The organism is Flavobacterium sp. Leaf82 (assembly GCF_001422725.1).
Classification (GTDB): Bacteria; Bacteroidota; Bacteroidia; order Flavobacteriales; family Flavobacteriaceae; genus Flavobacterium.
In genome coordinates, this window is the sequence record NZ_LMMA01000006.1 from 1 (window position 1) to 57,671 (window position 57,671).

Annotated in this window: 40 protein-coding genes, 2 tRNA genes and 1 pseudogene (1 of these 43 running past the window's edge); 10 read left to right on the forward strand and 33 right to left on the reverse strand. The window is 31.0% G+C overall.

The window, feature by feature from the left end; genetic code table 11:
• The first annotated feature begins 81 nt into the window (after positions 1–81).
• Genes ASF10_RS06150 through ASF10_RS06160 form a run of 3 tightly spaced genes read left to right on the forward strand, consistent with a single transcriptional unit; the run spans position 82 to position 1,740 of the window.
• Positions 82–507 (forward strand): hypothetical protein, encoded by a 426-nt coding sequence (locus ASF10_RS06150; RefSeq protein ID WP_056246783.1) that lies wholly within the window; start codon positions 82–84, stop codon positions 505–507.
• 23 nt (positions 508–530) lie between these two features.
• Entirely contained in the window at positions 531–1,250 is a 720-nt protein-coding gene (locus ASF10_RS06155) for a hypothetical protein (RefSeq protein ID WP_056246784.1), read from the forward strand.
• 52 nt (positions 1,251–1,302) lie between these two features.
• Positions 1,303–1,740, forward strand: coding sequence for a hypothetical protein (locus ASF10_RS06160; RefSeq protein ID WP_056246786.1), 438 nt, complete (start codon positions 1,303–1,305; stop codon positions 1,738–1,740).
• A gap of 287 nt (positions 1,741–2,027) precedes the next feature.
• Here the strand turns inward: ASF10_RS06160 and ASF10_RS06165 are convergent, their stop codons facing one another.
• Positions 2,028–2,447, reverse strand: coding sequence for a hypothetical protein (locus ASF10_RS06165; protein ID WP_056246789.1), 420 nt, complete (start codon positions 2,445–2,447; stop codon positions 2,028–2,030).
• A 539-nt stretch (positions 2,448–2,986) separates the two neighbouring features.
• Between ASF10_RS06165 and ASF10_RS06170 the strand changes: the two genes are divergently transcribed.
• Positions 2,987–3,058, forward strand: a tRNA-Glu gene (locus ASF10_RS06170).
• Positions 3,059–3,625: 567 nt separating this feature from the next.
• Positions 3,626–4,720, forward strand: a complete 1,095-nt coding sequence (locus ASF10_RS06175) for an exopolyphosphatase (protein WP_056246791.1) — start codon at positions 3,626–3,628, stop codon at positions 4,718–4,720.
• Positions 4,721–4,813: 93 nt separating this feature from the next.
• Here ASF10_RS06175 and ASF10_RS06180 read toward each other — a convergent pair whose 3' ends face one another.
• The 6 genes and pseudogenes from ASF10_RS06180 to ASF10_RS06200 form a co-directional block, all read right to left on the reverse strand.
• Positions 4,814–5,149, reverse strand: coding sequence for a hypothetical protein (locus tag ASF10_RS06180; protein ID WP_056246793.1), 336 nt, complete (start codon positions 5,147–5,149; stop codon positions 4,814–4,816).
• Positions 5,150–5,476: 327 nt separating this feature from the next.
• Positions 5,477–6,079, reverse strand: coding sequence for a hypothetical protein (locus ASF10_RS06185; RefSeq protein WP_056246794.1), 603 nt, complete (start codon positions 6,077–6,079; stop codon positions 5,477–5,479).
• Entirely contained in the window at positions 6,072–6,581 is a 510-nt protein-coding gene (locus ASF10_RS06190) for a DUF4265 domain-containing protein (protein WP_056246796.1), read from the reverse strand. The genes ASF10_RS06185 and ASF10_RS06190 overlap by 8 nt, the downstream gene beginning before the upstream one ends.
• Positions 6,581–6,673: pseudogene (locus tag ASF10_RS24675) on the reverse strand (HNH endonuclease); the annotation flags it as partial. The pseudogene ASF10_RS24675 and the gene ASF10_RS06190, both read right to left, overlap by 1 nt.
• A 64-nt stretch (positions 6,674–6,737) precedes the next feature.
• Positions 6,738–7,094: a hypothetical protein gene (locus ASF10_RS06195; RefSeq protein ID WP_056246798.1), complete on the reverse strand. Its 357-nt coding sequence runs from the start codon at positions 7,092–7,094 to the stop codon at positions 6,738–6,740.
• Positions 7,095–7,396: 302 nt separating this feature from the next.
• On the reverse strand, positions 7,397–7,918 hold the full coding sequence (locus ASF10_RS06200) for a hypothetical protein (protein ID WP_056246800.1): 522 nt from the start codon (positions 7,916–7,918) through the stop codon (positions 7,397–7,399).
• Between the two features lie 398 nt (positions 7,919–8,316).
• On the opposite strand from ASF10_RS06200, the gene ASF10_RS06205 reads away from it, so the two are divergent.
• From ASF10_RS06205 to ASF10_RS06220, 4 genes are all read left to right on the forward strand, one after another.
• Positions 8,317–8,859, forward strand: a complete 543-nt coding sequence (locus ASF10_RS06205; RefSeq protein ID WP_056246802.1) for a DUF4494 domain-containing protein — start codon at positions 8,317–8,319, stop codon at positions 8,857–8,859.
• Positions 8,860–9,026: 167 nt separating this feature from the next.
• Positions 9,027–10,556 carry an ArnT family glycosyltransferase gene (locus ASF10_RS06210; RefSeq protein ID WP_056246804.1) on the forward strand — a complete coding sequence of 510 codons (1,530 nt, stop codon included), beginning with the start codon at positions 9,027–9,029 and terminating at the stop codon, positions 10,554–10,556.
• A 71-nt stretch (positions 10,557–10,627) separates the two neighbouring features.
• Positions 10,628–11,152, forward strand: a complete 525-nt coding sequence (locus tag ASF10_RS06215) for a DUF4269 domain-containing protein (RefSeq protein WP_056246806.1) — start codon at positions 10,628–10,630, stop codon at positions 11,150–11,152.
• Between the two features lie 127 nt (positions 11,153–11,279).
• Positions 11,280–11,352 (forward strand) — tRNA-Met (locus ASF10_RS06220).
• 497 nt (positions 11,353–11,849) lie between these two features.
• On the opposite strand, the gene ASF10_RS06225 is transcribed toward ASF10_RS06220, so the two are convergent.
• Together ASF10_RS06225 and ASF10_RS06230 are read right to left on the reverse strand one after the other, a co-directional pair.
• Positions 11,850–12,317: a hypothetical protein gene (locus ASF10_RS06225; RefSeq protein ID WP_056246808.1), complete on the reverse strand. Its 468-nt coding sequence runs from the start codon at positions 12,315–12,317 to the stop codon at positions 11,850–11,852.
• Positions 12,318–12,565: 248 nt separating this feature from the next.
• Positions 12,566–14,578, reverse strand: coding sequence for a M13 family metallopeptidase (locus ASF10_RS06230; protein ID WP_056246810.1), 2,013 nt, complete (start codon positions 14,576–14,578; stop codon positions 12,566–12,568).
• A 342-nt stretch (positions 14,579–14,920) separates the two neighbouring features.
• Here ASF10_RS06230 and ASF10_RS06235 point away from each other — a divergent pair, with 342 nt between their 5' ends.
• Positions 14,921–16,474 carry a S41 family peptidase gene (locus ASF10_RS06235; protein WP_082472389.1) on the forward strand — a complete coding sequence of 518 codons (1,554 nt, stop codon included), beginning with the start codon at positions 14,921–14,923 and terminating at the stop codon, positions 16,472–16,474.
• 398 nt (positions 16,475–16,872) lie between these two features.
• Here ASF10_RS06235 and ASF10_RS06240 read toward each other — a convergent pair whose 3' ends face one another.
• The 24 genes from ASF10_RS06240 to ASF10_RS06365 form a co-directional block, all read right to left on the reverse strand.
• Complete coding sequence (locus ASF10_RS06240; protein WP_056246814.1) at positions 16,873–17,658, reverse strand: hypothetical protein; 786 nt, start codon at positions 17,656–17,658, stop codon at positions 16,873–16,875.
• A 291-nt stretch (positions 17,659–17,949) separates the two neighbouring features.
• The gene (locus ASF10_RS06245) at positions 17,950–18,624 is read right to left on the reverse strand and encodes a hypothetical protein (RefSeq protein WP_056246816.1); all 675 of its coding nucleotides are present in this window, start codon (positions 18,622–18,624) and stop codon (positions 17,950–17,952) included.
• A gap of 48 nt (positions 18,625–18,672) precedes the next feature.
• Entirely contained in the window at positions 18,673–19,911 is a 1,239-nt protein-coding gene (locus ASF10_RS06250) for a hypothetical protein (RefSeq protein ID WP_056246818.1), read from the reverse strand.
• A gap of 164 nt (positions 19,912–20,075) precedes the next feature.
• Complete coding sequence (locus ASF10_RS06255) at positions 20,076–21,278, reverse strand: hypothetical protein (protein WP_056246821.1); 1,203 nt, start codon at positions 21,276–21,278, stop codon at positions 20,076–20,078.
• Between the two features lie 27 nt (positions 21,279–21,305).
• Entirely contained in the window at positions 21,306–22,517 is a 1,212-nt protein-coding gene (locus ASF10_RS06260; protein ID WP_056246823.1) for a hypothetical protein, read from the reverse strand.
• A 61-nt stretch (positions 22,518–22,578) separates the two neighbouring features.
• Positions 22,579–26,796: a PAAR-like protein gene (locus ASF10_RS06265; protein WP_056246825.1), complete on the reverse strand. Its 4,218-nt coding sequence runs from the start codon at positions 26,794–26,796 to the stop codon at positions 22,579–22,581.
• Between the two features lies 1 nt (position 26,797).
• A complete protein-coding gene (locus ASF10_RS06270) occupies positions 26,798–27,589 on the reverse strand; it encodes a hypothetical protein (RefSeq protein ID WP_056246827.1) in 792 nt (263 codons plus the stop codon).
• Positions 27,590–28,510: 921 nt separating this feature from the next.
• On the reverse strand, positions 28,511–28,912 hold the full coding sequence (locus ASF10_RS06280) for a hypothetical protein (protein WP_056246830.1): 402 nt from the start codon (positions 28,910–28,912) through the stop codon (positions 28,511–28,513).
• A gap of 210 nt (positions 28,913–29,122) precedes the next feature.
• Positions 29,123–29,644 carry a hypothetical protein gene (locus tag ASF10_RS06285; RefSeq protein WP_056246833.1) on the reverse strand — a complete coding sequence of 174 codons (522 nt, stop codon included), beginning with the start codon at positions 29,642–29,644 and terminating at the stop codon, positions 29,123–29,125.
• Positions 29,645–30,026: 382 nt separating this feature from the next.
• Complete coding sequence (locus ASF10_RS06295) at positions 30,027–30,677, reverse strand: hypothetical protein (RefSeq protein WP_131726512.1); 651 nt, start codon at positions 30,675–30,677, stop codon at positions 30,027–30,029.
• 5 nt (positions 30,678–30,682) lie between these two features.
• Positions 30,683–31,702 carry a hypothetical protein gene (locus ASF10_RS06300; RefSeq protein WP_056246839.1) on the reverse strand — a complete coding sequence of 340 codons (1,020 nt, stop codon included), beginning with the start codon at positions 31,700–31,702 and terminating at the stop codon, positions 30,683–30,685.
• A gap of 1 nt (position 31,703) precedes the next feature.
• On the reverse strand, positions 31,704–33,545 hold the full coding sequence (locus ASF10_RS06305) for a type VI secretion system Vgr family protein (protein ID WP_056246840.1): 1,842 nt from the start codon (positions 33,543–33,545) through the stop codon (positions 31,704–31,706).
• Positions 33,546–33,762: 217 nt separating this feature from the next.
• Positions 33,763–34,158: a type VI secretion system tube protein TssD gene (gene tssD, locus ASF10_RS06310; RefSeq protein ID WP_082472390.1), complete on the reverse strand. Its 396-nt coding sequence runs from the start codon at positions 34,156–34,158 to the stop codon at positions 33,763–33,765.
• Between the two features lie 932 nt (positions 34,159–35,090).
• Positions 35,091–36,653 carry a T9SS type A sorting domain-containing protein gene (locus ASF10_RS06315; protein WP_056246844.1) on the reverse strand — a complete coding sequence of 521 codons (1,563 nt, stop codon included), beginning with the start codon at positions 36,651–36,653 and terminating at the stop codon, positions 35,091–35,093.
• A 261-nt stretch (positions 36,654–36,914) separates the two neighbouring features.
• A complete protein-coding gene (locus ASF10_RS06320) occupies positions 36,915–41,609 on the reverse strand; it encodes a hypothetical protein (RefSeq protein WP_056247123.1) in 4,695 nt (1,564 codons plus the stop codon).
• Positions 41,610–41,733: 124 nt separating this feature from the next.
• Positions 41,734–44,190, reverse strand: a complete 2,457-nt coding sequence (locus ASF10_RS06325) for a hypothetical protein (RefSeq protein WP_198529568.1) — start codon at positions 44,188–44,190, stop codon at positions 41,734–41,736.
• Positions 44,191–44,197: 7 nt separating this feature from the next.
• Positions 44,198–45,541 (reverse strand): PKD domain-containing protein, encoded by a 1,344-nt coding sequence (locus ASF10_RS06330; protein ID WP_056246846.1) that lies wholly within the window; start codon positions 45,539–45,541, stop codon positions 44,198–44,200.
• Positions 45,542–45,614: 73 nt separating this feature from the next.
• A complete protein-coding gene (locus ASF10_RS06335) occupies positions 45,615–45,914 on the reverse strand; it encodes a WD40/YVTN/BNR-like repeat-containing protein (RefSeq protein ID WP_056246847.1) in 300 nt (99 codons plus the stop codon).
• A 74-nt stretch (positions 45,915–45,988) separates the two neighbouring features.
• Positions 45,989–46,555: a hypothetical protein gene (locus ASF10_RS06340; protein ID WP_056246850.1), complete on the reverse strand. Its 567-nt coding sequence runs from the start codon at positions 46,553–46,555 to the stop codon at positions 45,989–45,991.
• 1 nt (position 46,556) lies between these two features.
• Complete coding sequence (locus ASF10_RS06345) at positions 46,557–47,255, reverse strand: hypothetical protein (protein WP_056246852.1); 699 nt, start codon at positions 47,253–47,255, stop codon at positions 46,557–46,559.
• Positions 47,256–47,257: 2 nt separating this feature from the next.
• Positions 47,258–47,752 (reverse strand): hypothetical protein, encoded by a 495-nt coding sequence (locus ASF10_RS06350; protein WP_056246854.1) that lies wholly within the window; start codon positions 47,750–47,752, stop codon positions 47,258–47,260.
• Positions 47,730–50,831 (reverse strand): fibronectin type III domain-containing protein, encoded by a 3,102-nt coding sequence (locus ASF10_RS06355; RefSeq protein ID WP_056246856.1) that lies wholly within the window; start codon positions 50,829–50,831, stop codon positions 47,730–47,732. The genes ASF10_RS06350 and ASF10_RS06355 overlap by 23 nt, the downstream gene beginning before the upstream one ends.
• 4 nt (positions 50,832–50,835) lie before the next feature.
• Positions 50,836–56,016 carry a T9SS type A sorting domain-containing protein gene (locus tag ASF10_RS06360; protein ID WP_056246858.1) on the reverse strand — a complete coding sequence of 1,727 codons (5,181 nt, stop codon included), beginning with the start codon at positions 56,014–56,016 and terminating at the stop codon, positions 50,836–50,838.
• Positions 56,017–56,020: 4 nt separating this feature from the next.
• Positions 56,021–57,671, reverse strand: partial view of a fibronectin type III domain-containing protein gene (locus tag ASF10_RS06365; protein WP_056246860.1) — the 3' portion only. It continues 416 nt past the right edge of the window; the window shows 1,651 of its 2,067 coding nt (coding positions 417–2,067); its start codon lies beyond the right edge, outside the window — the gene reads right to left on this strand; the stop codon is at positions 56,021–56,023.

Consider the following 57,671-nt stretch of genomic DNA (forward strand, 5'->3'; position numbering starts at 1 on the left):
AAAACGGAGGTGCTCACTTTGCACCGGAATTAGGTGGTCATTTTGAACTGGAATCAGGTGCTCACTTTAAAACGGAATGGGGTGATCAATATAACCGGAATTTGCACTGATGAATACGAAACAATTGAATTTTTAGATGAAAATACTTCTATAACATTAAATTCTGAAATGATGGATTTTAGTGTGAATTTTCCAATCATGATTTATGCAAAACTCAAAAACGGAAAATATAATTTGAACACAATTGAATATTTAGGGACAGAAAATCCCAATAATAAAATTGTAACATTTAATACTAAATTACCCAAAAACTTAGATGATATTAAATTAATATCTCCTCAAACTTATTTTATTGAAAAAGATGGATTATGTACTCTTTACCCAATAATGAAAAAGATTAAATATAAAAAGCTGGAGAGTTTCCAAAAGAATTTTGCTCGTTTTGAGCTGCCAAATGGGCAAAAAGGCTGGTTGGATTTAAAAGGAAATGAATATTTAGATAACTAAATTAGAAAAAAACATAATTAATTATGAAAAAACTATTTCGACTATTATATTCTCTGCTGTTTGTTTCCTGTATTTCAGAAAATAAACCGCTGGAAATTGAAACTAAAAACACTATTGGAATTGGAATACTGGAAATTAACTCCCACGAACCCTTACCTATATATTTATCTAAAACCCTTGATGACGTAATCGATACCATAACCTTTGACCGGGTTTATCTGGGAAAAAACAGTGGAAGCGTCGAAATTAGCTCAAATGTTTTAAAAACAAAATTCAAACCTTATGCTATATCTGCAAGTTCAGGTACAGCCGAAAGTGAAGGCCTCATCAATTCAGGTTTAGCTAGTTATGGAACTACTTTAAAATTTACGCTAATTGAATCGAATCCTAAATATTTTAAAGTCATCTTAAATGAAACCACTAAAGAAATCGGATATATTAAACCAATAAAAAGCATTAAAAAGCAGTACGATTATAAAAGCTGGAAAAGTTATCTGCAAAGTGCCCAAATGATAAATCTTTTTAATAAAGACGTACTTTATGACAAACTTAAGGGTTCAAAAACTATTATACTTGATGATCATTGTGCTTTCAAAGTAATAGATGTTCAAAATGAATGGGCAGAAATTAAAACTGTTGATTATATCGTTGGAAGTGAAAAATGCACAAATATTCAAGGTTGGATAAAATGGCGAAATAATGATAAAATTACGATTAAAATAATCTTGCAAATTATAGACTAAAAGGATACAAATCTTAGGTTTCAAATATTATAAATTAACTTCAAAAGTATTTATGAAAAAAATTATATCTCTATTTTTCTGTCATCTTGCTATTTTATCATTTGGACAGGAAGCAGCAACAAAAAGTAAAGTAATCAGAGGGTTCGTTTTTGATAACTCCTATTACGCAAGCATTCCTTTACCAGCTGTTGAAATCCCTATTGAAATAATAGGAATGGAAAGAAAAACAAAAACAGACAATGATGGCAAATTTGAAATTGAAGCAAAAGAAGGTGACGTGTTAATTATTCATGATGCTTTTATTAAAACCCAAAAGATTTTAATTACAGATAAAAACTGCTATGAAATCAATTTAGGTACAGTAATCGAGAGTTACCCAATTTATTTTCAAAGTAAAAAAGTTGCGAGACAAAACAGCAGATACTATCGTAAACTCGTAAAGAAAGTGATGAAAAAGATTGAAAGCGGTTTTTATAATTGTCTTGATTAAAGCAGCGTAATAAAAAACCTCTCAACAAATAGAGACAACTCATCGCCAAAAATAAATTTGTTATCGATTTCCTTTTGTGCACCAAAGAAAAAGCCAGCTCCTGCTAAATATGCGAAAATTATAAAAGTATGGTAATTTTTAGATTTTGTCTTTCAGATCTTTTAAACCAAGTTACTAATTCATTATTTGGGTAATATTTCATAATTTATATTTAAATTCTTTAATATAAAAAAAACGATTTCATATAAGTAACCGTTTTTTATAAAAGTATTTTAATAAAAACATCTCTATTTACTATTCTCTATTCTGGCTTTTTCTCGCTCTTTAGAAATATTTTCGCGATTTTCATTAGCAATAAAAACAAAGCTTACAGCCATTAACATAATAAATCCAACAATGAAATAACCTCCTTTTTTATCTGCTTCAAAACCATAATTTAAAAATTTTTTATCTTTTATGAAAAAGTAATAATTTAATAATGCTAAAATTACCACATAAATAAGCACAAAAAATTTATTTGGAATTAAGATATTTGAAATATTAAAACAATAATAGTCAATATATAATAACATGGTATAAATGCCAAACCAAACTATTAATGTACTGGTGTTTGTTAATAAAATACTTATTGTCCCTGCATTATTTTGTTTTTTTGGATCATTTAAAGAGTTAAAAATTCTATATAAAATATAATAATAGTACTTCATAATTTTGGCTTTGTATATAATGTCCTTCCTGATGAATATTCATAAATTGCTTTTCCTCCAAAATAAACAAGAGCACCAACAGCGAAACCTGTAGCAACAACTGGTGCAGCAAAAATTGAAGTAGCAATTGCAGCTTCAGCAATTGCAGTATCAACACCATATTCTAAGAAAGAAATTTGTTTATTAGCAACTTGATAGGTTTCCGAAAATAGTTAAGTTTCAATTTTTTGTATTCATTTTTTCCAAAATCGATGCCTTTTATTAAACGTCTTTTGGAATATCTTGTAAGTAATTTCTCGTTTACTTTAATTTTCCAAAATTAATTCAAAAGTTTCAGAAAAGAAGTTTTATATATATATAAAATAAACCTGCCATATTCATTATACTTAATACAGAATATGATCAAAAACCCAACAAACACTAAACCAGCTTTTTACAAAAACACCGCAAATAAACAGGATAATTAAATTAAAAAAAATGCGTTTTTTGTTTGTATTTTATAAAATTAATTGCATTTTTGCACCCGCTTAGAAAAACAAGGCCCGTTCGTCTATCGGTTAGGACGCATGGTTTTCATCCATGTAAGAGCGGTTCGATTCCGCTACGGGCTACTAAGACAAAGCTTCAGAGAAATCTGGAGCTTTTTTTATTTCTTATAATTTCCAACTAAGAGAATCGTATTTACATCTTAGTATTTCCATTTCATATAATTGGTTATTCCGTTTTTATCCCAATCGATTTTTAAAATGTCTTTTGTTGCATTCCTAATTATTACATACTAATCTTTATAGATCTAATTATTTGCAACTAATTAAAAATGTTTGCCAATAATTAACGGAAAAATCGCTCAAAACAAAACCTCTTTTTCTAACATTCCAGGATATGTATTTGAAAAATTAAAAAGCGACATCACAAATTCTCTTTGACACAACCATAAAACACACTCATAATCAATACTTTACAAGTAAAAAATTATATATCCTTAATTTTAAAATACTCCATAATAATTTAATAACATGTTTTCTTAATAACTGCGTTTATGTTAGTAAATGTTTTTATAAATTTGCAATCTCATATTGAAACCCATTATTTTTAATTTAAAATTATGACTTTCACATAAATACCACGTAAATTAGATAGTCTTTATTCAAATTATATTATAACCATAATTAAATCCAATGTTTAAGAAAAACAAATCTCAAGTTTTATTTTTTATCCTTTTAAATTTATTTTTTTCCTTTAGTTCATTTGCTCAAAAAAATCTTTATGCCGGAATTGAAATCGGACGAAGAGCAATAAAAACTTCTATTCTGGAGATCAACAATATTAAAAAAGCCGACTATAAAATTCTTTACTTCTCGAACGAAAGAATCAGTCTTGCTGACCATATTGCTGCAAGCGGTGAAGTTCCTCAGGACGACATTAATAAAACCAGTAATATCATTGTTGACCAATTAAAGAAAATCAGAGAAGAATTTAAAGTTCCTGAAGCAAATATTTTTATAGTTGCTGCTCCTGTTTTCTCCTCTGCCCGCAATGTCGATGCTTTGATTAATAAAATTACTACACTAACCAATAAAAGTGTTGACATAATTAATGTTGACGAAGAAGCTAAAATGCTGGTAAAAGGCGCAATACCTCCGGTTGACTACGCAAATGCTATTTTACTTGATATAGGCGCACAAACTTCTAAGGGCGGATACATCGATGAGCTTGAAGACAACAAATTAGAGTTTATACCTCTTGAACTTGATTTTGGAACTATGACAGTTACTGATGCAGTTAAAAAAACGGTTGTTAACCAAAGCCAGGTAAATGATATGTCGACTTATCAGGAAAAATCATTTGATTTTAATATCGTGTTACGTAAAAAGATCAAACAAATGCTGGACGCAAATCCTCTTATCTTAAAAAAGGAAAAAATCTATTTATCTGGAGGAGCAGTTTGGGGATTTTCGACTCTATATTTTAATGAAAACGTAAAGGATCATTATATTTCTTTTACTTTAGAAGACGTTATCAATTATGATGCTGTCCTAAAAAACAACTTTAGTAAATACAATAACCTTTCTAAAACAGATAAGGAAGTTGCCAGAGTTTTAAGCACATATGACCAAAAATACCTAATCTCTGCAAATAACATTTTGCTTAACTTACTGGAAAGTATTCCTAATGTAGAAACAAAGAAAATATACTTTGTGAAAGACGGGCAAGTAACATGGCTTATGTCGCACATTGCAGATCGTTCTAAAAAAGTAAATACTAATTTTTAGATTCCTTCTTATAAATATTAAGACAAAGCTTCAGAGAAATCTGAAGCTTTTTTTATTTTAAAAAAAAATCATTTTGTGTATTCGAATACAAAACTACTCAGCAACGTTCGCAGCATCTGAGTTAAAGACTTGATTTATATCTCCCAAAAGTTCAAATTCATCCACAGGAAACATCTCCAGAACCATTTCTAAAATCAGGGAAACGTTTATTGGGTTCTTGTTTGTATTTGACATTATATGTCCGTCATTATCCAACGTTAAAACGCACATTTTAAGCATATTTGTAATCACACAGCCAACTTCATAATAACTCATCTTGATTTGAGCCGTATAAACTTCTGATTTATTATTTTGCGCTTTTAATGTATTGAAATACGGAACTAGTATTTTTTTTAATTTCTCTAACCTTTCAGTTTCATTTGTGTCCATTATATATCGCTTTTATGATAATTCAAAGTTTGTGATATATTTATAAAAAGCGGTTATCTTATATGATAACTCAAAAAATAAAGTTTATCCAGACCGGAAATTTAGAATTTACAAGAACAAAAAAATTGCGTAAAGTCAGAGACATTTGCGCAGCTTTTTATAAGAATTATTCGTGGAGCGGAAAAAAAGCCAATAATTATAAAACAATAAACCCTGTCAATTGTCGAGGTTCATGTTTCTATTCTTTGTTGACTTTCTTTATCAGTTCGAAGTCGGGAGACTTCGAACAGCGGCGGGTGTCAAAACATCTATCAGGTATCTGAAATCTTATTCAACCAATTTCAGCATTTTACATCTTTCCACAATTAATTCCTCCAAACCATCAGGCTTTTTAACTATCTCCAATTTAGGAAGATTATGCAATTGCAATTTTTTAAGTTTTTGATTTTCTGTCAAAAATAAATTGACTAAGTTTCCATTGTAGATTTGAAGTTCGATGAGATTTGGGAACAGCTTTAAAATATTATTTGATTTGCTGCTTTCATACCATAAAATCATTTTTTTAACATCTATAAATGACTCAAGAATCTTTCCTTTAAAGGTTTTAACAGATAGAAATGTTATTTCATCAAGTCCTATAAAATTTCGCTCTAACAAATTTACCTTCACTTTATCTCCGATGATTAAATGTCTAGTGTTAATTTCTACTCCCTCCAAATCTAAAGTCGAATTATGGATTGATACAATTTGAAATGAATATATCGAGAATATACTTTTAAAATATTCAAAATCAAAAGAATTAAAATAGTTTAAAGAAATTGTTTGAAAATCAAATTTAGATAAATCATGAATTTCAGCTTTTATGTATGTTGATTTAGGAAAAATGCCTAAATCCATCTTTTTTTGAATTTCTTCAAAATTGTTAGTCACTAACAGTGCTTTTTTGTTGACGTTGAAATATATGTAAAAGTCCATCTTGTAAAGTATAGTTTTTTCCTGGTGATTGTATTATATTGTAATTTACTGGGTTTGCGTAACCCTCTGGATAATCCTCTGTGGCTTCAGTTTGCATTCTTCGGTATTCATCTTTAAATGCTTGTCTTGATGACTCTGCAGGATTCCAATCAAATTTCTTAACGGTTACATTAAATAATATCATTTTTTTTGTAATTTCTTCAATATCATTTTCATTATAGATTATAACTTGGAGAGTACTATTACCAGATTCCATCACAATGTCATCAAAAAATAATTCTCCATCTTCTTCTTCAACACTAATTATATAATCGTAAGCAACATTAGGTATAAAAAAAGGAATATTTTTAATTCTATAATCATTTTCTTCTTTTGATGTCCAAACGCTCTCAACAGATAATTTCCCTTCTAAATCATAGTAATCAAACTTTATCTTATCTTTTATTTCTTCTTTCATTATCTTTTATCTAAATTACAACCTCTACACAATACTTGTCCATTATCTGGAGTTCCTCTTCCACCATCTCTTTTTCTTTTAACATGATCAACGTTCGTTTCGCTTTTAGCTGGGGTTACACCTTTTTTAGATTGTGTTGCTTCAGTTGTAGCATTATTACACCCCCCTGTTAAACTTTGCCATGAGAAAAGCGAAAGTAAAAGTTAAAATTATATACAAAACCACACACATTCCTCCTGTCTTATCTTTTTCAAAGTTTTGTTCTAAAAATCTTTCTTTTTTAACTATAAAAAAATAGTTAAATGCCCATAAACAAATTAATGATGTAATTAAATATTTTATATCTGGTATAAAAGTTACTATATCGTAGAAATTTAAAAATAGAAAAATAGTTATAAGGTTAACAGCAAGTAGAACTGTGGAAACAAATGATGCAGATAGAGTAAAATTTGCATTTTCATTTTTTTCGTAAAACTTATAAATTCTGAACAATAAGTAATAATAAGTTTTCATAATTAATTTTTTGGTTTTTCAAATAATGTTTCACTCGCTCCACGAAGTCTTTCAATTATAAACGGCGCTGGAACATTTTTTTTCGATTTAAGACAATATAAATAAAAAAAGAACCTGAAGGCTGTTTAATTTTTTATGCGATATTAATAAATTATTGATAATCTGTAAATGTGTGATGCAATAATTAACCATCAACACAACTAATACATTACCCTATTTCAACATATTATAAATTTAAATTCTCCTATCACTAACTCTGAAACATTACCTATTGCTAACATGTTCTAATATGATAACTTAAACTAATCTTTAATATACCAATTCTTCTTATAATGCTTAAATACACTATAATTCTTTTTGATATTTTCTTCATCTGACTTCGTTTTTAATCTCAATAAATAAGGATTCATATCAACAAAAAAAGGGTTTATGGATACAGAATTATCGTTATTAACACTTAAATAAGGAAAATTATAAATTTTATATTTATTAATAATTTCTTTTATCTTAATATCTGTTAACGCTTGAAAGATTATTGAATTTTTATCATTCCCAACTTTAATTTGGGAAATTTTATTTGAAAAATTATCTACATAAACAAAATACAATACAGAGTCTATATTAGTTTCAGAGTCACTTATCATGTAAATGGTTTCACTGAAGTTTTTCTGCCGTATAATTATTCTATAATCTTTAAAAAAGCTAAAATCTTCAAATTCATACTTTGAAATAAAATTATCTATGTCGTTTTCGTCAACTTTATTATTTATACAACTACTAAAAAATATTAAAATCAGACAAAAATTAATTATTTTTTTATACATATCATTATTTTTTTACAAAAAATTTAAAACCCGCTCCCCGAAGTCTTCAATTATAAACCGCGCTGCGCAAATGTCTCCGCCTTTGCGCTTTTACAGAATCTTCATCAAAGAACAAAAAAAATGCGCAAAGTCAGAAACATTTGCGCAGCTTTTATAAGAAATACTTCGGAGAACGGGGGAAAATGTGAATGCAACTGTTTTCCACTTTAGAAAAAGTATGTAATAAATTGCAAGTAGATTATTTCTAAATATTTAAATTTTAAAAGTCTAATAAAAACCCAATTCACACACATTCAAAACATTACAAAACCCAATCTAAAATTGTGAATATCTATTTTGAGAATTCAGCCTTTATTTTCCTGTAAAATCTATCTTTGGCATCCTTAAAAATAATAGAGATGAGCGCAACTTGGTACGAATGCAAAGTAAAATATAGAAAGACTGATGAAACTGGAGGACAAAAAGTTTTAACCGAACCTTATTTGGTTGATGCTTTATCGTATACCGAAGCAGAAAAAAGAATAAACGAAGAAATGGCGGCTTATATAAGTGAAGAATTTAAAATCACAAATATAAAAGTAGCCAATTATGCTGAGATTCATCCTTTTGAAAATGCAGATCGTTGGTTTAAATCAAAGGTTTCATTATTGGCTTATGATGAGGAAAGCGGTAAAGAAAGGAAATCGAATATGTACATGTTAGTGCAGGCAAATGACGTAAGAGAAGCTTATGACAATACGCTTCATGTTATGCAAAGCACGATGGGAGAATATTCGATCCCGGCTGTTTCTGAGTCTCCAATTATGGATGTTTTCCCGTATTTTAGTGGTGAAGAAGGCGAAACAGAACAACTGGAAAGATTCAATGCCCTAAAAGCTTCGAAACCTGTAGAAGTAGAAAAAATCGATCACATGGAATTTGAAGAGGCATTAGAGGAATAATTTCCCTTAAAAACAATTCAATTTACTATTGAAATTTTAATACAATTAGCTTCAGAGAAATCTGGAGCTTTTTTGGTTTGTACTATTTCGCAATGTTTACTTTGACACTTAATTCAAAATAAATTATATATTAGCTCAACCATTAACAACCTACAAACCAAATATTCATGAGCAAAAAAACCATCATATTACTCGGGTTTATTATTTTAAAATTTGTTTTGCAATACCTATTAATAATTCCTGAATATGATTTGCAGCGCGATGAATATCTGCATCTCGATCAGGCGCATCATCTGGCTTGGGGATATTTATCCGTACCGCCAGTAACTTCCTGGATTTCTTATATTATATTTTTACTTGGTAATTCGGTTTTTTGGATCAGGTTCTTCCCTGCCCTTTTTGGCGCTTTGACACTTTTAATAGTCTGGAAAACTATTGAAGTTCTAAAAGGAAATTTATATGCTTTGATTTTAGGGGCAACCTGCATTTCATTTTCGTCGTTATTACGAATCAATATGCTGTATCAGCCAAATTCACTGGATGTTTTGTGCTGGACAGGATTTTATTATGTAATCATTCAATACATTTCGACCCAAAAACCCAAATGGTTTTTTATTGGCGCAATTGTATTTGCTTTTGGTTTCCTGAACAAATACAATATTCTGTTTTTACTTATTGGTCTCTTGCCCGCACTTTTACTTTCTGGTCAAAGAAAAATTTTAGTCGAGAAAAAACTTTATATCGCATTAATTTTAGGATTGCTTTTAATAATGCCAAATATTCTATGGCAATTCAACAATCATTTTCCTATTGTGCATCATATGAAGGTATTGTCAGAAACACAATTGGTAAATGTAGATCGCGCCGGTTTTTTGAAAGAACAAATCTTGTTTTTTATCGGTTCACTATTTGTTATACTTTCGGCTTTGTATGCCTTATTGTTTTACAAACCTTTCGAAAAATACAAACTCTTTTTTGCTTCTCTTATTTTTACCCTTGTCGTTTTTATGTATTTCAAAGCCAAAGCCTATTATGCGATTGGATTATATCCAGTATATATTGCGTTTGGCGCCGCTTATCTTTCTCAAGTATTGCAAACAGGCTGGAAACAGTATTTAAAACCAGTTTTTATTATTATTCCGCTATTATTTTTTATTCCAATGTACAATCTGGCTTTCCCAAATAAAAGTCCGGAATATATTGTAAAAAATCCGGAGAAGTATAAAAAACTGGGAATGTTGCGTTGGGAAGACGGAAAAGATCATGATTTGCCTCAGGATTTTGCCGATATGTTGGGATGGAAAGAACTTGCTAGAAAAACCGATTCTGTTTATACTTTGATCCCAAACAAAAAAGAAACACTCGTACTTTGTGATAATTACGGACAAGCCGGAGCCATAAATTATTATTCTAAAAAAGGAATAAAAGCAGTTTCATTTAATGCCGACTATGTTAACTGGTTTAATCTTGACATTCGATACAAAAACCTCATCAGAATAAAAACCTATGAAGAAAACAATCCTGAATTTCAAGAAACCGGACCATTCTTTCAATCGTCTAAAATTGCTGGCGAAATAACCAATAAATATGCACGAGAATATAAAACTACTATTTATGTTTTTACTAATGCAAAAATCAATATTAATAAAAGAATCGAAGACGAGATTAAAGAAGAGAAAAATTATAATAAAGAATAATTAAATAAAATCTAAGTCAGATTTCCACTTCAACCAAGCTTGCAATCTATTGAAACCTGAATCAATTAATAATGATAGACTTTACGAATATTGAATATTTAGAAAACGGAAATCAAAAACAGATTCAGGCTTTTGAAGTTTTAACTCAAAATAAGATCCTATTAAATCTAGCAGAATTTGATCCAATCTTGGTGGGAACAATACCAATAAATATTGATATCGAAAACAGTGATCTTGACATTATTTGTTACTGGAAAAACAAAACCGATTTTATAGAAAAGCTAAATTCCCTTTTTGGAAAAGAAAATAAATTCACAATTACAGAAACATTAATCGATAATAAAGAATCTATTATTGTAAATTTTAAAATTGATGGTTTTGAAATTGAAATCTTTGGACAAAATATCCCAACCAAAAACCAAAACGGATACAAACACATGCTTATTGAATATAAAATTCTACAATCTAAAGGAGAATTTTTTAGATTAGAAATCATAAAACTCAAACAAAACGGCTATAAAACCGAACCTGCTTTTGCTTTTTTATTAGGTCTAAAAGGAAATCCTTATCTGGAATTATTAGAATATAAAATATAAGCTCTAAATTCTACATATTTAAAAACCTGTATTTTAGACATTTACCAGAAAAAAGCTTGATTTTAAAAATAATTCATAAATTTCTTTGCAAAACCGTATTTACTGCTTATCTTTGCACCCGAAACATCGCGGGATAGAGCAGTAGGCAGCTCGTCGGGCTCATAACCCGAAGGTCACAGGTTCGAGTCCTGTTCCCGCTACTAAGACAAAGCTTCAGAGAAATCTGGAGCTTTTTTTGTTTAAATCTATTTGTAAACATCTCTTTGGATTCACGAGCGGGACGCTCGCGCCAGCTGGGATTAAGTCTTAGACATTCGAACAGCTTTTGATAAGGACATTTCTTAAAGCGTAGTAGTATTTATAAGTCAACGCTATAATATAGATCTATAATAGAGTTATCTAAAGTGTCAATATAAAATCCAGAATTCATATTATAATAATCATAAATTATATATGACCCTTCTAACCTGTCATCACTATTATAATGAAAACCTACACTTTCTACCCTTAATCCATCATACCATTCATCATCAGCATTACCATAGTCTAAGCGACCAATACGACTCAAAATATCTTTATAATTATCATTATAATAATCAATTAATTCTTTATGGAAATTATTTATCCAAGAAAAATGTGAGTTTATTTTTCCAATTATATTAATAATGCTACTTTCCTTTTCTGCACTAAATTCTACCTAACTATGTAACACTTTTTTATTTAACAATACTATATCATTAAAACTTGGTTTTATATTTATTCTAATGAAATATTTATCCTCATTAAATACAAAGTCACTTCTTAATAATGGTTGTAACGTTTTTCTTTTTTTAGCCATCCTTAAATCTCTAAATTCAACTAATTCAAAACATCTCAATTCAAATAAGTCTTCAACCTTATTTAACAGTTGTTGCCATTTATCTAAATAATCTAATTGGTTTGAAGATTTATAGGATTTAACAAATTTTCTACATTTCCATTTCAAACCTAATTCACAATAAATCCGAGCTAGTAAATAACTTTTATCTTCATTTTTATTAGATTCTTCAAGTTCATACATAATATCAAAGAGAGACTCGGCACTCTTTGTGGCTGTGTATAGATTTCCTTTCTGAGCTTTTCGAAAATCTTCTATTGCTGTATTATACCTCTCGTATATATTCATAAAATCCCTCCAACTTATTTATATGTGTGAAAACCATTCAAGTTTTATTATATATACCTAACAAATTTCACATATAATTTATTTTCTAATATATAATTTTCTACTACAAACTATCAAAATGACTTTCAATTTGATTGATCCTCTTTAGTTTTTATATGAGTAGCTATTCAAACAAAAAGAAGAAAAAAATGCGCAAATATCACAGAGACATTTGCGCATTTTTTAGTTGAATATTTCGATTAGCAAAATTACCAAATTGTTATTCTGTCTTTCTTCGGTAAAAACATTTTATCTCCAGGTTGTACATTAAATGCTTCGTAAAAAGGTGTTGTATTCATTAGAGGACCATTAACACGCCAGTTTGGTGGAGAATGCGGATTATTGTTAATCCACAAACGCAGGAACTCGTCTTTCATTTTTACTCTCCATATTTTGGCTATAGAAATAAAGAAGCGTTGATCCGGAGTAAAACCGTCGATTTTTGTGTTCCCTTTTCCTTGTTCGGTCATTTTAAAAGCATCGTACGCAACTGCTATTCCGGCAATATCTGCTGTATTTTCACCAACTGTCATTGCTCCATTAATATGCAGATTGTCTAAAACGGTATAGGTACTGTACAAATTGATAACCTGTTGTATTCTTGATTTAAACTGTGCATAATCCTCTTTTGTCCACCAGTTTTTCAGGTTACCATCCTTGTCATATTGAGCACCCTGATCGTCAAAAGTATGGGTTATTTCGTGACCTATAACCATCCCGATACCTCCGTAATTAAGTGCATCATCTGCATTATTATCAAAATATGGAGGCTGTAAAATACCTGCAGGAAAAACAATTTCATTTGCTGTAGGGTTATTATATGCCGTAACTGTTGGAGTTGTAGTATACCATTCTGATCTATCGACTGGTTTGTCTAATTTTGCCAATTGAAATTGATATGCAGCCGTAGAAGCCGAAACCATATTCTCAAAATACGTATTTCTGGCTATATTTACTTTGCTATAATCTCTCCATTTATCCGGATATCCTATTTTCTTGGTCATGGCGAACAATTTTTCTTTGGCCTTTTGTTTCGTTGCCGGACTCATCCATTCCAGTTTATCAATTCTTTTTCCGTACGCTTTTTGCAGGTTATTCACCAGAACTAACATGCGTTTTTTGGCATCTTCCGAAAAATATTTCTTTACATACAATTCACCCAAAGCTTCGCCTAAGAAAGTATCAACGACATTAGCCATTTTTTCGCCACGTGATTTTTGAACAGCCTGACCAGAAAGCACTTTGGTATACTCAAATAAAGCATCTACAAAAGGTTTACTTAAATCATCTGCATATGTTTCTATAGAATTTGCTTTTAGATAAATTTTCCAATTATTAATCGGGATGGTTTTTAAAAGCTTATTTAGGGCATCATAATAAGCAGGTTGACCTACATTAATAGAATCAGTTTTAGCACCTAAATTATTTAAAAAAGCAGACCAGTTTATATTGGGATGTCTTTTTGCAAGATCTGTCACAGCCGTTTTATTGTAATTTGCCTGCACATCTCTAAGTTCAACTTTTGTTTTATGTGCCTTGGCAAGTTGTTTGTCGATATCATAAACCAAATTAGCATTTTTTTCAGCTTCCTGGGCATTGCTGCCGGTTTGTTGAAATAATGCAGTAAGGTATTTTTTATACGATTTCTGTATAGCAACAGTTGATGAATCTGATTTAAAATAATAGTCCCTGTCAGGCAAACCAATACCTGCCTGATAGATTTGGGCGATGTTCATACTGCTGTGTTTATCATCAGGTGACACTCCAAAAGCTATAATAGAAAAATTAGAAACTTTTACTTCACTACCTACAAAGTTCATTAACGACGGTAAATCGCTAATGGCATCAATTTTGGCAAGCAGGGGTTTAATAGGTGTATAACCGCGTTTGTCTATGGTTACAGTATCCATACCTGATGCATAAAAATCTCCTACCTTTTGTGCTATCGTTCCTTCTTGATTCTTACTTTTCGAAATACTGTCTAATATTCCCTGCAGGCGCATTCGTTGTGGAAAATTCATAAACATATAGGCACCAACTCCGGCTTGAGATGGAGGTATTGATACAGAATCATACCATTTGCCATTTACATATTTAAAAAAATCATTACCAGGTCGCAACGTGGAATCTATTCCAGTGATAGCAATATTTTTTTTTCCTTCATGTTTTGAGCACGCTGTAAAAGCTAAGAATGCAATGAAGAGCATTAATGAATTTTTCATAATCTAGACTGTTTTCTATTAAAAATGAACTTAAAAACGTTTAAAAGCAGATATCTTAAAGTGTATATGCCTGACATCGCTAATTTTAGCAGAACAATATACGAATTCAGTTTTTAATTCTAAAATTTTTACAGAATTACTACTTATAAAATCTTAAATGTAATAATCTGGAATAACGTTCTATGACTACGGTGCCTTTAAGACTAAATTATTACAAATTTTATCTTATTTTTATCACAAGAATAGAGTTGAAAAATAAAGTAAAACACTTCAAAAAGAACAAAATATAATTATAATTAACTGGGCAAACTGAAAAATACTATAACCTATAGCTAATGTATTATGAATACTAGAAATCTAATACCAATTTTTACAATATTATTTTTCTTGTGCTATAAAATTCAGGCGCAAGGCTTTGATAAGAATCCGAAGGATAGTTTAATGCTGTACAATAAAATGCTTTCGGAAAAACAGATGCATGAGGATCTTAAAACACTTCTTGCTATAAACAAAAAAGCAAACTCCGGCTTATACCAATATCGCTCTAAAAAACAAATAGACAGCATTTACGATACTACCATTAAAAGTATTAAAAAGCCTATGAGCATTACTGAGTTTTACAAAATTATGCTCCATCTGGCAGATTATGAAGGAAGTCTACATAATTATACCATTCCTGATCTCGACTTAATGAATTTTCTGAATCGCCAAAAATCATTTTTCCCTTATCCTCTTGTGTATATTAACGGACAAATTATTTTTGATGGTCAATCATCAGATATACCGCCAGGTTCAAGGATCAGAAGCATAAACGGAGTAAATGACGCACAATTGATGCGATCTTTTTATAAATATTATACAACAGATGGTTATAACACTACACAAAAATTATCAGCCAGTGTAAATAAATCGTTTGGGATAAACTATCTGCTGGAATATGGTCTTAATAATGAATTTGTTATAGAATACAATTCGCCAAAATCTGAATCTCTTGAAAAAAAGGTGCTTCCTGCAGTAACGCTTAACCAAAGAGAAACAAACCTTAAAAATAGATTTAGTGCTCCTGTTACTGATTTGATAGATTATAAAAAGCAAGCTCCTTACAGCTTTCGCATGCTTAATCCGGCTACAGGTTTATTAAATATAAGATGGTTTGGTATGGCATACGGATCAGACGATCCTAAGTTTGAAATCTATGTTAAGTTTTTGGATAGCGTTTTTACAGGACTGGACAAAAACAAGGTTTCTAATCTGATAATTGATGTTAGAAATAATCCCGGCGGCAGCGACCCTAACTTTGAACAGCCTGTAATGTACCTTACCGATAAATCATTTAAAGAAAACGAAAAAGCCACTATAATCTTCGACCCTAACTTGTTGCCTTTCGAGAACTATTTCTGGGGTGTTTCGACATCACAACGAATGGATAGTATTTCTAAAAAAATGGGAAAAGAATACCTAAAAGATGTCTATCCGGTTTTTAAAAACAATATAAGTGTACAAAACCCAAAATACAATCCGGTTTATCATCCTAAATCGCCCGCGTTTAAAGGCAAGGTTTATCTTTTGATTAATGAAAATGTGGCATCAGCTGCTTCACATTTTGCTTCTCTGGTAAAAGCGTATGTTCAAAATCTCACCATAGTTGGTGTAGAAACGGTTGGGGGCTATTATCGTCATAACGGACATTCACCACTGGTATATGAACTTCCTAATTCGAAGATAAAAACACAATTCTCGATTGTAAACCTGGTACAGGATGCCCCAAAAAAGGATAATCAGCCAGAAGGTCATGGTATTATGCCTGACTATGAAGTATGGCCATCTCTGGATGATTTTTTACAACATAAGGATACACAAATGGAGTTTACGCTTAAACTTATAAAAACAAAATAATTTGTTTTTTTTACTTCATAAAACCAAGAGAAAGCTTCAGAGAAATCTGGAGCTTTATTTATTTGCATTTAATGAAACTCGTTGCTTAAATTCTTTTCCAGAGAACTGGTATATTCTTTCAAAAAGCAAATTACTTTTTTCATTTCAATACACAAAAAACTAGCATAACTGCGAGTTTTTGTTTTATAAATTGTCAACTCCCTTTAAGGCATGGAAAGAATTTCCGCACTATTGTTGTGTATATACAAGCTATCGGGTATAAAAAAACTTCGCAAACTTTTTATATATTTCTTTTTTTATACTATCGTGACTATGAAAACACTCGCATTACATTTTTTACTGGTTACCATTCATTCTTCAATCCTTTTCAATAATCAAAAAAAATTAGTCAAGCCTAATTAATTGTCCTCAGTATAATGATTGTTAATTTCATTTATTACCGTATAAACCTGATTAATACTATTCTCATTGTATCTTCTTGCCCAAAAACTATAAAACCAAACAATATCTCCATCCGCAAATTGTTTCCCAGAAATTAATCTTATTTCCTCAAGATTTAGTAAAAATTCATGTGACGTGAAAGGTTCTATTTTTGAATAAAAATTTTTTGCATCATCATCTCGACCATTTTGAAATTTCATTATTTTATATATTTCTTCTAGTCTTTCTTTATAATCTGGACTTGAGTATATATCGTTATAACTTATTAATAACCCCATAACAACTTTATCAAAGTCAAATGTTTTATAAGTACGACGAGTTATTAAACTATAAAATAAACTATGATGTTTCTCAAAAATATCAATAATTAAATCTGGATCTTTTTTAAGATTATTAACAAAATTTACAGAGAAAGATTTATTAAATCCTTTATAGCTCTCAAGATATGATTTTATATAGTATCTTTTCTCATCAAAATTTTCACCTTGTTCAAGGTAATCTAGTCCATCTTTAATCTCTTTAACTATACTTTGCTCTTCATTTAAAGTATCTTCCTCATATCTAGTAACTTCTTCATAAGCAATAGCTGTGGGAGATTCAATTGAGTTCTCATTTTGATTACTCAAATTATTTTTTTTGTTTTCTTTATTTGTTTCAAAAAGTTTAATTATTAGGTCTTTTTTGTAAATCGAAATTCCAATAATTAAAACAATTATTACAATCATTATATTTCTACCTTTCATAAATTTTAATTTGCAATAATTAAATAAATTTTCACCTTTCTTAAATTAGCCCCCTTATTTTAAAGTATGTTTTCTTCTTTAAGTCTAATATTCGTTTTCAGGAAAAAGTTTAGTTTTTTACCCATCATTTTCATCAATAATTTTATAATAATACTCTTAATATTTTTCATGTAGTCGATTATAATCCGGTAAATTATGGAAGTTATTACGTTCTATTTCTTTTTCTATAGATTCGTCTAAATCGAATAACGCTATTCGTTGCATAAAAAGCTTTGATTATTCTATGAGAAACTATTCTTTACATTCTATGGAATTTATATCTCTAAAATACAACAACTTACACTTAATCACAGAGGTATCTTTTAGTCCACCTTGATCCTTTCCTATTTGTTCTACGGAATATATAAGTTTGTTAATCTTAGAATTTTTAAATGCATAATAGATAATTGTCCAATCAGGCATTAATTGTTTTTTGTTATATGGCATATTATGAGTTAAAAACAGATTTTCTAAAAACCAAACTTTGTACAACGCTTTTTTATCCAGTTTTGTTTGTAGTATATATTCTGAAATTTTTTGCTTGCTTCTTTCACCATTAATATCTAATTCAATCTCCTTAATGTTATTATTTGATATGAATTCTACATCTAAATTATAATTCCCGTCTGTTGTGATATTTTTATAGTAATCTAATTCGGAGAAAAAATAGTCTTTGTTTTTTGAAATTATTTTTTCAGTATTTAATGTCTCCGGGTTTAAGCAAATAGTAAGACTGACTTTTGATTCGTTTGAATATATGCTTTCATCAAACACTTTCTCGACAGTATACGAATATCTTTTTTCATCAAATTGCTGAATTAAATTATATTTCTCATCGTTCATATCTGTATGACATTGATATTTCAATTCATGTGTTTGGGAAAATATTTTTGTTGCTATGCATAAAAAAAAGATTAGTTTCTTCATGTTCTATATTTTATTTTTTTTTAAGATTATTAGATTAGATACGCATTTTCACCCTCCATTCTCGTCAGCTAGTGCATTTTGATATTCCTTTGATTTTTCATAAAGATTCTTGTAATCCGGTAAATTGTAGTAATTATTTCTAATTATTTCTTTTTTAACAGAATCGTCAATGTCGCGCATCCAAATTCGTTGCATAAAATAACTTTTGTCGTTATAATTTTTATCATATCGATATTGCTCACCAAAATAAACAAGATGAGCCAATAATTTTGATCTATCTTGTAATGAAAGTTCGTTCCTTTTATCTTTATCTTCAAGCAAATACATTACATACAATTTTAATGTCTCAAAATAATTAGCATCTCCTGGTTTTATAATTTCTTTTAAAACAGGGAAAATTTCTAAATTTAATTTTGCCGTTCCATCGCAATTTTTATTCCAAAATATCTTATCTAATTCATTTGAATTATTGCTGTCAAATTTTGTATTTTCTACTACCCATTTTAATAATTCTTTATCGTCATAATAACCAAAATTTGTCACCAACTTCTCCATAAAACTTTGATCATTTAACAGTAACCATTTAAAATAGGCACGGCTATCGTTAAACAAATACATGTTGCGGGCAACAATAGTTTGGATATTTTTTTTACGTTGATCTTTCAAATTAGGAATATCTTTCCAGTGAGGAATTTCAATTTCTAAATTATCTATACTTGATTTTCTTATTATTTTAGTATTTTCAATATTATTTAATTTAGAGTATTGTTTTTGGTAATCAATTAGTTCAGGTATATAATAAAATTTCAGAATTATTTTTCTCTGTTTTTCTATAAATATCCCGTCATAATCTATTTCATTATTATTATACATGACAAAATCTCTATCACATTTATCGAAAAAATTAACGTGTAAAAAAATTGATTTGGATTTAGGATCTATAATTCTTCCAAAAACATTTTTAACCTTTTTTATAAAATCATCTTTATCTAGCGCTTTAAAACCATTTAATTTCAATACTTCATCGGCTATTTGCAATGTAGCTTCTAATTCGTCTATTCCGAATTGAATTTTAGGTAATCCTGCACCAGCTTCATCAATAGTTTGGGTAGTTCCTTGTTTAAGTTGCTTGGCTAAAACTGTTTCTATAATAGTATCATTTATGTTATCGTCACTTTCAATGTTACTACTACAATCTTTTTTCACCTCTTTTTTTGTTCCTTGAGCATAACAAACTACATAGAAATTAATAACTAGAATAATTAAAATTTTATTAAAATATTTCATTTGAGTAATAACCTTTTTTTGATTTTTAAGGTTTATATAAAACCTTCAGCTTTATTCTGTTTTAAAAGATTCTTGTTACCCTCCATATTCAGTAACAAGTTGATCTTGATATTCCTCTGATTTTTCATAAAGGTTTTTATAAGAATATTTATAACTAATTTTAATTACATCAATTCCTGAACAAGTTCATCTTGATATACTGAAGATTTGATGTATAATTGTTTGTAATTGGGTAAACCGTAGAAATTATTTTTTTCAATTTCTTTTTTTAGACTATGACCTAAATCTAATTGTTCTATACGTTGCATAAAAAAACTTTGATCTTTATATTTTTCGTCATAACGATATTGTTCACCAAAATAAACCAGATGCGCCAAAAGATTTGCTCGGTCGTTATTTGAAAGTTCATTTTTTTTATCATTATCGATTATAAGATAGTTGACATACTCTTTTAAAGCTTCAAAATATTTATTGTCTTTAGGTGTAATTATTTCTTTTAAGGCGGCATATATTTCGGTATTTAATTTTATAGTACCGTCACATCTTTTGCTCCAAAATATTTCATCCAATTCTTCTGGCTTTCTACTATCAAACGTTGTATTCTCTATTACCCATTTCAACAATTCTTTATCTTCATAATAACCAAAACTAGTAACCAAGCTTTGCATGAAATATTCATCGTTTAATATTAGCCATTTAAGATGAGCTCGACTATCGTTAAATAAATACATGTTGCGAGCAACAAGTGTTTGAATGTTTTTTTTGCGTTGATCTTTCAAATTAGGAATGTCTTTCCATCTAGTAATATCCATTTTCCCTTCCATTGTTTCAATTGTAAATGGTTTTTCTTCATATTTTGATAATTCAGGATATAAATTAACATAATCAATTATTTGAGGCAGAGGGTGAAAATATGTTATGAATTTATTTATTTTTGAAATATAAATATTTTGATATTCTGCAGAACGTGGATAAAAAAGAAGGCTTTTATCACAAATATTATCTTTGTAAGTATCAATTTTTAAATATTTATTTTCCGAATTGTTATCAATTATTCTATTAAATATTTTTTTTATTTTTTCATTGAATTTTATAGTTTCAATTGCTTTAAACCCATTACTTTTCAGTATACTGTCTTCAATAATAACAAGAGCGTTTAAGTCTTTTTCCCCATAATTTTCATAACTACTATATTCTTCTGACGCTCCTGATTTAACCTGCTCAATTAATATGTTTAGAAAACTCTCATTTTTTATTGCTGTTTCGTTTTTTACAGCGCCAATTTGATTGATTTTTGAATCATTCTTTTTTTTACAACTGATACAACCTAAAATTATAAGACCTAATATTATATTTCTTATTTTCATTAATTTGACATTTTTAATGACATACTACTAACCTCCATTTTCATCAGTTAGTTTGTCCTGATATTCTTCGGATTTTTTATATAAATTCTTGTAATTAGGCAAATTGTAGAAATTATTATTTTTGATTTCTTTTTTTAAAGATCCATCTAAATCAAATAGTTCTATTCGTTGCATAAAAAAGCTTTGATCATTATAATTTTGATCATAGCGATATTGCTCGCCAAAATAAACAAGATGAGCCAAAAGTTTTGCCCGATCTTGTAGCGGAAGTTCCTTTCTTATTTCTTTGTTGGTTAAAAGATACATGACGTATTCTTTTAAAGGCTCAAAATAATCAATATCATTAGGCTTAATAATATCTTTTAAAACAGGGAAAATTTCTAAATTTAGCTTTACTGTTCCATCGCATTTTTTATTCCAAAAAAGTTTATCTAAATCTTGTGAATTTTTTTTAATAAATCTAACATTATCCTTAACTACCCATTTCAACAATTCCTTATCATCATAATAACCAAAATTTGTTACCAACTTCTCCATAAAATCTTCATCATTTAAGAGTAACCATTTAAAATAGGCACGGTTATCATTGAATAAATACATGTTGCGGGCAACTAGAGTTTGGATGTTATTTTTACGTTCTAGTTCAAGGTCTGGAATATCTTTCCAATGAGGGATTTCAATTTGTTGTCCTAAGTCTGGTTCATTCCTATATATTTTCTGATCTTCAACATGTTTTAAATCAGGATATTCTTTTTTATAGTCTATTATTTCAGGAATAGCATATAAATCAGTAATAAAACAATCGTTTTTAATTATAAAAGTATTCTGATAAATATTTAAACGACTAAAGACAAGGTCTTTATTACATTTTTCAAAAAAATCTACAGATAAAAATTTACTATTAGAGTTATTAGCTATAATTCTACCAAATATTTTTTTTATCTTTTCATTAAATTCATTAATTGGGATATTTTTATAACCATGACTTTTTAATATATCTGAAATGCGTTTTAAGGATGCTAATAAATCTTTTTCTGAATATTCGTAAGATTCAAATTCATCACCACCATTATATCTTCCTCCTTTTAGCTGTTGTATTAATATCTCTTTTTCCATATTGTTATCACTTTCAATCTTAATAGTACTATCTTTTTTCACCTGTTTTTTTGTTCCTTGAGCACAACTAATTACATAGAAATTAATAACTAGAACAATTAAAATTTTATTAAAATATTTCATTTTTATGATTTATATGTTATTTAATATTTTGAAAAATGTTTATAAATTACTTAGTATGTTTTTATCTATCTGATTTGCTAGTATCTTTTCCTACCTCTTTTTCACTTGGTTCGACAAGTGGTTCACTTAAAGGAATTTTGACTACTCCAATTGGATGAAAATATTTAACATTTGATGCTTTTTTTCTTAAAACTACATTCACGTATAATCCTTCATCTTCACCAGGTTTTGACTGATTACCACCTAATTGAGCATAGGCATCGTTTTTAATTCCTATTACAATTGAAACATGCCCCTGAGAACCTGATTTATAAAATGTACCATTATCTGCCCTTACCATAAATGATCCATAAAATGGAGTTGTAACTTCCTCATAATCGGAATAAGAAAAAGAAACTGCATTTAAAGCATTTTTTCTTGGTATTTCAGGATTGCCTATTTTCAAACAATAATTAACAAAAGCCGCACACCAAGATGTATCATCAGTATAAATTAATTTTCCATTCTTATCTACATACCCAATTTCAGTGAAGTACTTCTCTACTTCTGGATTACTTCCTTTTCCTGATATTTCTTTAGTTCCTATTTGACTAATCGCTACGTTAACATAGTTTAAAGTCGGATCTTTTAAAATAAGAGGAACGACAAACTTATTTTCACAAACGCTTTTATCATACTTGAACCAAGTTTTTATTTTTTGTAAATTTTCTTTTCTTCTATCTAAATGTAGTGTGGCTGGATAATCGCTTGTACTTGTAGGTGCGTATCCCTGAAGTAAACGACAAATCAAAAAGAAATAGTCTTCTTCGTTTTCTTTCATCATCAAGGCGATATCATTTAAATTCTTTGACAATCCTTTAGCAAATTTATTTCTTTTCCACTCAAAAGCTTTCATTTTTGCTTCATATTCAGCCTGATCTTTATCTTTATTGTTTTTTGCCCTTGGTTCCCATTTAAGTGCTTTAATATGATTCCAAACAAAGCCTCCGCTATCTACTGATAAAAATAATTTTTGAGAGACTAAATTTGGATTTTCAATAATGTTATATGCATTCCCTATTTTGTTCTGATAATCTGAATAGATTACAGGATTCCTTCCGTCTCCTGTTAACTGTAAAATCCCTCTTCCTTTATAAAAATATTGGCTTGAATTTGTATCTCCTTCGATTTCCCCAGTGGTTTGAAAGAATCCAGTTTCAACACTTGTCATTGCTAAAAATGCAATTTTCTGAATACATTCATTAATGTTGTATTTACGAAACATTGCATTAAGCTGGAACGTTAATGATTTATAACTTTTGTCATCTATGTTGCAATTTTCGCCACCCCAAATAGTCTCTCTGCCATTTATTGTTTTTACCAAAGCTCGTAAGTCTTCTTCAGTTAAGTCTTTATTACAATAACAGCTTTTCCCTTTTACAAGCTCTGCCATTTCTGAATCTATCACTACAGGAACAGTACAATTATCTATAGCTTCCTCAGTTAAAATGCTTTTTTCTACTATTAAAGCTGTGTTTTTAAAACAGATGAGTTGTTTTCTCAAGGCTATTTTTTCTTCTTTGGTAAAAGAAGTTTTGTCTTGCTTGGTGGCTTTTATACCTATAGTTTTCATGTCAGGACTTCGTACGAAACTTGCGTTTGTATGAGACATCACGGCCAGTTGATCACCTTCAAAAATATAAACTTCTTTTTTGTCGTCGTTTGGGTCTTTTACTTTTCGGCTTACTTGCACACTAAAACGTACAGGGTTTACTTCTGCATCTGTCAGGTATTTTTCTTCGGCTGTAAAAGGGAGTTCTAATAACCCGTCAATGCCCACTTTCTTTTTATATTCCTGTATGCTTTGCAATGCTGTTATGATTCCGTTTTTTTCCTCCATACAGTCAGAATGTACCAGGTTCATAACATCAACTCTTAGTTCTTCTTCCTGCATATTTACAGTATGCACCCATATTTTGTGGGTTTTAGCCTGATGTGTAAGGGTTTGCTGTACGCCTTTACCATCTTCTGTCGTAAAAAATATGGGGTTTATTTTTTTCTCGTTGGTTACTGCAAGTTCTTCGTTACTGTCTAGTACCTCTATAAATTTTGTTCCCACGACTGGTTTGCCGTTTTTTATAGCCATATCGCCTGACAAGGCGATTGCTCCTTGACTTCCAGTTGGCATTTCTACGGTAAAAATCAAACTTATATTTGGGTTTGGTACTTCGGTTGTTGCCGGTACCGCTTTTTTTATTTTATCTTTATACTTCTCGTCAGTAATGATTTTAAATGAGCCAATACCTTTGTCGTTAAGAGTTATCTTTTTTTCTTCGAGCATATAGGTCGCCGGTTCCAAATAAAAAGATTCCCTTGCTCCTCTTACCCAAACTTTTATGGTGATCGATTGATTCTCTAATCCTACAATTTCTACAAAGGCATGAGTTTCTTCTTTATATCCGGTTTCGGTACGTTTATAACCTGTTCCATATGACCATAGGGCACGTTTTAATTCTGGCGTAGCTACTTTTATTTTTGTTTTTACTCTTGTATCAAGGGTTTGTTCTCCCGTAAGATAGGCGGCTATTTCAAACTCTCCTTCGCTATTAAATGTAATTGTTCCGTCATGATTGTCTACTACACCATTTGGCAATTCTAAATTTATTTTTTCACCGCCAATCAGCGGCATAATTCGCGCTGCGGTTTCAATTTTTACTTTAGCGCCTTTGGGTATCGATTTTGGCAAAGTAACTTTGTCTATAGAGTTTCTTATTACCTCAAAGAAAAAACTGTCTGATGCATTAAATAAAGGTCGGTTGGTTGGCTTTCCGTATCCTTCTATAGCATATTTACCAAAGTAATTATTGCCTCCATGAGCATCATAATAGAGTATTTGGTTGATTGGCTTATTGATGCTTTTTTCTTTAGAAATGGCAGCGTTTTCAAAAGCTGTTAATCGTATGCCATCTTTTTGCAAATACCATTGCATTTTGGTATTATTAGTGGGTAAAAATTCAACATTAAACTTGCTAACTTCTACTTTTAGGCTCTCATTATATCGCAACAGTTGGTTGCAGGTTCCTTTTACGGTATTTACCCCTAAAGATTCTAAAACCTTTAAGGTTATTTTTATTGGGCTCGTATCATTGGGCGATGTGTAGGCCTCAACTTGATATTCATCAGGGTTTTTGAAGGTAAAAATACCTAGTGCCCCCGTTTTTGTCTCTACTTTAATTAGATTAGATTCACTGCTAATCTGGCTATTAAAAATTACTACATTCTTACAAGTTACTCTCCAACTGGCAATTGGAGACGTTTCATAAACCGGATTTAATGATGCTGGATTAAGTATTTTTTGTTTTTCTACTAATGAACTTGCTTTAAATTTTAAAGTTAAAGGAATCGGTGTGTTTTTTAACAGGGTGCTACCTGGTGTCGTAATTCCTTCGACATGGTCTTTTATATATTCAATAAGTATGGCACAATCTTTATATCCGGGACGGTTTGCATAAGCTTCAATTCGATACACACCTTCGTCCAGATCTTTAAAAAGCTTATCTAATGTAAATACAATGTTGGCTCCAATACCTACAAAAGTTTTCACTTTATCTTTTACTTCATCGCCTTTAAACAATGCCCAAGTTATTTTTGTTGGATCTCCTTTGTAGATTGCTTTTAATTGAAGTTTAGCTTCTGCAACTGGCATTGTCAAAGGCCAAATATTTGTATTTTTTGCTTTTTCTATAAAATAATATTTCCCTGTTGGTTTTTCTGCAACCGGAACAATAATGTTGATTTCAGACACCGAATCTTCTTTAGTAGGATCTGCGGTTTCCCACTGGGCAGAAGTATTTTCGACGGTAAAAGAATCTGCTTCTTTTACATCAATTGTGTTTACTGCTTTTTTTTGTCCGGTCGTTGCAAATTCAATATTACCGGGTGTACCATAGCCTGGGCAGGTGCCTTTAGATATATCGAGCAGTACTTTCATACTTTTATCAAAATCTACATTTTTATAAAAGTCTTTATATTTAATGTTGCATTTTGCTTTGCATGGCATTGGTTTTTTACTTTTATCCGGCAGGTAACAATCACCAAAACCCTCACCGTTATTAAAGCTTTCTGCTGTATCATCAAGGTTGGTAGCAATGGGCTGTTCCTGAGCAAAATACTTGTTTGCTTCTAATTTTTTAATCTGACTTTTAACGGCTAATGGCACTGCAGTAGCCTTGCTATTATTTTTAACAGAATTAGAGCAAAAGCATTTAGCCCCTTCTACTATTATTTCTCCTTTTGCCATATTATTTAGAATTAATTTCTCTCTTTATATTTAAAAATGTTTCTTCTTTATACTGAAATAAAGTATCTGTTTGAATTTCAAAAAGAGCACTTTTGTATTTTATCTTTTTATGTGACGCATCTAAAGCTGTAATTACTTCTAGGTTTGTTACATACTCCTTTTGATTGTCTTTATTGTTTGTGATAAAATTTATCATTTCGGTACATTTTTCATTTAAGACTTCCTGAGATTCAAAACACAATAATGATTCGCCGGCATCTGATATAACAAATTTTGTTTTTCCAACACATTCTAAATTTCCAATAGATTTTATATTCCAATCAATTGCTGTATTACTGGATTGCTCCTCATCTACTTCCGGATTAAAAAAAATCAAGTTCCAAAAAGGCTCTTTAAACTTATTTTTGGTAAACGTTTTTTCATCATATACATTTAGATTAAATCTTTCTAATATGTCTTGAGCATTTTTATTGCCGTCATATTCTTCCATTAGAATAGCAGTGTTTTCTTCCCATCTTTCAAGCCATTCTTTGTATTCTACCAGCTTAACAAATTTTCCCTGAGTTGTTGTCTGAATTTTAATTGGATAGGTAAGCTGTTCTAAATTTTCCAGAAAGGTTAGATACGTATTTTCATGACCCGGATTATTAATAACTTTTGTCTTGCTAATTTCGTATGTATTAAAAGTTGATTTTTTTTCTAAAGCAAGAAATTCAACATTAAAAGAAGTTTGAATTTCTTTTGCAATATCATTAACTATTGTGTTTATTTTATGTGTTATTTCAAAAGTCATTTCTTATGAGTTGTTTTCTTGAGTAAATATTTCTAATCGGGCAATAATCAAATCTTCATTCTAACCTAAATTATCCTTTTCATTTTTTAATGTTCTCTGTTTCATCATTCTGTTTTTGTTTTACTTGTATATAAGTTAAAAATATCTTTGGCTATAAAATCTAATATCACAATTAGCAATTGAACAAAAAAACATTTAAAAATTATTAACCCATAATATAATTTTTTCTAAAAAAAAGAAATGTCGCAATTATCGTTACCAGAATAAATATACCTACATCAACTAAATGACTAATAACAAAATACCCGAAATAAAGACTTAATAAATTGAAGAGATTATTTAAATTAAATAAAGCAGATTCTTCAAATAATGTTTCAATAGTAAATAGAAAATATCCAAAAACAATTGTCAATGCCACTAAAAGAAACATTTTCTTTATGCTTATCTTTAGATGCAATTTCAAATAAATTAGACAGATACAATAAAATACAGACACAAAAAAGATCGTAATAACATACCTAATTAAACAGGGAGTCAAAAAACTTGTAGCATATTCAAAATTTAGAATTTTATAATAATAAAATATTTTATTACTTTCTTCTAAATCATCAGCCAAACAATCTGTTACATGCAATTTGTCATAAAATAAGATTAGAGTTAAAAAATTAGACAATAACAATAAAAAAGAAAATTGAAAAACACTTCTTGTTTTTTTACTTACAAACGCTCTCATAGTTTAAATTTGAAATTAGGTTTATAAATATAAATTTTTGAGTATCTATAAAAATCTTCTCCCCTACCACTGTCTTTTCTATAATCTCTATATGATTCATTATTAATATATCTAAAATTTTCTCTTTGATTATAAATACCCCAAAGGCTGATCCCACTAAATCTTCATTCTAAACTAAATTATCCTTCTCATTTTTTATTGTTCTCTGTTTCATCCAAAACGATTTTATTATTTTTATATAGAACATAATTTGTACTTTGACTATCATGATATATCATTGCAAATAAATATTCATCCATATTATAAAATAAAGGATTATCCCAATCACGAATTCCTCCTTCTTCAAAATTTGATGTATTATTTCCTACAAAAGAAGAATATCTTACATTCGATGCAGGTGTGTAGAAACAACATCTATACTCTTCATACTTTTGAATTGTATCATTTTTTAAAGTTGTTTTATAGAAATCTTTAATTTTTAGCATCGCTTCCTCGATTGAATATGATTCATAGTCATACACTTCAAAGTACTCAACTTTAGATTTTGAACCTGTGATAATTTCTACGTTAGGTATTTCTTTTATTTCCATTTTATTTTTTCTATTTGAACACGAAATGATGAAAAACAAAAAAATAAAAACAATTATTTTCTTCATATTTATAGTTTTCTGTTATTTATGTGAATAACATAGTTTTTAGTTTTAAATGGTTATCATATTCTTAATACTTCTTTTTGTTTCTTTCTCCTAAATCAGTATGTTCTCGAATTAATAATGACTTGTTTTGATGTTCATAGATCTTTAGAAAATTTTCTTATACCGATTTGTTTTTAAAGGAAGTTTTGATTCAAATATTTTTTTCTTTATTACTTTTCCCTTCTTATCAACTTTCAAGCATACATAAATGTAACCATTACCAATTGTTGAATATGAAAAACTATTTATTTCGATTATTATACTTGTATAATTTAATTTCTTTGATGCTATAATCTTGGTCGGGATGACATTTGTAAAATCTTTGATGACAATATTTTTAACATCATAATTATTTATTTCTATTATTGGATTTTGCGAAAAATTTAATCTATCAGTTAACTTTTTTGTTATTGATTTTTTATTACATTCTGAAGTAATTACATTTTCAGTTTTTAGATAAAAATTGATTTCATTGTTATACATATTCTCATGAATATGATAAACACTTGTAGAATCATTAATTGGTATTCTACATGATTCTATTTTTTTTTGAATAAAGTCAGATGTATTATTCTGCGCAATTACCATGTTAAAAAAAAGACAGAAAAAAATTGTTGCTATTCTCATAAATTACCTGTTGAGCTATTTTTAAAACTAAATGAAGTTGATTTATAGATAATGGTTGTACCAAAATCTCCTTTGAACACAGAAACTGATTCAAATTTTGATTGATCAAGGATATTTGAGTTCGACCAATTTTTAAAAGCATTTTTTTTTATGATCAGGATGTATAAATAGCCATTCTTTCCAATTTTCATTAGTACAAATATCCGCTCCTTGCCAACCAATCTGTTACATGCAATCTATCATAAAGTAAGAGTAGAGTTAAAAAATTAGACAATAACAATAAAAAAGAAAACTGAAAAAACACTTCTTGTTTTTTTAGTTACAAACGTTCTCATGATTTAAATTTGAAATTAGTTTTATAAAAACATTCATAGTAAAAAGTTTAATTGTCAGAATTATTTCTTATCGAATCAACGTAAGTCCTATTATATTTTGATAATTCAAAAGTTTTATTTTTAAATTTTATTGTTTTTTTATATTGTTTCCAACCCCAGGACTCAACATTTATGCTATCTACATAAAAGTCATTAGCCTTAAATGAAACATATGTTTTTGTATAAAAACCACTATTTCCTGTAAGATCTTTAAATATAATAAAGCCACTTTTATTAATTTTTATTTCTTCGTAATAAACCGGGGTATTACATTTTAAAACGTTTTTGTAAATTTTAAAAATTTTACTCTTCTTATTTATGGTTTTGCTTATCAAAAGTATAGGGAAATCAAATTCTGAATTCTTAGGAAAACAATCGTCTTTACTATTTTCATAATAAGGTTTTAAAACAGCAATTGTATCTATTGTTTTATTATCGTCAAAGTCAAGACTTAAGGGTTCATCCTGGTAATAGTTAGAAAATGTAATTCCATATCTATCTTTATAACCCTGAATTTGCTCTAAACAATTCTTCTCTACAGAAATGGTTGTAGGTATCTTAATAGTATCCTTTGGAATATCTTCACCGTTCTTACTACCAATTTTATTACAAGAAATAAAAACCAAAATAATTGTAATTATGCAAAATGGGAATTTCATAGTTTCTAAATTTTAAATGTTGTCCAGAATAACGTACCTGATTTAAAACCAGTTGATCTTAAACTCTCATGTACTGCTTTATTGTTTTGTGAAGCTTTTCTCGCTCCAGAAAAAACGCCTTTTTCATTTGAAATGACCCCATCTGTCACCTCTTTAAGTGTATATTCTTTTGTAGAGAAAATTGAGTTAATTATAGCATTTTTATTAATTTTAGCTCTATTAGAATCTATAGACCAAAAATTAACAGCTAAATCTAAATGTTCTTTTACAATATTAACACTTCTATATTGCTTAAATTTTGGATGAGATAATTCATCTTTTTTAGTAAAAAAATCTAATCCATCCCAAAAATATGAACTACTAGTAGGATCGTCATCCCCTTTTAAAACACTAATCATTGCAGCACGGGCAAAACAATGATTTTTACCATTTGAACTTGTAGGTATCTCTTTTGTTTTATCAGCTTTATCTACCGATGAATAACCTGTTTTAAATAATGCGTTAAATGTTTTTTCATCTCTGTCATACCTTTTGTTTTTCAATGCGTTATTTACAGTATGTGCAATCCATAAAGCCGTTTCTTTATTTCCCGTAAAAGAAGCTTCATGGTGGATTAAATATGAATTATTTGCGAATTTTTCATGAGTAATATTTACTTCATTTTCTTTCAATAGTTCTGTTCCATTATATGTTACAAAATCGTTGCCTTTTTTATCTTTTTGTGTAGATTTCCCATCACAAACATAAACGTCATTTACACTTCCCTCAAAATCAGGTTCGTTTATCTTGCCTTCAAAAGTTCCATCTTCATTATAAAAATGACCATTTATGTAGATTATTTTTTCTTCCTCTTCTTTTACTACATAATCCGCAAACTTTTTACCACCATCTTTTCCATAAAAAGTGTTCTCTTTTGGAGATTTAAAATTTAATGCTCCTTTAGACGCATCTTTTGTAATAGACTCCGCTTCTTTATAGGATTTCCCCGCTATGTTACGTATTATATTTCCGCCTTCTCCTGCCATATTACTGCATTTTTACCTGTTGACCGCTATAAATATTTACCTCTTTGGCACTTTCTACATTAATAGATTCTTTAGTACTTATATAAGAACCAATTTCCATATTTTCAGTAATACTTTTAGCTTTAGAATTTCTGCCTACCAGAGCATTCTCAATAATATTACTTGCCGTAAGATTGTAATCTTCACTTGCTATTTCTGTGATACTATCTCCGGCAATGACATTTATATCTTTTTTTGCGGTCGTCACAATATTTTGTCCTGCCGACATAATTATACTTTCTCCTGCACTAATCGTGATGTTTTTTGATGCCGTAACTTCAATATTGCCATTGCCATCCATAAACCACTTGTTGCCAGAAGGGTCTTTGACCAAAATACTCGAATCGCCTTCGTCAAAAGTTATGGTACTTCCTGTGCGGGTATAAATACTCTTGATGTTGTTTTTTATGCTACCGCCAGTACCTGTTCTACCGTTAAATAAACTACCAATTACAAATGGTCTGTTGGGATCGTTATAGCGAAAGCCCAGCATAACCTGATCGCCTACTTCGGGGATAAAAACCATACCGCGGTTGGTGCTCACCTCTCCACTAGTTCCTGCATCTGGTGTCATTACGCGTAACCAAGGTGTACGCTGTTGATTGGCAGCTTGCCATTGCATTTTTACACGTATTCTCCCTTGTCCTCTTGGGTCTTCGTTATCTATTACTTCAGCTTGTTGCATTTGAGCTACAGGAAAGGCGATGTTGGGTTCTGGCAACTTACGTATTTTAGCCGGAAGCGCTTTAAAACTATTTTCGTACTCGCCTATATCGCTTGCCTTATGAGTTATTTCAGTGATGATATAGATTCCTACTTCGTTAGTTTCATAATTGATTTTGTTAATATCTTGTCCACTCTTATATGCCGCTAATTTGTCTTTTACCTGCATGGCATCTATACTAATGCTCATACCTATTCGTAAACTTCTGTTTCGACTGGTTGCGGTTATAAAATTAGATTCTGCTGCCGCACTTTGCTGACGGCTTTGCAGTATAGTTTGCAAATACATATCGTCACCAGCGGCAATTCGACCATATTCTAACGATGATGTCGTATATAGTTTTTGCGAAGCAGCTATAGCATCAGTACCCAATCTAGGAAATCCCTCTATTTCGTTTCTGGTCTTAGCTTGGTATAGTTTACCTACGTCTTCGTTATAACTAAATGCCTCAAACTGAGTGGGAACTGCCTGAACAGAAATATTCAGGTTATAAAGATCTTTGTTATAAATTAATTTTGTATATTCTGTGGTGGTAATTGGTTTCCCAAAAAAAAGTTTTTCTCCATCATAATACAACCATTCGTTGTATTGTTTGGCTAAACGCTGTATAAACTGAAAATCAGTTTCGACGTATTGCGTTTGATATTCTAAAGTGTGACTAAACTCTGGTTTAATGTTGTTTTGTAGTTGTTCGCCTGCTGCTGTTTTTATCACTCCCTCAATGATATCCTGCAAATTGGTATCTTCCCAACAATTAAGTTTGAGTCCTGATTCAAGAAGTATGGTTTTAGAGAAACCCGAAATAATAATTTGACTTCCTACATGTCCTAATTCCTGGGCATATTGAATATTGGTTACTATTCCTAAAAAATTATTATTGTTTTCAAAGGCAATGTGCAAAACTCCTCCCAACCATTTTTGAGCACTTTGCATAGTGTATGCTCTTGGTTCTTCGATCACAGAATGCGGAACACTAATTTTAAAATGATGATGGTTATTAATGGTTTGGTGTAGCTCGATAGTGGTGAAATGCGAGATTTCTTTTCTATCAATACCAAATATTATTTTAGGAATGACCATAATATGTTTTGGTTATAAGTTTATTTTTTAAATTTTAACTTAAATAGATTATAGTCTAAAGCTCTTATTTCTAAAGTTCTTATACCAGATTCGATTTTAAGCTAAAAATATCATGTTCTGAAAATAGAAGTGATACTAATCAATGGTGTCAATAAATTGCATAATAAAAAACCAAGAAGCGGTAACATACCACTTCTTGGTTGTTAAAAGGGAAAAGTTAAACTCTTGCCCAATTGTTGTCTAATGTTGCATTACCCAATGTAATTTTCTCTGCTGAGAAAGTAATCTCAGTTACCATTGGAGTTTCTGCCAAAGCATCTAATTGCTCGCTGAAGAAAACAATAAAAGCATTCTCAAAAGAAAGTTCTTTCATTACTTGTTCAGAATCAGCTTTAAAAAACTTTATTTTTCCGCTTACCGGTTTGTGCTGACTGTTTACTGCCTGCTCAATAACAGTAGTATTATCTGTAGATTTTACTTTTAAGTTTAATCTACCTCCTTTAATTTCAGATGAAACTGCTCCTTTACCATCAGTATGTCTCATCATTTCAACTTTTGAAAATAATACTTGGTACTCCTGTCCTTCGAATTCTAAAATTGCTTTAAATGCCATAATAAAAATAATTAGATTGTAAAATGTTAAAAATTGGTTTTTAGAATCCTCTTTGTTTTTGTCTGACTAGTATAAACAAAAAGTGAAGAATTCTATATGATTTTATAATACCTCATTTGTACTTAAAGTACTTTTATTAAACTCCCTTGTTACAGAAAGTTAAGGATAATTATAATTGATATTTGTACGAATATACAACTATAAATAAAAAAAGATAATATATTTTGTAATATTTTTCATAAAAAAAATAAATCATCAATAGAAAAGCCCTAATACATAAATTGATCTTGTACCCAACTAACGATCAATGGCTAGCACGTTCAAAATAGAACCAGAATGTGATTTTATTTATAATTTTTAATTTGTATTGAACCAAAAAGTTTTGCACTTTAAACTAATCCTTTTAAACCACATCAAGCATTGGTATAGGTTCCTGCCTGTGCTTTTTTTAAAATGACACGCCAGCAGCAAAATGAAGGAAGAAAAAATGTTAATAGGTAAAGTTTTTTTCATAAGAAATTTTCTATCTGTACAATTTTATTCGTGCGCAAATCTAAACTACTTAAACATCAAAATTGTACGGTTTTCCTCATTTTTCATCGAATTTAAGCCATTTTATTTATGGACATAAAAAAAACAACCATAACATACTTAAATAGAATAAATTACGAAATATTACAAAAACTTAATTTAATGTTAAACTTACAAAACAGGAATTTTTTCTTTGCATTTTACGTGTAATATTGTCTTTTTTGAGTAGAAATCATCTTTAAAATAAGTTGATAAAAGATGAAAAATAAACCAATTATTGAGGAGAGAAATTTATATTATTTATAAAACATAACTTATCATACAATCTAAAAACAAAAAACCTATTTCATAACGAAATAGGTTTCTGTTTTGTGACTAAAGTAGATTTTACCAGTAAATAACTATTTAATAACTTTTATCGTTTTAGCTACTTTTCCACTACCGTTTATTTTTAAAAAGTAAACTCCTTTTGATAAATTTTTACCGGATAAATCTAGCGCTTCCGTAGTTGCTCCTTCACTATAGTTTTTGTTTCTAACGAGATTAGAAACCAGAATTCCTTTAGCATCATATAGGTCAACATTAAGATTGGCAGATTCTTCTAGTTGTACTGTTAAAGTTGGATAATCATTTACAGGATTTGGACTTATTGTGATTTCATTTACTGTTTTACCAAAATCAATTGTTGACAATGCCAATACAGTATTGTTTAGTCTGGTTACAACAAAACCGCCTTTATTTCCTGCCATAACAATTTTATTATCAGGCTGAATCAGCATGGTTTGAAAGTAATCGTGTCCTGGTCCAAAATTAGTTGTAAAATACCCATTTGTACCAAAAGATGTATTTAAAGCTCCGCTCAAATTATAAGATTCTATCCCAAAATTATAATCACTTGTAAGTCCTACACCATAACCAACCAATAGAGCGTTATTGTGGTCGATTGTAATATCAGTTGCAAAACTTGCTATATTGGTACCAAAATCTCTTAGAATTTTACCGTTTACTCCAAATGAATTATCGGCAACACCATTCGCATTATATTTTGATATAAAACCACAATATTTTACTCCGTCGAATGATGAACCGCCAATATAAATATCATTATTTTTTGAGATCACACATTTGTTTAATTGCGAAAATTGTCTGTAATCCTCTTCGATTAGCCCAGTTCCGTTTGGACCAAAACTCGTTACAATTTCGCCATTAGCATTATATTTTGCAATTACACAACTTAAGCCAGAAGTGTTTCTTCCTACGGCTATAATATTTTCATTACTTGTAAATTTCATATCTAAAATTTCTCCTCTAAGAAGATCCGGAGTAAATACAAAACCATTTGTACCATATGTTTGATCTAAACTTCCGTTTGTATTAAATCTGGCTAAGCCAAAAGTGCTAAATCCGGGATCTTCTACAGATTCAAACGCTCCGCCAACGATCATTTTACCATCAGCCTGAATTAGTAATGAATTTACGAATTGCGGATAGTCTAAGGTTTCAACTTTTATACCATCAACATCAAAACTGGTATCTAAACTTCCGTTTTCATTATATCTCACAATCATAATATCACTATACAATGTATTTTGTGACGGAACATACGTACTACCTGCAACTACAATTTTACCATTTGTTTGCAAAGCCACACTTTGTGCTGTACAATGATCTCCAAATAAAGTGGTTACATATCCGCCATTCCCAAAAGTGGCATCCAGAGTTCCGTTAGGTAAATATCTGGCCACTACAAAAGAGGATCCGGCAGCGTAAGAATTGGTATTACCAACTACTATTATTTTTCCATCTGATTGTAAAGCCGAATCATAAGCCTGATTGTTCCCAGAGATTCCAGTAAGCACTTTACCTCCAGACCCGAAGCTTGTATCGAGTGTTCCGCCTTGTGAAAATGCCTTGCTGCTAAATAATGTTAATACTAAAATAAAAATAGGTAGAGTTCTTCTCATATAATCTGTTTTTTGGTGTTTTAATTTAATGACTAAAGGATGTTTTTGAAGGCTAATTTAATCGTATTTATCTTATTATCCTAATGGTGAATATTTAGATTCTAAAATAAAAAAACAGGTAAATACTATTTAGTTTGCCCCACATTTACTTGTTTTTTTTTGCTAATTGTATTACATCTAAAACTAACAACAAAGAGACGATCTTTATCAGGTCGCCTCTGTTGTTTTCTTGACATCTGTCTAAAATCTACTTTAAACTTACTATCTAAAATTGTTATTATTTCTATATTTATAGGTAAACTCGTTTGCCTGTTTATCTCCCGGTAAATTGTATTTCATGACAATTTCATAGTTTCCGTAACGCATAAACTGAAAAGTAGAGTTCTTAAAGCGTTTTGCAATTGTCTCAATACTAGTATCACCATTTACATAACCATTGATAATCTGATTGTCTAAATCAACCCAGTCTTGTTTATAAATTAGAGGCAAATTGTATTTATACGGAAAATTGCCTTTTGTCCAGGATTGGTTCACATTATTTTCGATACTGGTCATATAATAAGCGTTCACAGGTATTGCTTTTGCAGGAATCACTCCCAGTTCACTCGTGTCTCTGTTGCTTATAGCATAATTACCATTTACTGGATAATCTTTATACAAATACGGAAAAATATCTGTTGTATAATATTGATCATTAAGCTTTGATTGTGCAATTATTATTGGTTTATTATCACTGTAATTTACTCCCTGAAGATCAACAAGATCAAATGCTTCCTGACTTGAAATAGTGTTGGTTAAGTAAATAACATCTGAAAATAATGGCCAAAAATTATAATCCTGCGTACTTATCGAATTCATTTTAGCACTAAATGTTTTGTATTTACTGGTACTAAATGAATACGTTAAACGCTCAATACTACCTTCTGCCTTAGATAAAGCATCGGCTTGGTTTTCTTTTATTTGTATGTCGTTACCATCATTATTAATTGTATTTGTTTTTGTAGCAGCTGTGGTATTTCTTGTTTCACTCTGCTTAAGACTACTTACAATTGATAAATTGTATTTTTTTTCCTGATCAATATTTGGTAAATCATAATACACTTCATTTGTACTGGTATCATAATTAAAAGCTGTTGCTTTAGCATTAGAAGTTCCGTCGAGATCTAATTTTACGCTTGTTTCCCAATTTGAATCTTCAAACAAATAATCCTGACCACGTTTTAGCTGAATATATCCTTTAGGATATTCTTCTTCAAGGAAATATTTTTGCTCAACAACCGGATACGAATATTTAATATTGGTAAGCGGAATATGATTAGGAGCTCCACCTGTTGTAAACAATCTTTCTTCAAATTCTGTAGCAACTTTCCCGTCTACTTTTATTGGCTCGAATGAACCATTTACCATTTTCTGAAAACTAACCTCAACCTGAACTTTTAGTTCTTTGTTTGGAGGTAAAATATCTGTTGAAACAAAATTAGCTCTGTCTTTCATAGAACTCCATTCTAAAACTCCCGGAATTTCTTTTGTCCCGTCAAAAACTTTAAATTTCTCTAATATCACTTTATAGGTAACATCTCCCACATCTTCAGGAATTACAAATGCTTCATTTACTTTCATTGAAAAAGCAGCTTGTGGAACAGCAAAAACATCTATATCTGTAGAGCTTTGTTTTGGCGTTACATCCGTTATTAGTTTAAGTCCGCCTAATGGAGATGCATTTTCAAATTGACATTCTTCTCCAAGTTCAAATTTAAAACGGAATTTTCCCTTAATTAATCCTCCCAGAACATTCATATTTCCGGCTACATAACCACGCATCCAAACTGGGTTTGGTAATTTTGCCTGCAGTAAAACAGCTGCTCCTCCTGAAATAATTGGAACTTTTAATTTTAAGAATGATAATTTAATCCTGATTCCCAATTCTCCCTGCAAGTATGCATACGATTGTCCATTCGCATACCAGCCATTTATACCTACACGCTCTCCTGTATTAGAACATCTTGCTTCCTGATAATCTTTAAGCATAATATCGAATCCCATTCCGGCTTGAAAACGTGCGTAAAAAAGCAAGAAACTTAAATCTCCGGTATCAAAGTCAAGGCTTGCGCCAAAGGCAACCCCTCCTCCATTTTTTAATGCGTTTTCATCACGCATATAATCCAGTTCTTTGGCATCAACACCTAAAATTTGTGCCACAACTGCCGGCGGCGGCGGACTTCCCGGTAATAATGTTCCTGCCATGAAATAACTGGTTGTTTTTAGGTACATTCCGGCAACTCCAATTTTTATACCGCATCTGTCATCCGGCGTTCCCATGTACATATACCAATCTTTTGGGTCTTTATGAAAAACGCCCCAAACGGCTCTTCCTCCTTCTCCAATACCGGACAGAAAATTTCCTGGGGTATTAATATATACATCTGTTGTAGCGTGCATCGAATTATTCTGAAAATCAAATTCTACTGCAGCGGCCATTTTTATACCTACCGCAGCTGATAAATCTCCCGGAATTGCCAATTTTGCTTCTGGTATATATTTACTTGCAAAAGAACCTTTAAGATCACTATCTGTTACCCCCATAAAACTTTTCTTTGAGGTAACATTAGAAGCTACTTTACCCATTAAATCCGTAACATTTTTAAGTCCCGGAATTGTGGCCATAACATTTGCTTTCCCAAAAATCGCTAATCTGTTTACACCTCCTTTTGAGTTAAAAGCAATTTCGAATCCTGCTTCACCATCACAAACACTTTCTGAACCAATATTAAAATAAATTAAGGCTTTAATTCCCAGACTTATTTTATCATCAGGTGTATAACTCAATCCTGACGGAGAGAAATCCCCAATTGCTACATCGGGATTTCGATGCATTTTATAATAAGCTCCTCCACCAAAACCGGTAATCATAAACGGTGCAGGAACCGGAGGCCATTTTACAGCAGCATCAAAATACCAATATCTAAAAGTCGTACGCCCAAAAATAGCTTTGGCTTTTACATTTACTACACCGGCAACATCGACTTCAAGATCTGCGTTAAATCCGTTTCCGTATACGGGGTCTTTTTCCATTAAGATAAGACTTCCGTTAATCGTTAATCCGCTAAATTTACAGTTAATGCTTATGGCTGATAAATCTAAACCATCATACTTGCTTCGCTGCCTGTAGCCGTCATCATACATTTTACCTTTTATCCCAATACGGGCTGTGGCTCCTGCTCCAAGACTTTCCATCAGGTTAATCCCTAAATCAAAATCGATTCTGGAATTATCCCCGTTAATGGCTACATTTATATTACCAATCGAAACCGGGAAATTACCAAAAGCAACTGTACCTTTATATCCCATATTTCGAACAGAAATAATAGGCGAAACGGTTTGTAATTGCAGGTTTTCAAAAGAAATCCCTTTAAAATCGACTGTCTTTTTCCCTTCAACATCTTTTTCATCAGATGCTCCTTTGTTAGTACCAAAAGAAATTTCTCCGTTTAAGTTTGCTTTGGGTAAAAACTTCCCGTTTAATAATTTTAACTCAATAGAACTGTTGGGTAACAGTAAAGCTTTTGCTTTCCAGATATCAAAAGAAATAGAATCTTTTGTAACCACAACTAATTGTTGCTCCTCCATGGATATAAAACCATTATAAGTCAGCCCTGTTCTATTGGTCTGAGCTGGTTTTGCAGGTGTTACCGGTGTTGCTGCAGTCACTGGTGTTACAGGAGCTGGAATTGGCGGAGCTGTAACGGCAGTTTCTTTTTTCTCTGGTTTCGCTTTACTAATTGGCAAAAGAATTTCTCCACTTAAATTTGCCTTCACAAAAGTATTGGCAGCAATCGTTACATCGATATGATCTAAGGAGTATGCCCACGATTTTTCCTGACTGGTTATACCACGATCCAGTGGGAAAACATTATCTGCATAAAAAGTTCCGGAAACTCCAAATTTATCTATAATAAGATTTTGTGCTCCCACATGAATTCTTTCTTTGTTGGAAGCGGTATCTGTAGTTTGAAATTCTTTTGGCAATCCAACATCAAAAGCCTGAATAAATACACCTTTCCAGGATTCCTCACTTGGTACCAAAAGTGCATTTTTGGCATAATATTCCGGAAAAACTACTGCTGGATCATTTTTCACATCACTTAAATCCAATACTGCATTACTCACCAGAAATTGGAAATTACCATCAAAATCTTTTCCGTTTCGTTTGTCTTTTAATGTAAAGGGCTGCAGACTTACATTTACCAGGATATCATTCCAGCTGCTTGCCGTAAAACTAAAATCACCTCTAACCCTATTCGGGATCTGAAATGTTTTTCCGTTATAATAAGTTTTAGGAACTGTTAATTTTTTTTCATCAACGGTTTTAGTTGACGGATCAATTGGTAATATCAGATTTCTAGAAAACTCTACTGCTCCTGAAATTTTCATTTCCTTAAAACCGTCACAGTCAATTGTTACATAAGTTAAATCGCTGACATCTCCGGTAGCCATATCAAAACCACCATATAGAGATACCTGCCATTTGTTTTCACTAAACGGAATATCTACATTGCCTAACAATACCAATTTTGCTTCTCCCACAATACCTCCCTGATGCGATAGTTTTATATTATCAGCACCAAAAAACAATTGCATTGGTCGTCCATTTTTATCTTTCTGCGGAATATCAACTCTACAAAAAACAGTCAAAGTAGTATATTCCGGTGAAAAAACTGCTTTCGTAATTCCAATAGAATATTGAACATTACTTATTGTTTTACGAATTCCTACTGGAAGTTGTACCAAATCCTGATTCGATAATTTATCTATCCAAAGATCAGAAACATCTATTTTATCTATAGAAGCTGTAGCAATACTTATTTCTTTTGGAATAGGTATTTCCTGCCCATAAGAAAAAACAACCGAAAGCATGATAAATAATACCGATAAATGTATTTTGTAAAACTTTTTCATAAGCAAATAATCCTGTTTTTTTGTAAAATAAAACATAGTAACTTCTTTAATATTTTAGCCAGACTGTTTTTTGAAACGATCCCGAAACCTTTATTTTTATATTAAAGTACCTATTTCTGATCCTTTAATTATTCTTTAAATATTTAAATTCAACTTCGTCATCTTTAGCATTTTTCAGTGCTAAATCATGATAAAACGGAATTAGTTTGATTTTTAATTCTTCTATTACTTCTGCATCTGTTTTTTTCTCTTTCATCATTTTAAAGAAATGACTTAACTCTTCTTTATTAAAAATTGAAAGACTTTCGTTTTTATGAATTTCATCTGCAGGAGTATTGGCAAGTGTCGAAATCTCCTGAATCATCCATCGATGCACTAATAATGGCTGCAATTTTTTATTTTTTCGTTCAACGAGTTTTAAATAAGAATTATAACTTGTTTTATCCGTTACATCTTCTTCCTTTACACCATGCATCTTGTGTTTATTTACACGCCCTAAAGCCATCACATAGTCATTTTCGAACCCTTCATCTTTACGAATCATATCTTCTTGTAAACTTTTTACAGTTTCAAGGATGTATTTATTATAGCGGTCTAAGATGTCGTTGTTTAAATCATATGCATTCAAATAGTTTAAGGCTTTTTCTTTGAAACTTTCATCATCCGGAGTCAAAGTAGTAAGCGTTAATAAATGCTGTAATTCGTCTGCATCTTCTTTTGGCATTGGTCGCAAGGCAAGCTGAAGATCTTGCAGTTGCTTTATGATTTCGTTTCTTGTTCCTTCGTAAGTCTTGTCTTTGTGTTTTATTTTTAAAACAGGGTCCGAAGCAATTTTAGGTTGCTCTTTATGATCCCTTTTTGCCGGTAATTTTATTTTATCCAATGAGTACGAGTAATTTAATGTAGCGGTTAAATCATTAAATTGCTTTGCATTAGTACTATTTCTAAACATCGAAATTATACTCATATTAAAATTATGCTGTTCAAGCAACACATAACTATTGTTGAATTTAACTCCAAATACTGAACTTGAATTGGTAGTTGCCTGCGAATTATTATAGAGAACTCCCAAATTAGTATTTAGCTTATCTTTAAATAATTTCTTAGAAGCTCCAACTGATGCTCCAACCGAAGAATTATTATTTTTAGCGACCTCATTACTGGTATAATTAAGGGAGCTGTTTAAGGAAACTTTCGTTGCCATAAAGTTTACCGTATGTGCCAAATTATAATTTTGAACAGTACTTGCCTGACCTCTTCGTATCACTCCGCCCTGCTCATTTGCCTGACCTGCGATGCTATAATTGAAATTTAGATTTTGGTTTCTCTTTTTTCCAAAAACATATGACATATTCATATTGGCATTTTGCGATAATTGCCTGTAATCTAAAGTATCAGACTGCACTACATTTGGATTATTTATAAGCTCAAACTGATCTAATTTTTTATTGGTGTATGTAGAAAAATTAGAATAACTACCTGTAAAATTAAGCTGATCTGTTACTCTGTAATTCATATTGATCGAACCCACAACTCGCTTTGTATCTTGTTTTTTGGCTTTTGCCAAATCATCTCTCTGATATCCTAAACTGGTAGAAACGGTGATTCTATCCTGATAAAAAGGTCTTGCAAACCGCAAGGCTATATTTTCTAAATCGTTATTAAAATATAATGCTCCTAATGTGTTATAATTAGGATCAATTCGTTCATATGTTAATCCTACGATACTTTTTTGAATGTTGTAATCAAAATTAACATTTAAAGCGTTCATAAAACTGGTGCTTTCTTTGCTGGAAAATAATCTATCCCTAAAACCTCCTCCGGAAAGATTACTGCTTCGAACATCATCTGTTAAAACTGACAAAGCGTACTCCACATTAAGATTCAAATTTTTAACCAGCGAGGTACTAAAAATTAAACTGTTTACAAAGTTCTCTTTTGGAGTTACGCCTTTATCATTTGTCATGTTTAATGAATTTACATCGTCTTTAGCATAAAAACCTATCCAGCCTATTTTATATTGTTGTTGCTCAAAACCTATTTTTGCACCATAACCCATACGTTGATATACAGGAATTCCGCCCATTGCATTTTCTTCTGAAACTGCTTTAAGTAATTGTCCGCCCATTAAAGTTATTTTAAACGGACTTCTTGGAGTAAGTTCTAAACCAACTCCCCTAAACGGAAAACCACTTAATGTATAAGGTGAAAATGTCATACTTACATTGCCTATATATGCTTTTACCCATTTGTATTTGGGCATAATACTTAATCTGTTAAAATCAAACGGGGCTGTATAACCTAAATTTTCTCCCTGATTGGTAATGCTGTAAAATAACGGAACGCTAAAATTAAAAGCACTAATATTCAAATTCCCTGAAAGCAGATATGTAAAAGGCTCACGTGCATTTGGCATACTCGATTTATAGTACATCATGTTCGCATTTACATTACCTGTAACTTTAAAATTTGGTTTATAAAAATTCTCTAAATCTACATCCTGCGCATACCCTTTCCTGCAAATAAAACAGGCAAAAACAATACACAACCAAAACAAGATCTTCTTATTCTTTGTCTTCATTTATCGGTTATTGTTTTTGTACTTTGATATCGCATAAAATATAAGAACTTGCTCCGTTCTTTACCATATCCTTAATTTTGATGGCCCCTTTTCTTCCGTCTTGTGTTTTAAACAAAATAATTCTTGGATAAGTAAAACCAAATTCCTGTGCTCCTGTTGCGCTGTAACTTATATTTAAAGATTTAATCGGAGCATCATTTACCATTGCATCAAACTGTGCTTCGGTAAAATTTAAACCGCAATTGCATAAATTTTGAGAGTTTATAAAAATGGTGCTTTGCGCATTTTTCAATGCCAAAAATCCATAATTGTTTGCCTGATCCGGCGATATAAATCTATTATAAGTAAAATTGCTGTTTAAGCCCTGAAAAACAATATCTACTAAACTGCTATTTGTATCGTTAATTTCATTTGCTTTATAAACCTGTCTGGTTACGGTCGAAAACATTGCGCCAATATTGTTATTGTTGTGTGCCTGGTTTATACCCAATTTAATATTAGTCAAAGTGCGCAAATTTGTATTCGGCAATACTGTAATGGTCGATTTATAAATCTGGCTTGTTTTATCATTTAAAGCTTCCAGAGTAACTTCGTGAGTTTCTGCGCTTGCAAAAACAACCGTAGGATTTTCTTCTGTTGAAGTTGCGGGATTTCCGCCTTCAAAAGTCCATTTATAATTTGTTGCATTAGCCGATTTATTGGTAAAATTAATCGATACCGGTGCTTCGTAATCATCATCCTCAAACTTTGGTTCATACGAAAATAAGCTCACTAAATACGGTGCAACCGTTATGGTCTGGGTTTGCTTTTCTGACTCGAAACCATTAGAAACGGTGAGTGTTATCGTGTGATCTCCCGGAGTTGTAAAGACAACATTTGGCGGAGTTTTTCCTGTAAACGTTGCGGGTGCTCCGTCCTGAAAATCCCATTTAAAAGTTAATCCTTCACCTACAGTAGTATTTTTTAAAATTACCTCAACCGGAGAAAAGTTACTTTTTATGATTTCATAGGTAAACTCAATTTTAATCCCTTCTTTTATTACTACTGTTTTACTAAATTCATTGCTTTCTCCGTCTGCATTTGTAGCGATTAGTTTAATAGTATAAGTACCTTGTTTGCTATACAATATTTCACCCGGATTTTTCTGGGATGATGTAGCAGGATTCCCGCCTTCAAATGTCCATTCGTATTTATCAGCACCGGTAATTTTATTGTCTATAGTAATAATAACCGGGATCGATTCATCGTCGTTGGCATACGAAGTCGTAAAATCACCCTCTATGGCTATAGAGGTTTCCTGATAACAGGAGGTAATAACAATAAAAAGTAATAAGAGTAAAGTTTTTTTCATTCAGTTTATTTTAAAACATTACAGCTTTTTAAGGCTGTAATGTTTTTTTAATCTTTTATTTTTCTGCTAAAAATTAAAAATAGCGTTTGATTATTTTATCAGATGAAATAGCCCAAATAACATTGTTTTTATAGGAGATATTTTTGATAGGCTGATCGTGTGTATAATCAAGAATCCACGAGCTACCTCCATCTATTGTTTTGTATATTTTATTTTCTAAAACAGCCCAGCCTGTATTAGCATCTTTAAATGTGAATTTTGTAAATTTTTCTCCACTATAAACCTTTGTCCAAGTATCACCTCCATTTGTAGTTTTGTAAAGTGAAGAACTACTAACTATAACAAACCCATTTACAAAATCAATAAAGAACATTTTCTCATTTTTTATTTATACGAAACTTACATTCCTTTGTAATATGCTAATATCAGCAGAGGGAGTTATTTATTCTATTTCGATAAATATTTCGATAAGACTATTTTATTCTTTTCAATTACATCTGCAAGTTTATTAATATCAAGAATTCCATTTGATGATTTCACAAGAGGTTTCAATTTATTAACCTCAGGATATGAAACATCATCTTCTTTGTTATAGAATTCAAACATTAAATTTGCATTGACTGAATTCATTATTTTTTTTACTGGATCGAAAAGTATATTAACTGATTCATTCTTCATAAATGCACCATTTAGAGATAAAATATCTATTATTTTCAAAGTAGATATATTATCCCTTTTTTCAGAGTATTTAATATAAATGTGCTCTTCATTATTATAAATTATTTTAATTTTAGTTAATAGCTTTATCGAAATCCCTTTTCCTGATTCCAATATACTTTCAGGCAATTTTGATATTACTTTACTATTAATAAGTGTGTCGTTATCTTCTTGCGTATAATCGTAAGCATTTGTAAGATCAAAAACATTTAAAAATTTTGCTTTTGCTACAATTTTATTTTGACTAATTGATTTTTGAAAAATTAGTAGAATAATTAAGATTAAAATATTTTTCATTTTACCAAGTTTTAGAATCTATGAATAAATTAAGTTTTTCATTTTTCTTAAGTGGACTATACCATGAAAAAAAAATATTTTCGAGTTTACTTAAGTCCATATACCCACCTGAGTTAATTGCATTATATAATTCTTTAGTTAAAATATTCGATGTTTTTCCTGAAAACAACTCAATAAGAACATTGGTTTTTAATCTCATTACAATTATCGAAAGATTAGATGTTGTATTATTTGACACTTTATACCAACGATCATTAACTTTTTGTAAAACATAACAACCAGATACATCTTTGGTATTTTCTTGTTTAAAATAAAATTTAATTATTTCAGTTGGTGTATTATTGATTAAAAGAGAAACTTTATGTATTAACTTAATATAATTTTTATCAATACTCATCTGTTTAATTTTTACAAAATAATCTTCTTTTCTTTTACTTGATTTAATACTTCCTCCCAACGTATTATAATCAATCCATTCTTGACTACTTGCGGAAAGTATTGATCTCATTAGATTTTCAGGAGTATCATTTTTGACCTCTTCCAATTTTAAATAATCTTTTTTTATAATTAAAGAATCATAAACATGGAAAGATAGCTCTGACTCATCCTCTTTTCCAAGAATAAGATTTGGATCATTCTGTGCATATGTTTTTTTGCAAAAAACAATTAATAAAACAAGTACTATAATTGATTTATTCATTTTTAAAATTTAAATTTTATAATTAACATTGAAATTATATAAAGGATAAAATAAAAAATAATCATCCTATTATTACTTTCTTCTAAAGAAACATTTATTCCTTTTTCGTCATCATAAGCATATTTTACTGCTTTCTTATTTAAAACCCATAAATTTAAAGAGTCTTTATGTTTTTGCATATAATCATTAATTTGTTCTGTGGGATTTTCATATTTTAATAAAAAACCTTTCGTTTCCGGTACTTGAAAAATTAAACCTTTATTAAAATAATAATTTCTTGACGATGAGTTTGATGATGATTTTCCGGTTCTGTTACTTGATATCTGCAATGAATCTATTTTAACCTTAATCTTTGTTATGTCACTCTGATTATATATAATCTTACAATTGTCATAAAATTCAAATGAAATTAAAAAAATAAAAAAAGTTGAAAAAGATATAAAGGCTAATATAATAATTCCCTTAAAACTTTCACTAAAACTGTTTGTTGTACTCATAAATTGTAAATTTATCTGTTACTTCTAAAGATTTTTGATAATCAACTAATTCAAACTCAATAAAACCTTTAGTTTCTATTTGAACATTAGCAAAGAAAATGACTGGCGGAAAGTAAATTTCTCCAGCCAATTTTTTATCGGCAAAATTGTAATTTATATCCCCTTTTAAACTTACTTCAGCCCCACCACGCACATCAAACGTTACTTGATCTTTTGCAATTAACAACTCTGCTTTTATGCCTGCAGTAATTGTGCCTTTAGGACCAATTTTAAAAAATGCTTTTTTATTATTAACATATTTTGTTTGCTCTGCCAATATATATCTCTCAACCCCTCCTTCAACCTCAACTCCAAATGATGCTTTAAAATATAATCCTACATCTACTATCTCAGCCCTTGACAGCACAGCCAGTGCTGGTATTGGAATTACTTTTTCAGGAGTTTCCACTACAAAGCCACCTGAAACAGAAGATACTTCCATTTTCTTATAAAGTCTTGACTCAGTATCTTCCTCATTATATTTTGATCCATTTATTTTAACCTTATCAACTTTAAGCTTTAAAAATTTGCTGATTTTTACATATCTATCTAATTTTTTCAAATTTCCATCTATCTCCTCAAAGGAGCTATTAATAGCTTGACTGATTCCTGCTGGAACAAAAGACCAAGCTACTGCATTCTTATCAACCCACTTAACATTAACATTCATAATACTTTCAGTTGGATACCCAACTATTGACTTTACTTTGACATCTTTTAAATTGTCATACATATACACATAATCCATAGATTCTAAGCCTTGATATTCTGGCTTGTAATCTTCATTAAATTTCCATTTTATATTTTGTGAAGGAATCTCATCTATCGGTATATTAAAACCAATCGAAAATTTAGTTCTTCTATTATCCTTTGTGTTCGGACTTTTATCTACATAATATAATGTTTGTGTTGCACTAGCAACTCTTTTAGTATTATCTTTATCAGAATTATCAATTGCTTTTAAAAATTTTAATTGAACAGGCTTAACAATCAAATTAATTTCATTTGACAAATCAGGCTTTTTATCAATATCAGCAACAGATTTTAGTTGATATTTAAAGGTATTGTCATAGCGAAATATAAAATCTGCTTCTTTTATAGATTCAATTTTCTTTAAATAGTTATTACCTCCTACATTCTCTGATATTACACCTTTTTCACTTTCATAACTTAATTCATATTTTACATTAGTATCTTTTTCAAGTTCTTTCATTTTAAATCGATTACTAATTAACCCATTCCTACTAAAAGGAATATTTATTTTATCAGTATTATAATATTTTTTATTTCTATACTCAACAAAATACCCCTTTCCTGTCGCCGGATTACTAGCGTTTTCAACTCCTGAATTATTGTTCGGATTTGTAGTTTCATTTACTTTATCTGCTCCTGTTTCAGTATCTTGATTATCTACAGGGTTAGTAGTTACTATAGGATTTTCATTTGTTGTATCTGGATCTTTATTTTTATCTACATCCTCGTCCGGATTTTTAGATTCATCAACATTTTCAGGATCCGTTTTATTCTCGGTTGAATCTTCTGTACCTGCCTCGGCAACTTCTTCATTGCCTGTTTGCGGACCAAAAATATCCTCTATGACAGGATCTCCTACCACATTTTTCCAATCGGGGTCATAAACAGTTACAACAACACCATCGATCAATTGATAATCTGTATTGATCGTAATGTTATCAAATTGTACTGCTATTTTAGTCTCATTTAAGTAGGGTACTATAATATAACCTTTTCCTGTATAAGGTCCATTACCTTCCAATTCTAAAACAGTAACTGGAAAATCTCCGGCTTTAAACGTTTCACTTTCAATTAAATTTAAAAGTGGCTTTTGATTCTCAATATTAATTTGGGGCACAATACCACAATTATATGCCGGAACTCCACTAGTCTCTACAGGTGTTGTAAAAGTGCTCACTCCGGAATAAGTAAACGACTGAATACCATCGGCTGCGGGATCACAGCTTGAACCTACTCTAAACTGGTAAGTAATTCCGGGCTCTAAATTGGTGATTAAACTTTGTGTGTTTAAACTATTGGTCGAAAACCATTGAGCATTACGCACATCTTGTTTTTTGTATTGTACCTGATAACGTGTGTGTTCCGGTACTCCCTGCCAAGTGATTTTTACACTTTTAGAATTCTGGGACTCGCTTAATAAAAAGGTTGGCGCAGTACATGAAGCGGTATACTTAAACGAGTATATCTCGCTGTATCCGTCATTTTTAAACACGGCATTCTCTGAAAGTCCCGTTGTAGAAATTGCGCGTACTCTCCAGGCATATCGCAGACCGGGAGTAAGAATTGGCATACTTAAATTGTACAGTAAAGCAGTCGAAAAAAGGGTTTCCTCATATAAAACGGGAGACATCTGGAACGCAAACTGCGGGTCTAATGTAGGATCGATAAGTTGTTTTAACTCGAACTTATACGATATATTGGTTGCATTGATCTGGCGTGGTGTCCAGGTAAATAAAATATTTGGAAACTCTGTCGAGGCAATTTGCTCGTTTTTTTGCGGCGTATTTAATAACGGCGGATCGTTTAAGATCAAATATAAACTTGCACAGCTTTTTTGTGAGATCTTCTGGTTGGTTACAAAATCGTACAGCTCAAAACAAAAATTATACATTCCTTCCGGTAAGCCATTCGCATATTGTACAGCAGAAATTCCTTGTAGGTTTTCCAGCCTGAAAAGTGCAGCAATATCTGTATTGGTCAGCGTTTGTAATTCACCTCCATTGATAAAAATGGGGCGTTGTCCTTGTATAAAATCGCTGCTTTGCACATTAAGTCCGTTACCTTGTATGTACAGTTTTATACGCACTTGCCTTTGTGATATAGCAATATCTGTAGGATTAATGAGTAACTGCATTTTAGTATCCATGCTAGTGGCATAATCTGATATTTTGACGCTATACGGACTATTAAAAACAGGTGTTACCTGAACCGGATATAATTGCGAATATCCCGCTGCACTAAAAAGTAACAGAACTAATACATATATGTTCTTGAAAAGGTTCTTCATTTTTTTAATAGATGATAATTTTTTTAACCAATGTTTGTTGCCCCGTTTCTAATACCAAAACATACATTCCAGATTCTAATGTGGTCTCAAAATCTATTTCATACTTCTTTTTTCCGGAGCCGTTTTTCTGGATCATCGTATTTTGCCCAGTTGTTGAGAACAATCTTAAATTTACTGCGCTCTCGTTTTCTAAAGTAATGTGTGCTTTAAAATTACCATTACTCGGATTTGGGGTTACGATAAAATCTACAATAAATTGTGCTGTTGTGCCTGCATTTGGTAAACCGCTTCGCTGCTCTACGGTAATATTTTTACTGTATACGGCATAACATTCTCCCTGCGTTTGCTCTAAACCAATAGAATAGACACCTGTGGCATCAAATTTAAGTGTGATGTATTTTTCTTTTTGTTCAACTACTTTCACGCCTTTCGGGATGACCCAATTGGTACTTTCGCCAAACGGATTACTGGTATTGATTAAAATAACTTCTTCGTCTAAATAGGCTTGTGAACTCAATAAAAACTCAGAACTAATAGCTGTCTGACTTGTTTTTATTACAATTTCATCTTCTCCAATACATCCTAAACCTGAAGTTACTTTTACGTGATACGTTCCGGCTTTTGATACATTTATTTTGGCTTCATTCGATGTGAACCCGTTTGTTGAGGTCCAGCTGTATTGTGCTTTTGGATCTGCAATTGCAGCGTTTAAATCAATATTCTGATCGATACATAACGTTCTGTCAGGACCAATATTAACTATAACAGCTTCGGGATCTTTTAAAACAAATCTCTTTTTATATACACAACAATCCGGACAGGTTATCGCAACTTCATAATTTCCTGCTGTAAGATTGTTTAGGTCTTTTGTAGTTGCTCCCGTATTCCATAAATAACTGTATGGTAAATTTCCGCCTGTAACATTTAATACTATCGAGGCATCGTTTCCTTTATAACAAGTAGGATTTTTGACGGTTTCTGTAGTAAATATTCCGTTAGGATCACCTACAAAAATACTTCCCTGAATGATACATCCTCTTGCATCAGTTGCCTTAACAAAGTAATTGTTTGTGGTAATATTTTCTATTTTAGATGTTGTCGCGCCATTTGTCCATTCATAGGTATAAGGCTGAGTTCCTCCTGAAACATGCGCTTCTGCCCAACCGTCATCTCCTGTTGTACAACCTACATCAAACTTGGTAAACGTTAATTGCAATTTTGCAGGTTCCGGCATGTTTTGCGTAACATCTTTTTCCTCAACTAAAAGATTATTAACGTATGTTCCCAATTTTATTCCGTTTGCATCTTCAATATTCAGTGCATATATTCCGTTAGATATATTTTCGGCTGTTTCATCATGATCGTTCCAGACAATCCAGGAATTACCAACTTGTTTTTTCCAGGTATAGTAATAAAGTAATCCGTTATTTTTGCTGGCTTCTAACTGAATTCCTCCTTTGACATGAGCAACTAAAATACCGTCCTGAGATTCATCTCTTTGATTGTCCTGCGGATTTGCATCTGTTTCATTTCCAAATTCATTACTTACATTACACGAAATAGTACGAACTACTTCAAAAGTAACTTCAAGCGGATCCGGATCTTCTAAAGCAGTAACAGAATTTGCAACAGTACAGCTTGTTTTGTTTGTAGCAGCATTATAATTCGCATCACGAACTGTTAAACTGTATAGTTCCTCACCTACTCCGTTTAGAGAGATTGTGTAAACGCCATTATTAAAACTGGCTGTTGTGGTACTTTGTACAATTCCTTTGCTGTTTTTCCATTCAAACCAATAGCTATTGTCCGGTAAACTAGTACCTCCGGTAACTTCTGCTACAATTTTTCCGTTAGTCGCTTTGTAAAAACTCGGATCAAGAACTTCAATATATTTTACGGCAAGTGGTGTTGCAGGTTCAGAGATAATAACAGTTGCCTGTGTCGTACATTGTTTAAAATCTGTAACATATACTGTATAGGTACCCGCTTTTAAAACTGTATTTTCAGCAATTTCTACTCCGTTTGACCATTTATATTTATACGGAACTGTTCCTCCTGTAACATTTGCCGTAGCCCAACCATCGTTTCCGTCATTACAAAAAACATTTCCTTTAGTAATGGTTACAGATAATTTTGGTGGTTCCTGCATAAATTTTGTAACGTCAATTTGCTCAGTCAGTACATTATTTACATAAGTCCCTAACATAATTCCGTTTCTGTCTTCTACGTTAAGAGCATAATTTCCGTGTGAAAGATTTGATGCTGTTTCGCCTGTAATGTCAGCTAAAGCTATCCAGGTACCATTTTCTAGCTGCTTCTTCCAATAAAAATAATACGGCAATTCATTGTTTTTATCTGCCGCAAGCGGAGTCCCTCCTGAAACATGAGCTTTTAAAATACCATCCTGCGATTCATCACGCTGACCGTCGGTTGGTGTTGTATCTTTACTATTTCCAAATTCGTTGCTTGTATTACAAGAGATTGTACGAACAACCTCAAAAACAACTTTTAAAGGATCTGGTTGGTTTAGTGTTACTTTTGACTCTAATATGGAGCAATTAACAATTTGACTGGTCGCTTCGTCATAATTTTTATCCGTAATGGTTAAAAAATAATCATCTGCCGGAACTCCGTTTAAGGTAATCGTATAAATTCCGTTTTCTACTACGGCAGTAGTTGTTTGTACTGTTCCTGCCGTGTTTTTCCATTCATAATTATATAATTTTCCATTATTCAATGCTGGATCAAATGGTGTTCCTCCCGTAATCGCTGCTACAATTCTTCCGTTGGTCGCACCTGAAAAAGTAGGAGTGAAAATTTCTTTGTAGGAGATTTTTACCGGAGCTGTTGGTCCGTCGATTACGATACTGCCTTTTACAAAACATCCGTTACCATCTATTACTTCAACAAAATATTCTCCTTTTATAAGCTTTGATATTTTATTTTCTTCGATAGTAGCTCCATCTGCACCATACCATGTATATATATAAGGAGCTTTTCCTTCTGTAACATTTGCTATTGCCCAACCGTTATCTCCCTGATAACAGGAAACATTTGCTGAGGTAAATGCCAATATAAGTTGTACAGGTTCTGCAATATTTTCTATTGACGGAATTGCAGTTACTAAATCTGTCGTATTATAAGTTCCCTGAACGATTCCGTTTGCATCTTCAACATTTAGCGAATACTCTCCTTCATTAAGTTCAATTGCAGTAGCTGTTTTATAATCTTCTAACTTATCCCATAATTTTGTTACCGTATTGTATTTTGACCAGGTAAATTTATAAGGCAACCCATTATTTTCTAATCCTGTAAACGGAATACCTCCTTTTACTGTTGCCTTTATAATAGCGTCTGATGCTTTGTTACGATTTTTAACGGGGTCTAAATTTGCCGTATTACAAGAAATACCCTGAATAGTTTCTAATGTTATTTCGATTGGTTCCGGATCATCTAAAATAACTACCAAAGAAGGTATTACTAAAGGATCTAAAATACAATTTCTTTGATCCTTAACAAATAAGGTATACGTATCTTCCGGTACATTATTTAAGGAAATGGTAACAATATTATTCAAAAATTGGGTAGATGTTTTAGTGGCATCGATAACGTCATTTTTACTATTTTTCCATTCATACGAATACGAATTTCCGTTAATCAGAGTTCCTCCGGTAACTAAAGCTACAATTTTACCATTTTCGGCTTTATTAAAAGTAGGATTAAATGGTGTGATTTTAACTAATGTAAGCGCACTTGCAGGCTGATCAATAGTTTCAGGTAATACTTTCTCATTATCATCTTCATTTTTTGCTACACAACCTACAGTATCAGTAGAATTTTTTAATTTTCTCACTTTTACAGCATAAGTACCTAAACCAAGACCGGAGATTGTAGTTTTATCAACATTTAAAAAAGTAATCCAATTTCCTCCATTTGATGAATATTGATATATACCATTATCAATTCCTCCTGTAGCCACTATATCAATTGCACCATCAGAACCTCCAAAACAATTGATATCATTTTTTTTGGTAATAGAAAAATCAACTTGAGTAGGTGAGGTTATATTAAACTCCATTTCATGCTCAGGATCCATTACATAAGTATTTGCTCCGGTTTTATTTGGTTCTTTATACCATCCCAGTAACTTAATAAGATATTTTCCTTTTGGAAAATCCTTTGGAATTTCATATATTAAATCATCTCCAATTGTAATTGATTGTCCATCTGGTGTCGAATAAAATGTTTCTTGTGGTTGACCTGATACCGGATCAAAACTTTTAATAGAACATGTTAAAGTTTCTCCTGTTACTAATTTTGAGCTAAATTTTATTATTGCTCTTCCATCCTGAGTATCAAAACATCTCGTTTGAACAGCATCTATTGAAGTAATATGCGGAGCTGATTTAGCATAAAGCAATTCTACTCTTGTGCCATAGGCATTTGCTCTTAAAGTGATTTTTTTACCAACTGCTTCAATTGGTAAAAAATTTTTACATAATATATCTAATGAGTTTTTAGCCTGATATTCAGCTGGCAAACTTCTCCAAACATCTCTATAAATCCATATAAAACCAACCCTAACCCGTTCTTGTTCTCCATCAATATGATACATCCAATTAAAATACTCATTCTTTATACCAGTAATCACCGGTACCTTTATTGAACTTTCTGTACCTATAATGTTATTAGCTACTACGGGATTTGTCAAATTAATAATTGGTCTTGATGTTATAGTAACTTCTCCTTCAATTTGTCTGTCTCCAGCATCAATATTTTCAAATTCTGTAAAATTATAAACCCTTGAAAAATCTCTGGTAACAACCGGATTTCCAGAGTTATAATATGTTGAACAATTTGAATTTCCTCTTCTGTTTACAGTTCCAAAGTGCAATTTAACGATTGGATCATTTTCATAATAAATAATATCATCATAATTAATTGGTTGATCCCTGTAATTCTGATTGTTAGTAAGATAAGTCCCAAAATGGTTTAATATTCTTGCATTTAACTGAAACTCAGAAGAAATCCATTGTAATCCTCTAAAATTACCACAACTGCCTGATCCACCCCCTCCAACTTGTCCAATAATTGACAATTTATAATGAGCTTCACCAGATAAATTTACCTGAGCAAAACCAAATCCTGAAACCAATAAAATTATTAATAAGTAAAAATTCTTCATAGGCTTAATATATAACGGTTAGGGTTTCTGCTTTTGCAGGACTATCACTTTCTAAATTAGGAACAAAATGGTATTCGAGTTCCTGATTGATTTTTAAATTTTTATCTTCTAGTGTCAAAACATCACTGTTTAATTCTTTCCACAATGTTGGCGGAGTTCCTTTTGTATTTTTATAAATACTCACTCCCAGAACTTTGCCTTTATTTTTTGCATAATCCCAAGTAAGTACTATTTTTTTATTTTCTCTGTCAGCCACTCCCTGCAAAAATGTAATGACTTTGACTGGTGTAAAATTCAGGACATTTACCGTTATAACCGAATGATCTAATGACGACCAGAGATTGCTTTTATCCTTAGCCAGAATAGCGTATTGGTATATTTTTCTATTCTCTACCTTATCATCTGTAAATTCCTGAATAGTATCATTGATCTGTTTAATTTCCAGCCATTTTTCTTGTCCTTTCTCTCTCCTTCTTAAGCTATATCCTACGACATCTTCGCTATAACTGCGGATCCATTTAAGATGAACTTTTCCGTCTTTATTATCGTAATCTTTAAAAATAGGTGCAGCAGGCGGAATTTTATCCGGTTTGTCTAAAACCAATACATCAGAAAGTTCCGAAATATTGAAACGCATATCCTCAGCAGCAAGTCTGTAATACACTTTGCTATTGGTCATTTTCAGGCTCACACTGTCTTTATAATCAGTACCCACATACGATTGATGGTAGATATCTACAAACTCTTCTCCTTTATTATTGGCTTTTAAAATTCGATATCCTCTTAAATCTTTTTCAGTGTTTGCTTTCCATTTTAACCGAACGACTCCAAGGCTGTCTATTACACCTTCAAGACCTATTGGTTTTGCCGGAGGAATAGAATCTACTGGCTGAACCAGCATACTCTGGGACGTTAATCGTTGATTGTTTTTCCCTACGACAGATATGGTAAAATAATTGGAGGGATATAAATTTTCTTTATAATTGAGTTTTCTCTGGGAGGGCGGAATAATTTTAGAAACCACTTTATAAGGTCCTTTGTCATTATCTGCCAAATTAATTTCGTATCCCTGAATAAAACCTTCTGATGCTGCAGGATAATCCCATTCCAGATTAACCTCATTTGTGTTTACAATATTATAATCTACTAATCTTGCCGGAGTTACTATTGCAGCTACTCCTGTTGCGGTAATGGGTTTTGAAATTTCTCCTTTTTCTCCAAATGATGTAATACCATATACTCTGTATTGATATACTTTATCGTTTACACTCAGCGTATCAATATAATACATGCTTTTTGAAGGATGTTCGTCTTTATCGTTTAAGTTTACCAATGGCGTCGCAGCGATTGGGGCAAAATTGATTCCGTCTGAAGATTTCTCCACCATATATGACGTATAGATTCTTTTGAAGGTTTGGTAATCCCACGAAAGCAAAACTTGTTTATCGTCAGGAACTGCAATAAAATCAGTAGGTGCCGGAAGTGTGCTATAATCTTTTAATCCTATCATATAAGACGATTCCTTAACCTTTGGGCTTTCGAAAACACTTACCTGATATGCATAAACTTCGTTTTGTTTTACGTTCGTATCCACAAGTCCCCAACCCGCTTTTACGGCTCCGGTAAAACTCATGTCTGCGGCGTATAAAGCAAAT

Coding starts and splice junctions, on each gene's coding strand:
- ASF10_RS06235 (WP_082472389.1), top strand. CDS start 14,921: ATGAATACTAGAAATCTAATACCAATTTTTACAATATTATTTTTCTTG.
- ASF10_RS06205 (WP_056246802.1), top strand. CDS start 8,317: ATGAGCGCAACTTGGTACGAATGCAAAGTAAAATATAGAAAGACTGAT.
- ASF10_RS06340 (WP_056246850.1), bottom strand. CDS start 46,555: ATGAAAAATATTTTAATCTTAATTATTCTACTAATTTTTCAAAAATCA.
- ASF10_RS06360 (WP_056246858.1), bottom strand. CDS start 56,016: ATGAAGAATTTTTACTTATTAATAATTTTATTGGTTTCAGGATTTGGT.
- ASF10_RS06225 (WP_056246808.1), bottom strand. CDS start 12,317: ATGAATATATACGAGAGGTATAATACAGCAATAGAAGATTTTCGAAAA.
- ASF10_RS06155 (WP_056246784.1), top strand. CDS start 531: ATGAAAAAACTATTTCGACTATTATATTCTCTGCTGTTTGTTTCCTGT.
- ASF10_RS06215 (WP_056246806.1), top strand. CDS start 10,628: ATGATAGACTTTACGAATATTGAATATTTAGAAAACGGAAATCAAAAA.
- ASF10_RS06255 (WP_056246821.1), bottom strand. CDS start 21,278: ATGAAAATAAGAAATATAATATTAGGTCTTATAATTTTAGGTTGTATC.
- ASF10_RS06165 (WP_056246789.1), bottom strand. CDS start 2,447: ATGAAGTACTATTATTATATTTTATATAGAATTTTTAACTCTTTAAAT.
- ASF10_RS06305 (WP_056246840.1), bottom strand. CDS start 33,545: ATGGTCATTCCTAAAATAATATTTGGTATTGATAGAAAAGAAATCTCG.
- ASF10_RS06195 (WP_056246798.1), bottom strand. CDS start 7,094: ATGAAAACTTATTATTACTTATTGTTCAGAATTTATAAGTTTTACGAA.
- ASF10_RS06260 (WP_056246823.1), bottom strand. CDS start 22,517: ATGAAATATTTTAATAAAATTTTAATTGTTCTAGTTATTAATTTCTAT.
- ASF10_RS06160 (WP_056246786.1), top strand. CDS start 1,303: ATGAAAAAAATTATATCTCTATTTTTCTGTCATCTTGCTATTTTATCA.
- ASF10_RS06315 (WP_056246844.1), bottom strand. CDS start 36,653: ATGAGAAGAACTCTACCTATTTTTATTTTAGTATTAACATTATTTAGC.
- ASF10_RS06300 (WP_056246839.1), bottom strand. CDS start 31,702: ATGGCAGGAGAAGGCGGAAATATAATACGTAACATAGCGGGGAAATCC.
- ASF10_RS06240 (WP_056246814.1), bottom strand. CDS start 17,658: ATGAAAGGTAGAAATATAATGATTGTAATAATTGTTTTAATTATTGGA.
- ASF10_RS06200 (WP_056246800.1), bottom strand. CDS start 7,918: ATGTATAAAAAAATAATTAATTTTTGTCTGATTTTAATATTTTTTAGT.
- ASF10_RS06355 (WP_056246856.1), bottom strand. CDS start 50,831: ATGAAGAACCTTTTCAAGAACATATATGTATTAGTTCTGTTACTTTTT.
- ASF10_RS06190 (WP_056246796.1), bottom strand. CDS start 6,581: ATGAAAGAAGAAATAAAAGATAAGATAAAGTTTGATTACTATGATTTA.
- ASF10_RS06210 (WP_056246804.1), top strand. CDS start 9,027: ATGAGCAAAAAAACCATCATATTACTCGGGTTTATTATTTTAAAATTT.
- ASF10_RS06230 (WP_056246810.1), bottom strand. CDS start 14,578: ATGAAAAATTCATTAATGCTCTTCATTGCATTCTTAGCTTTTACAGCG.
- ASF10_RS06350 (WP_056246854.1), bottom strand. CDS start 47,752: ATGAGTACAACAAACAGTTTTAGTGAAAGTTTTAAGGGAATTATTATA.
- ASF10_RS06265 (WP_056246825.1), bottom strand. CDS start 26,796: ATGGCAAAAGGAGAAATAATAGTAGAAGGGGCTAAATGCTTTTGCTCT.
- ASF10_RS06245 (WP_056246816.1), bottom strand. CDS start 18,624: ATGAAGAAACTAATCTTTTTTTTATGCATAGCAACAAAAATATTTTCC.
- ASF10_RS06325 (WP_198529568.1), bottom strand. CDS start 44,190: ATGAAGACAAAGAATAAGAAGATCTTGTTTTGGTTGTGTATTGTTTTT.
- ASF10_RS06250 (WP_056246818.1), bottom strand. CDS start 19,911: ATGAAATATTTTAATAAAATTTTAATTATTCTAGTTATTAATTTCTAT.
- ASF10_RS06345 (WP_056246852.1), bottom strand. CDS start 47,255: ATGAATAAATCAATTATAGTACTTGTTTTATTAATTGTTTTTTGCAAA.
- tssD (WP_082472390.1), bottom strand. CDS start 34,158: ATGGCATTTAAAGCAATTTTAGAATTCGAAGGACAGGAGTACCAAGTA.
- ASF10_RS06270 (WP_056246827.1), bottom strand. CDS start 27,589: ATGACTTTTGAAATAACACATAAAATAAACACAATAGTTAATGATATT.
- ASF10_RS06175 (WP_056246791.1), top strand. CDS start 3,626: ATGTTTAAGAAAAACAAATCTCAAGTTTTATTTTTTATCCTTTTAAAT.
- ASF10_RS06285 (WP_056246833.1), bottom strand. CDS start 29,644: ATGAGAATAGCAACAATTTTTTTCTGTCTTTTTTTTAACATGGTAATT.
- ASF10_RS06295 (WP_131726512.1), bottom strand. CDS start 30,677: ATGAAATTCCCATTTTGCATAATTACAATTATTTTGGTTTTTATTTCT.
- ASF10_RS06335 (WP_056246847.1), bottom strand. CDS start 45,914: ATGTTCTTTATTGATTTTGTAAATGGGTTTGTTATAGTTAGTAGTTCT.
- ASF10_RS06330 (WP_056246846.1), bottom strand. CDS start 45,541: ATGAAAAAAACTTTACTCTTATTACTTTTTATTGTTATTACCTCCTGT.
- ASF10_RS06180 (WP_056246793.1), bottom strand. CDS start 5,149: ATGGACACAAATGAAACTGAAAGGTTAGAGAAATTAAAAAAAATACTA.
- ASF10_RS06320 (WP_056247123.1), bottom strand. CDS start 41,609: ATGAAAAAGTTTTACAAAATACATTTATCGGTATTATTTATCATGCTT.
- ASF10_RS06280 (WP_056246830.1), bottom strand. CDS start 28,912: ATGGAAATAAAAGAAATACCTAACGTAGAAATTATCACAGGTTCAAAA.